The organism is Enterococcus sp. C57 (genome assembly GCF_040887305.1).
Lineage (GTDB): Bacteria > Bacillota > Bacilli > Lactobacillales > Enterococcaceae > Enterococcus_B > Enterococcus_B hirae.
The window spans coordinates 57,672-115,342 of sequence record NZ_JBFOFP010000010.1 but is presented as its reverse complement, the minus strand read 5'-3'; the positions used below and the strand labels follow the sequence as shown (position 1 = coordinate 115,342).

The following is a 57,671-nucleotide window of genomic DNA, read 5'->3' as shown; positions in this document are numbered from 1 at the left end:
AGATTTTGCTGTAGATATTTTGGGAGAAAAAGTAGATGATACTGATAAAGTTCAAACAGAGTATGCGAATGCTGAGACTTCTCCTTTTGCTCTAATGTTCCAATTTGAAGGAGATAAAACAGCAACTCGACATGTGTTGTATTATTGTACAGCAAATCGTCCAACGGTAGGATCGACAACTAAGGATTCAGGAGATCCAAATACGTCAGAATTAACATTTAGTGCCGGACCACGGCCTTCTGATAAAGCTGTAAAAACTAAAACAAGACCAGATACTCCGTCTGGTGTTTATGACAAATGGTTTACAAAAGTTTATGAAAAAGGAGCAGTTGCTTAATTATGGAAAAAACAATTAAGATTGGTGCTACTGAAATTCGATTAGCTTCTAATGCTGCAACACCTTTGCGGTATAAGATGCAATTTGGAAGTGATTTTTTTGCAGACCTCTTAACTTTAGCGAAAGCTTTAGACAATCAAAATGAAGATGGTAGTTTTAACTTAAATGATATTTCATATGATGATTTGAAAAGGGTAGAATTAACTCTTTTATATAATTTTGTATGGACTTATGCTAAAGCGGCAGATTCAACTATTCCTGATCCAATCACTTGGTTAGAAAGTTTGGATTCTTTACCATTAGCAGACTTTGCTGGAGAATTACAAGAGTTGATTTCCCATAGTATACAAACTAAAAAAAAGTAAACGATGAAATGGCTTCTAGTGACGAAACACTTACTACGGAGTCATTTCTTTTTATTTGCAAACAAGTAGGTTTATCAAATGAAGAAATGCAGTTAATGGAAATAGGTGACTGCTTAGATTTCGTTCAAGAATGGATAGATAATCATCAAGAAAAAACATCTACAAAATCTAAAACTAGAAAAGCGACTCAAGCAGACTTTGATGCATTTTAGAAAGGAGGGGGATGGATGGCTAAAAAGAAAATTTCAGGAATTACAATTGCACTTGATGCAGATACTAAAGGCGTAACATCTGGATTGAAAGATATTGTTAATCAATCGACAAATGTATCGAAAGAATTGAAAGATGTAGAACGTTTGTTAAAACTAAATCCTAATAACGTTGAATTACTCTCACAGAAGCAAGAATTGCTTTCTCGACAAGTTGAATTAACTACCAATAAATTGGAAGCACTGAAAGACGCTCAAGCGGATGTAGAAAGGCAATTTAAATCAGGAGAAATTGGTGAGGAACAATATCGGAAGTTTAAGCGAGAAATTGAAGCCACTGAAGGTGCTCTAAATGGTTTTAAAGGGCAATTATCGAATATGAGAGTAGAACAAGAAAAACTTGCTCAAAATACACAGCGATTATCCACTTTTTTTGAAGCTACAGGAACAGATATCAATGATTTTTCAGACGTTTTAGGAACACGTCTAACGACAGCAATCAAAGAAGGAAAAGCCAATTCCTCTCAACTTGAAGATGCATTAAATAAAATTGGTAGAGCTGCATTGGGACAAACAGCAGACATCAACAAAATGAAACAAGCACTCGATTCAATTGATGATGGAAATTCTGTTCAAAAGGTTTCTTCTGATTTAAATAGTTTAAAAAGTGATGCTAATAAAGCAGATGATGCTTTAGATAAAATAGGTGACACTTTAGAAGAAATTGACGATAAAATCGACAAAGGCAATCTGTTGGATGCTGGTGAGTCTCTAAGTGAAATGTCTGATAAAGCCAAAGATATGGCTGGAAAAACTATTGAAGCTTTTACAGAAGTAGAAGATGCTCAAAAGAAATTAAACGCTTCTATGGGAGTCGCAGGAACAGAATCCTCAAAAAAATACGAACAAGCTTTAAAAGATATTTTTAGTAGTGGACTTTTCGACGACATGAATGATGCTGCAGATGCGGTAGCTTTAGTATCTAAAAACCTTGGCGATATGAGTAACCAAGATTTGAGTCAATTGGTTCAAGATGCGAAAGTTTTAGAAAATACTTTTGGAGTTGATTTAAAAGAAACTATTCGTGGAGTTGCAGCTATGCAACAAAATTACGGAATTACTGGTAAACAAGCATTGGATATGATCACAGTTGCTCTCCAAAGGAATGGCAGTACATGGGCAGATGAAGTTGGAGATAATATGGCTGAATACTCACAGTTATGGTCTCAAATGGGCTTTAGCGCCTCAGAAACTTTCCAAATTTTAGAGAATGGTACTCGTAATGGGGCATATAATTTAGACAAAGTGAATGATGTTGTTAAAGAAATAGGAATTTCTTTAACTGATGGACGTATAGAAGAAAATATTGATTCATTTTCTCAAAAATCTAAAGAGTTATTTGAATCATATAAGAGTGGTGAAGCTTCTCAAGCAGAAGTTATCCAGTCGCTCCTTACTGATTTAGGAGAGATGGAAAATAAAACCGAAGCGTTATCTTTAGCATCTACTGTTTGGAGCGCTTTAGGAGAGGATAACAGTTTAAAAGTATTAACTTCTCTAATGAGTGTTAAAGGTGGCTATGAGGATGTTCAAGGAGCAGCAGATAAATTAAATAATGATACCACTACAACTAGTCAAAAAATGCAAGGAGCATGGAATGAGCTGAAGTTAGCTTTAGCTCCATTAGGTGAAGAACTAGCAATAGCTTTAGTACCTCTGTTAGATTCATTAACAAAAATTTTAAAGATATTTCAAAATTTGCCAGGTCCAGTAAAAACCTTTATTGTAGCTTTTTTAGGAATAGGTACACTAATAGGCGTTATTACTGGGGTTGTAGTTGCTATGGGAGCTTTAGCAGGGATAGTTGGCGGTCCAGTTATTGTAGCATTAGGAATTTTTGTAGCTGCTGTAGCAGGAGCTATAACAGTAATAAAAAATTGGGGTTCCATTACTGATTGGTTTTCTGATAAATGGAACAAGCTAAAAGAATGGTGGTCAAAATTTTGGGCACAATTTTCTGGTCCTGCAGATGCAACATTTAAGATACTATCTAACTCTGTAAAAACACTTACTAGTTTTATGTTCGGATCTTTTGATGATAAATTAAACGCAATAAAAAAATTGTTTAAATTTTTAAAATTAAAAATTCCTAAAATTGAACTTCCACCAATGCCCCATTTTAGTTTGAAATGGAGTTCTAATAAAATATTTGGTAAAAAATTTTCTTATCCATCAGGGATTGACGTAAAATGGTTTGCTGATGGTGGGATTTTAACTAAACCGACAATTTTTGGCGCTTCTGGAAATAAATTGTTAGGTGGCGGTGAAGCTGGTAAAGAAGCTATTGCGCCTCTAGATAAGCTAATGGCTTATATTCAAAAAGCTGTAGATGTAGGTTTGTCTAAACAACAAGCAAAAGATGAAATCCATTTACATCTAACAGCTTATGGTAATTTACCAAAAGAAATATTAGATCAAATTGCTGAATATTTGATGTATAAGTTTGTTGATTTAAAAAATAAAAATGAATTTAGTGGGTGATAATCATGATTGATGGTTGGTTTAAACTCGGAAATCATTGGAGTAAAGAATTTAATGCATTTATTTGTGAGAGACCAGAAAAGAAAAAAGCTAAAAGGGTATTTAATTTAGAAGAAGTTTCTGGATTAAATAAGTTAGCAGTTAACGATGGTGGTTACTATACAAATGTTGAACAAACTTTAAATTGTTTTTATTTATCACCTACACTGGAACACATTCAATATTATGAAGATTTGATTACAGAAGCACTGGATACAAAAGGAGAATATGTAGATTTTGTACCTTATTGGGATCCGATATATATTTATCAAGCGATTGTAATAAATGAACCAAATTTCGAAGGAACTTTTCATACATTAAGAGGAGTTCCTTTTTCGTTTGATTTAAGTATTGCTCCTTTCAAAAAAAATGTTCTAGGAATGAACCCTGTTATCTTAGAAAAACAGGGTTCAATTTATAATCCAGAAAGATATCCATCTTATCCCAAAATTACAATATATGGATCAGGCAATGTGACAATTTCTATTAATGGAAGAGAGACAAAATGTTCCAATGTAACTTCAGATATTACAATCGATTCTGATCCAGATGTGATGGAAACTTATCGTGAGGTAGATGGTGTTTTAGTAAATGAACATAAGAAGTTGTTAAGTAACCAAGTTTATCCTTATTTAGATTCTGGTGAGAATCGGATTATTTGGAATAGTAATGTAAAAAAGATTGTTATTGAACCGAGGTGGCAAACTAAGATATGAAACCAGTATTATATAGTCCTACAGACACAGATTTTACCGCTGGAGGTATTGGCATATTATCTGATTGTAGAAAATGTCTAGTGACAGAGGAAGCAAATGGCAGTTATACTGTCGAATTAAGTTTTTCAATCAATGCTAAATTTTCAAGTCAATTAGAAGATCATAATTATCAGATCAAATGTAAACCTAACGCAACGGATGATTTTCATATTTTTTATATTTACAATCATTATAAAGATATGGCTACAGGATTATTATATGTTTACGGAAAATCTAGAACTATGAAACTTGGAAATCGTGCGGTGAAGAAATTAGAATTTGAGCGAGCTACTTGTCAAGAAGCAATGAAGTGTTTAGAAAAATCAATGGATCAATCTAGTGATATTCGTTTGTTTAGTGATATTACTCGTGTAGGATCAACAAGTATCGAAGTATCCAATCCTTTAAAATGTATTAAGGGAATAGAGGGTTCTTTAAACCAAATATTTGGTGGCGAGATGAAACATGAGCCATTCAAATTATCTTTATTAAACCGAAGAGGTAGAGATCATGTGACAACTTTTAGATACAGAAAAAATTTAACTGGTTTGAAAGTTGAAACTAATTTTGATGGGTTACTAACTCGAATTTTTCCTTATGCAGATGTACAAAATAATGAAGGGGAAACAGAACGGATATTTGGAAATCCAGTAGATTCACTTAATATCAATAAGTATGATGGCGAGATTTATTCAGAATATGTTCAATTTACAGAAGATCAAGGTGTTACAGATCAAAAAAGTTTAAATGAAGTATCAAAGAAATATTTTAGTTCCATGAATCCTAATTGTGATCAACCAAATATATCTATTGAATTGAACATTCGAAAAATGGAAGATACAGCTTTAGCAAAACGATTTAAAAAATTTCGTGAAGTTGGATTATTTGATACATTTGATATTTTTCATGAACGTTTTAAGATTAATATTACTGCTCAAATAACTAAAGTAATTTATGATTCTTTAAACGAGCGAGTTGAATCTTTAGAAGCCGGCGATACACAATATACCTTCTTTGAGAAACAGAAACAAGAAATATCAAATACGTTAAAAGGGTATACAGGTAAAAAATATGCAAGTGATTTTATTGATATAGTCACCAATATTATTTCTGGTAATGATGGTGGTCATGTTATATGGTGGCCTAAGAATCGACCGACTGATTTATTCTTTTGTGATCATCCTAAATTAGAAGAAGCAAAACTTGTTTTACGAATAAATAAAAGCGGAATAGGCTTCTCATCAAAAGGGTGGCAAGGACCATTTGATACCGCATGGACTTTAGATGGTAAGTTTAATGCTAATTTTATTCAAACAGGCTTAATAAAGGCAGATATCTTTCAAAACTCTTTTAATAAAACTGGAGATGTATTGAAATTAGTTAATGGACTACTTCAAATTTGGAATAACAAAAAGAAAATAATGGAGTTAACTAAAAAAGGAATGGAGTTTTGGAATTCTAATAGTTCAATTGGAACGATTGGTACAACTGATTCTGCTGGTAATCCTTTTCCTGGAGCTTCTACTCCCACACCTATTGAAGATAATTCTTTAGTTATTCGTACAAATGGAGACGGCAAATATATTTTGATTTCTCCTAAAGTCGGTAAAGGATTAGTTTTATTAGGAAATGGTAAAGCAATTTATTTTGGAGACTTAGATGTACAAGGAAAACTTACAGTTAAAGGAAAAGAAATAATTCCTGGACAAGGTGGTGGTCCATCAGGAGGTGGAGAATCTACTGGTGGGTATCCTAGTGAATTAAAAACAGATGCAGAAAAGAGAGCTTGGAGAATTTACGATATTTTGTGTAATAACGGATTTACGAAACAATCTGCATGTGGAATATTGGGGAACATTCAACAAGAAACAGGAGGAACTTTTGATCCTGATACTGTACAGATTGGTGGACCTGCTTACGGAATTGTCCAGTGGGATGGTTCTTCATATCCTCTTGTTGGTCCAGCAACATGGGATGGAAAAGTTTATGTTCAAAACTTATTTAATGCTGCAGGTATTAAAGAACCAATAACGAGCTTAGATGCACAAGTTCGATTGCTTATTTGGACATTTACAAACGGGCAATGGATGGGTGTGGTACAACCTACTACGTTTGATGGATTTAAGGCTTGTACTGATACAAGACAAGCAGCATACGCTTTTGAACGGAACTATGAACGTCCGGCAGCGACACATCCTGAACGTCAAGATTATGCTGTGAACTGGTATAACAAGTTTAAAGATTTAAAACCAGGAGGAGCTACTGGAGAAGCTGGACTGAAACATTTAGAGTCTTTGATTGGACAACGAATTGGTAATGGTCAGTGTTATGCCTTGTCTGCAGAATATTCAGGATATCTGGGTGGTTGTGGCATGGGTGCTGGAACAAAATATGGTTTAACTCATGTGATAGGAAATACTTCTGCAGCATCTGATATTGGTATTGCCTATGATTGGTCTGCTGTTGGTTGGAAAGTGATTCAAAACCCTAGATACGATCAATTAGTAGTTGGTGCAATTATTAATTGGGCAAGAGGTGGACAAGTGGGTTCATGGTTTGCAGATGGAACTTATGGACATACTGGCGTTATCCGAGGCTTAGCTAATGGTCGTATGCAAACTTATGAACAAAATACAGAGTTAGGTATGATTTGTGGAAAGTTAGATCGCCAGTATTATAGTGCAAGTGCAATTTCTTCCATTGTCATACCACCAAAATAGGGAGGTGATTTAATGGCAAAGTGGAATGTCATATTAAGTACAACAGAACCCTATAATTACGTGGGGATGATTCAAGTTCGACAAGGCAATAAAAACACTGAAGTTATGGAAGCGACTATGGTTGAAAATGGTCTTCCCTACGATTTATCAGAATGTAAGGTATATTTTGAATCAGTTGTAGGTGGGAAATATCCAGTCCAATTAGAAACAAAAATTGTGGATGCTAAAAAAGGGAAAATTAACTATATTTTTGATAAATATTCCATGCAGTGTTTACATCGACAAACAGCCAATTTCATTATATTTAAAGGAGAAGACTTGATTGGAACAACTCAAGACTTCTCTTATTTTGTCATCAATGCTGTTTCAAAAACAGAAGGAGAAATGGGTTCTTATTGGCAATCAATCGAAGATTTAATCGCGGATATGACGGACTTTATTAATGAAAATCAAGGCGATTTTACGGACTGGATGAATGAAAGGAAAGAAGAATTTGATCGTTGGAGACAAGAACAGGAACACAGTTTCCAAGATTGGAGAGAAGGACAAGAATCAGACTATTTGGCATGGTTTGAATCAATCAAGGATATTTTAAAAACAATTGATCCTGGAGGAACGATGCTTGCGGAATTGATGGATGCGAGAGTGGATATTCAAGGAAAACGACACAATTCAATTTCAGAACGTTTGCTTGCAGATATGGATTATTTATTCGAAAAATTGAGAGAAAGTTTATTTACTATCGAATACGGTGAAATTGAAATGGTGGATGTTTTACAAGATGATTTATTTTCTAAGAATCATGAGGTAGAAAAAGTAGAAACTATTGAAAGTGATATATCCGAAGGAGCATTAGTTATAGCCACCATTGATGATGAAAAACAAAATGTATTCACTCTTGAGAAAGTTGGGGTGATTTGATGGTTAAAGTAAAGAGAATGATGGAAACTGATGAATCTGGTGTTAAACGTCAATTTATGCCAATTACACATGTTTCTGCAGTTTTAGGCATAGAAAAAATGATATCAGGACAATCAAAAGTTCTTTCGGTTAATGGTAAATATGGTGCAGTCATTTTAACGAAAGCTGATTTAGGATTAGAGAATGCAATTACTGAACTACCTTATGCAAGCGAGACAAGCGATGGTATTCTTACTGCTGAAATGTTTCAAAAGATTGTAAATGGAGAAGGTGGAACATATATTTTGCCGATTGCTACCCCTGAACAATTAGGAGGTATAAAAGTTGGGGAACTCTTAGAAGTTACTGAAGAAGGAGTTTTATCTGCAACTAAGCAAACAGACTTCAATTTCTCTGAAGAATTAAAGGGAAAATTAGAATCTCTAAAAATATTAAAAGCAGGTGCAAATATATCAATTGCAGAAGATGGGACGATTAGTTCTACAGGCGGGAGTGAATCTGGTGGGGTTAATCAATTATATGTGGATCAAAAATTTCAAGAAGCAGTTGACCAAGCTAAAAGCTACACCAATGAAAGAATTCCAAATTTTACTTTTGAAAAAATTGGGGAGGTATAGAGAATGACAGATATCGTAAAGGTAAAACAAAGCGGTGTACAGGTTTTTCCACAAACTCATTGGAATGCTGTAGAAGGCAAACCCGAAACTATTAAAGGGGATAAAGGAGATCCTGGGCAAGCTGCAACTATTACTGTAGGTACAGTTACTAGTGGATCTACTGCTTCTGTTACAAATGTAGGAACCTCATCTGTGGCTAGATTCAATTTTGTATTACCAAAAGGAGATAAGGGAGATCCTGGAGTTAATGCAACAACGACATCTGTAGCTACGACAACTGCTAATGGGTTGATGTCCAAAGAAGACAAAGCAAAATTAGATGGAGTAGCAAAAATTATATTTGAGAAAGTAGGCGAAGTTTAATGTCTGATATTGTGCAATTAAAAGAAAATGGTGTTCCTAAATATTTAAAAACTCATTTTAGAGCAATTGATGGAGCTGAAGTATTAGTACAAACATCTGGTAATCAGTCAGTTGATGGTTTTAAAAACTTTTTACAAACGCCAACAGTGAATGATACACCAGTAGCTTTAGATCGTTTTGTTTCAAAAACAGTAAAAACAACGAATACAACAGATTTTACCAATGAAAGTTTAGTCAGATTTGAACGATGGGGGCGTCTTATAGTAGCCAATTTTGAGATTACAAATAAATCATCAAATTTTGCTGGATGGAAAAATTTAATGGCTTTTCCGAAAGGATATACTCCGATTTCGCTAACAGGTTGGGGTGGAACTTTGGCGAATAAAACCAATCGAAATCCTGCATTATCTGTTTATGCGAATGCTTCGGGAATTTCTGTGATGGTTTCTACTACAAATTTACCAGAAAATCAAACTTGCTCTGGAACCATCGTCTATTTTACAAATGATGCGTGGCCAAATTAATAGGGGGAATAACTAATGAAAACAATGTATGAATATATGTATCCAGTAGGTTGCAAGGTATGGGAAAACATGCCAGATGATTTTCCAGAAGGAGTGCCGTATACCTTGGTACCACCATTACCAGATATTCCGTTAGATCGTCAGTTTTGGAATCCGAGTGAACGGAAATGGGAAGAAGTTGTCACACAAGATTTCTCTAAAAAACTAGAGTTGTTGGAAGAAATCCATCGTAAGACCGAACAACAGCTTGAACAAGTTCAAGAGGAAAATCAAGCGTTTAAAGAAAATAATCAATCATTAAATGAACAAGTTACGAATTTACAAGTAGCAATGACCGAAATTTATGAATCTTCATTAGGGAGTGAGTAACATGGAAAACATCTATGCGGACTTAATCAGAAAAGGAAAGAAAACGATTGATGATGTGCCAAAAACACTAAAAAAGAAAGTTCAAGCTATTCTAGCTCAAGATGCGACTGAGTAGAATAGCTTTTATTATTTGGGAAGGAGGTGTAGTAAATGACGTTTAAAAAAATTGGTCGAATAAAAGTCAATACAAAAGTAAAGGGAAGACATGGCCAAGATACAGGCTTTGTTTTTTATAGTTATGACAAAGGTTCTGTAGTATTAGAATTTTTGTTCCGTGATCAAGATTATCAAATTGTCGATCTCACCAATACTACATTTAAAATTTTACTAACCATCAATCAAGATGGCCAAGAAAAGAAATTTACTGCAATCGATAGTCAACCGATTATTGAATACCCTGAAAGTGGGATTGTGACTTATCCTCTGCCTGACCAGTTATTAAATTATGAAGGCGAAGTAAAAGGATACGTGTATCTTGATTTCGAAGATGGCTCTCACAGTGATGAGCTAGCCTTCACTTTTACAGTTATCCGTTCAAAAATTGAAAGTGAAATTGAAGAAGCAAGTGAGGTATACATCAAAGACTTCGAACAAATCAAAAAAGAAATTTTTGATTTAGCAGAAAGTGAAAAAGAAGCCATTGAAACACTAAGACCAGAATTAGAGGCTAGCGTTGGTCAAGTGACCGAACAAGTCCAATCACTTAGTCAAAAAGTAGAAGTTAATCAAAGAGAAACCAATCGATTGCTTCAGTTGATTGCTGATAATGGAGTACTTACTGTGAATGATTTGGTTATTGGTTTGGCACAAGGCTATTTTGAATTTACAAGAGAACTTAATTTTAATGGAAAAATCGTAGGGAGCATGGTAGAAAATCAAAATATTGCGACTGAAGTCGTATTTATAGGAGAAAAATATTTTTCCATGCCTACTCCTTATACGAGATATGATGAAATGCGGGACTATCCAGATGCTGTGAAAGCAAATGGTTATGAAGCATTACGAGGAAATAAGGTATGGAGTGCGACATGTTCAGGATATGATAATAATCCTCAATATCCTTTTTTGCGGATTCAATGGAACATTGTTGAAGAAGTCAGACATTGGTTAGGAGACGATTATTTTCTTGGATTGAAAGCAGAAACCCTGACACAGCAAGTGCACTTGTAGAAAAATGTCTTTATTCTATTACACCTAGTACGTACGGTTATGCCACTCATGAATCGAGAGCAGAAGGCTCAAGTAGCCGAAAAGGCGGACTAGGAAGTTTGTGGTATGACAATCACACTGAGCAATGGATGGAATATGGGCATAATAGTGAAAAAAATAAATATCAAACAATGACGAATACTATTCTGAAAGCAAATGGATGTCAGTTTCTAGATAATCAAGGACGTGTCAATATTTCTATGATGGGTGAAAAAGGGGCGTATACTTCTTTGTATTACGGAAAAACTATATTGCAATTTACTTATCGAATTTACTTGACAGATATTCTCTATTACAAACGAGATCCAACGATTGATCAAATGCAGACACAAATTCAACAATTATGGAATGAAGTATTTAAAAATTAGGAGGAAATTTTATGAACGAAAACATGAAAGTTGTCTATAAAGTAGTAGGACAAGGTTATGAAATCTGGTTAGCGCCTAAAGATTCAACGACTTCACGACCATTCACAGAAGTCGAACCGCCAAAAGGCCCAGATGTGATGATTGCAGGGTTTGATTGGGAAAACAACCAGTGGATGTGGGTTCGAGGGGTACCATATGATACGTATGTTCGTTCGAATCAAATTATGGCAAATACGATGAAGGAATTGACAAAATTAAGAGGAATCGTAGAAAAGATTCAAGACGTTGTTTTTCCGAAAGAAGATGTCGTAATTACAGAAGGAGGCGTGCCAAATGTATCCAAGTAAAGAAGACATCAAATTTTTCTATGATTTAGGTGTGTATACTAAAGCAGACGTTATGAGTTATGTGGCACAAGGAAGTATTACGGAAGAAGAAGCAGATAAAATTATTAATAAAGAAAGTTAAAACATGCTCCGTGGAGTGTGCTTTTTTTGTTGAAAAGTTGGTGAACTATGAGTATTGATGCGATTATTTCTGCTTTAAGTATTGCAGGAACATTGGTTGGTACGTTTGCAGGCATTGTTTTTTCAAATAAACTGACCATTTATCGAATTGAACAATTGGAGAAAAAAGTTGAAAAGCATAACCATATTGTTGAACGTACTTTTCTATTAGAAGGACGGATGAATGAAGCAGAACATGATATTCAGGAAATGAAAGGAGGCGAGAAGTAATGATTTTACCCGATAAATATTATCAAATTATTAAATGGACAGTACTTACGGTATTGCCCACTTTATCTGTATTAGTAGCCACGTTAGGAAAAGCGTATGGATGGAATGACACTGATATGACAGTATTAACTATCAATGCAGTAGCAACATTTTTAGGAGTAATTACAGGGGTATCAGCTTACAATTTAAAAGATAAGGAGTAAACGAATGAAAAAGAAAATTTTAGCAGGAGCTCTCGTAGCTCTTTTTTTGTTGCCTATAAATGTTTTTGCCGCCAAAGGCGATCAGGGTGTGGATTGGGCGATTTATCAAGGAGATCAAGGGCGTTTTGGTTATGCTCATGATAAATTTGCTATTGCTCAAATTGGCGGGTATAACGCTAATGGCATTTACGAGCAGCGCACATACAAAACACAAGTAGCAAGTGCTATTGCGCAAGGAAAACGAGCGCATACCTATATCTGGTATGACACCTATGGAAATATGGATATCGCTAAACAGACAATGGATTATTTCTTACCCAAGATTCAAACACCTAAAGACTCGATTGTAGCTTTAGATTTTGAACACGGCGCTAGTTCTGATAGAAATGCAAATACAGAAACAATTTTGTACGGTATGCGACGTATTAGACAAGCTGGGTATACACCAATGTATTATAGCTATAAACCTTTCACATTAAAATATGTTGATTATAAGAGAATTATTAAAGAATTTCCTAACTCTTTATGGATTGCCGGGTATCCTAGCTATAATGTAACTCCAGAACCGTTGTATAACTATTTTCCAAGTATGGATGGGGTTGCTATTTGGCAGTTTACATCTACTTATATTGCAGGGGGATTGGATGGAAATGTCGATTTAACAGGGATCACTGATAATGGCTATACTAACTCAGATAAGCCACAAACAGAAACGCCAGCAATCAATGCAGGAGAAGAAACAAGTGAAACGCCAAAATTAGAGATCAAAGTTGGTGATACAGTTAAGGTGGATTTCTCAGCTAATCAATGGGCGACTGGTGAGGCTATTCCACAATGGGTGAAAGGTGAAAGCTACAAGGTTCAACAAATTGATGGCAATAAAATTTTACTTGCGAATATTTTATCTTGGATCGACAAATCTAATGTAGAACTTTTACCAGATTCTACGACAGTTGCAGAACAACCATTAGTTGCTCAAACCCATGTTGTTCAATACGGCGAAACTTTATCTTCAATCGCTACAAGATATAGCACCACATATCAAGCTTTAGCATCACTAAATGGATTGAGCAATCCTAACATGATTTATGCTGGACAAGTGTTGAAAGTAAGTGGTGCAGTAAGTACAGCTAGAACATATACAGTTCAATATGGCGATAATTTATCATCAATCGCATCTAGGTTAGGTATAACGTATCAAGTGCTGGCACAGCGCAATGGATTATCCAATCCTGATTTGATTTATCCGGGTCAGACACTTTCATATTAAAAAAGCTCCTCTTTGAGGAGCAGTACATAAAAATTTTTATATAAATAATATCCTAGTCTATATATTTTTAATTTATAAAAAAAACCAGAACGTCTAAATATATATAATGATTCAAATTTAGTTTGAAACTGTGGTATGCTACTTTTAGCAACTATTCATATTTGGAAAAAGGATTGAGCTTATGAACGAAAAGGGAAAATCTATTGATGGCTTAATGAGACATATGAGAAATAACCATAATATAAAAATTAATGGTAGTAGAGATAAACAAAACTTATTGAATATGGGATACTATCATGGTTATAAGGCTTCGATGTATATAAAAGAGAGAAAAAATATGCAGCAATTCGAAGAATTTGACGAAGTAAAAGCTGTTTACGATTTTGATTTAGAAATGAAAACAATTTTTTATCCAATGTTAATTAAGATAGAAACATCATTAAAAAATAGGTTAATAGATTTTTTAGTTAAAGGAGAACAATGTGACATTGAATATATCTACAAAAATAAGCTTAGAGACTATGCATCAAAAGAAGTAGGATCTAGAGATTACAAAAAATATTTAGCTAAAAACCTTAAATTAAGAGAAAAAATAGATGAAACGATTGCTTATAACTATGGTAATGGTCATCCAGCAGTGCAACACTTTTTTCATTGCAATAAACCACTGCCTTTGTGGGCATATTTTGAGATAATAACTTTTGGAGAATTCGGTAATTTTATTGGATGCTTAAATAAAGAATTAAGAATTAATTTTGCTGAAAGTATAAATTTACATCATAGTGGTTTTAATCAAAATGGAAGAGTCATAGAAAACATAGTATTTTGTTTAACGGGACTTAGAAATGCTACTATGCATAATTCGGTAATTTTTGATTGTAGATTCAATAATTCTAATACTTCAAATCAACTTAAGGGATATTTGGAAAAGGTAACAGGGATAAAAAATATTACATTTGATACCTTGATGGATTTTATGATTTTATTGGTTATGTTATTGAAAAAAATTAATGTAACTAAAACTGAGTTGAATAGATATGTAAGACACTTTGACGATATTAGAGAAACACTCTTTTTAAGTGTTCCGTTTAGTACGTATACGGCTATAATAGGAACAGATGCAAAAAATAAAATAGTAGCTCTTAAAAATTTTATCAGAAAATAAGTGAAATTTGTTTACATTTTATATTCTATATGGGATAATTTTATTATCAAATAGCGGTACATTACTTCGGTTTGTACCTAAAACACTCCATGCGTGGGGTGTTTTTTATTATGATTATGTTGGTAGTTTGGGAAAATCTAACCTATACCCCTAGCTCAGTTAGTCAGAGCAGACGGCTCATAACCGTCCGGTCGTAGGTTCGAGTCCTACAGGGTACATAAAATATACTTTAAATATGTCTATTTAATAGAAATAAAAATTATTAATCTGACTTGTATTAGTCAAATGAATTTGTTTTAATTATTTTGTTAATATATTTTTTAAGAGGTATTAAGTAATGGGATGGTACGATGAACCAACTAGTATTGAAAGCTTAGAGAATGTAGATAGTATATTTGCTATTGATGAGAATGGAACTCCTACTTTAAAAAATGCTTTTCAATTTAATAATGACAATCGGTTATTTACAATTACTGGTATTCACATTAATATGGAAGATTATAAAGTAATTTGTGATGAGATTATGAAGTTAAAAAATAATTTTTGGGATAGTGGTTTGTTTAAAGGAGAAAGAGTAGTATTGCATTCTAAAGATATTCGAAAAAAACAAGGACCGTTTAATCCTAAAAATATTGATTACAATAAATTTAAACAAGACTTGGATGAGATGTTGAATAATCTTCCAATTCAAATTTATTCATCGACTATAGATAAAAAGAAACATTGTGAGAAATATTATATTCCTAGACCAGTATATGAGTTGGGAGTAGAATTTATTATTGAAAGATTTTGTTTTGATATGAGAAGAGAAAGAAAAAAAGGTATAGTTATACTAGAATCTAGAGGAACAAAAGAGGATGATTTTGTACTTCAAAAAATGAAAGAGTTGTTACAAGTTGGCAATGATTTTAATAACGTGGAAAATTTTTCTTGTATAAAGGGAGTATACTTCAATCCAAAACGTACTAAAAATAAAAAACAATCATACTGGATTTTAGAAATTTCTGATTTAATTTCTTATAGGATACACAAATTTATAAAAACAGGAAAAGAAGATGATGAATTTAACTGTATTAAGGAAAAAATTTTTGGATATCCTAATTATGAAGGGAAAGGTTTGAAAATTTTTCCTAAGAATTTACAGGAAGTGATTATTCATGATTGATGACAAAGAATTAGCAAAACAAAATAAATGTCAACAATTAGAAATATGGTCCATATCTAAAGAAATTTTGGCTCTGGATTGGATTGATAACGAAGATAAATTAAAAAAACGTTACCTTAATCAAGGTGAAATATATAGTTGTGAGTTAGGAGAAAATATAGGGCACGAACAAGCTAAAGAAAGACCAGTTTTAATTTTATCTGCTAATCGATACAATAAAAATGGACTAATTACAGTAGCTCCTTTAACAAGTACTATCAAATTAAACCCTATTTTAGAGAGAAGTCCAATGATGAAGACTCATTATGTACTTAGAAAAGAAAAATACCCATATTTAGTTAATGACTCGACAGTTCTAGTAGAAAATGTAAGAACAGTTAGTAGTGTTAGACTGAGTAAGTATATTGGCAGAATAGAGGACACTGACATCTCAGCTATTAAAATTAGACTAAAAACATTGTTTGATTTATAATTATATTGACAATATAATACGTACAGTTTAAAATTAACTTACATTGCCTATCTAGTCATAGGCCTATACACACAATGTTGGTTCGGGGATATCCCAAACGTTTAATTGTGGATTAAAAAAGGAGAAGCTACTTTTAGCTTCTCCTTTTTTAATCTTTTTATAAATTATAAAATTTTTGAATTAACAAACACAAATTGTATACAATTATAATTCTATGATTTTCTAGTTATGTTAAAGAAAAATAAAAGGGAACAAAATAGTTTTTATGTATAGCGATAGGTCCAAAAAAGTTATTTCATTTGCTGTTGTTTATTTTATTGTTTATATATAAAACAACTTACAAATAAAAGCTTTTCTTCAGCCACCTTCGGGTGGTATTTTTTATTTTTATCTGTACGTCAAAAAAGTAATAAAACAATAATTTCAATCGTGGTAAAATGACAGTGTCATCATTTTACACAATCTATAAAAAATGAATTTTTTCTGAACCCCCCCAAGATGATGACATCCGTTCAAGGCTACTCGAAAGAGTAGCTTTTTTAGATTATTTGCAAATAACTTGGTTGTGAAAATTCATAGATTATTGTATAAAAAGTTGTAAAAAATAAAATTCAATAATGCTATAATAAAATGTCGGCTCGTCGCTTCCACAGAGATTTTTGTGGAAGGAGGTGTATAATTTGTTTGAATTCACTTTAGAGCACGTGCTCTTGCCATTGTTAATTGGTTTAACGTTGGCATTATTTAGTCATTGGCTAGATAAACATTAGAGCCGACATGGCGCTTACTGTTTCGCAGCGGTAAGCGTCTTTTTTTGAAAAAGAAAAAACACAACGTATTCGCAGGTACGTTGTGTTTATGGTGTATATTTGTTTAAATTCACTTTCAACTATCATTATACTTGATAAATAAAATGTGTCAAACGTAATGAAAAATGACCATACTTTGACCATACTTTTTAGAAAAATATAGAAAATATTAGTAACTGAAAAACTTTATAAAAGTTGATATTAAAGCAATCAGAATTAACTAGAATTAGTCAAAAAATGGAAAAATAAAAACTGTTAAATAATTTTATTTAATGATTCGAGTACCGCAATCCTGTTCACTTAGGATTGCGGTACTTTTTTTGGCTCTTTGTCAAATGATAATGCTATAGAGAAATCTTATAATAACTGGAACAGAAAGAAGAAAAGCTTCTTTCTGTTCTTTCTAATATCATATTCGGTGATTTCTGTATTATCGAAATATTTAAACGTGTTATGTTTGGTATTTTTGTATTGAATATATTTTTTCTCCAATAAATTTAGTTTGACTAGGATAAATAGAATTATTTAATTTTTTTATTTTAAAGTAAAAAATGTTATTTTTTAGAGAAAATAATGTATAAATAATATATAAATAAAGATTTAAAGTTACAAAACATAACATCTTCTATTAAAAAACATAAATTATTTAACAAATTAAATAAAAATGTGTTTTAATGTAGTTAACATAGAAAGCGCTTCCTATGAAAAAAGGTTAAAATAACAGAATATAATATTGGAGGTAAGTTATATGAATATAAAAAAAATAGCGGTGTTATCTTCGGCAACTCTTATGTTAGTTGCAACTTCTGTCTCCCCAGTGCTAGGATTGAGTAGTACTGTATTTGCAGCTGAAATTGGAACAAAAGTTGATAAGATTAATGATTTACCAGAATCCAAGTTGTTTACTGATGCGGTTGCAAATAAAAATCCGAAATTTAGTGTAAATGTTTCTTATGATGGTGATACTAAAATCAGTCAGTTGTTAGATGAAAATTTAAATGCTGTAGCTACTGAAATTTCAAACCCAACCACTTCGGAAATTTTAGCCGTGAAAAGAACAGATAAAGAAGTAATTGTTGAAAAAACAATAAAAGGGTATGATGGCAACTATGTTGTAAACACAGAGCATTTTGCGTATGCTACAATTGATGAGAGTACAAATCCTATCAATATTAGTCCAAGATATTATTATACGCCTTGGAGATATACTAATATTGCGGTAGGAACAAATCTTTTTTCATTCCTTACTGATCTTTCAGTGGGAGCAGTAGTTGCATTTACAGCAAATGTTTTTGGTATTACTGCAAAAGCAGCTGATTTGTTACTAGGATATATGGGGGCAAAAGGATTAAGTACTGGAGAGGCTATTGCAGCAGCACTAGATACAAATGGGAACGGTTGGATTGGATTATACGTTCGGGAAATGTGGAATGATTCGCAGACTGTTTTTATTGGAACAGAATATAAAACAATGTAAGTAAGGTGTAATGATGAAAAAGTTCGATTCCAGATATATAATAGGTGTATTTCTTGTATTGTTTATTTTAATAGGAAGTGTAGAATTCATTTTGAAAGGGCATCACTCATTTACTCTCAATGAAATTTATTTTAGAGTACCTATTGTTGTTGTCGGTATGGTTGAGATGCTACCAAATGCTAAAGCTTGGGGAACGTTTCGTGTGCTTTTCCTCGTTTTTTTGAGTGATTATTTATTAAAAAAAATATTCGATCATTTTGGGTTAGAAGAAATAACACTTACATTCATACCCTATCTAATTATCTTAGGAATCCTTTTGGCTATTTTCTTTGCCAGATTAACGATAAAAAAAAGACTTTTTCAAACACATAAAAAAGGAAAATAAATGAACAGAAGAGACTGTGACAGAAGTGTCTAGCTCTGAGAAATAAGCCGGAGAATCCAAAAATAGCATCCCCTATTTTTGGTGTTCTTCGGCTTATTTTCTGATAGAATTTGGAATACCGCGAAAATGAAGTTGTGAAAGCATCGGGTAGCTCCAATGACAATAAGAAAGAATTTTTTGAAACAGCTTCCCATGTTTTGAGATTTTTTGACTTATCGCCTAAGGGCAGCTCTTTGAATACCGTTTACCCGTTTTTAAAGTGATTCCCCAGACTCTTTTTCTCATACTTCTGAATAATTACCAATGTGATAAAAAGCGTAAAATGAATAAAAAAGACTCATGGTTATTTTTGTGATACTCTAATAGAAGATGGATTATTTTAGGCAGGTGAAAAAATGAAAACAAAAAAACTACGTGTTTTCTTAATCATTATTGGACTCCTTTTGATTCTATTTATTGGTTATCGTTTATATTTGGAGTATCAGACGGATATCCAAATGTTTTTGGATCCCAAGACCAGTCGACAAGCATTACTGGATCAGATTCGATCACATGGCTTTCGGACAGCGCTCTTTTTGATATTACTGATCAGCGTGATGTGTGCTGTTCCAGGTATCCCTACTTCTGTCATCGGTGTATTGGTAGGTTTAAGCTATGGTCCGTTGCTAGGAACTTTAATCAATGTCTCTGGTAATGCTTTTGGGAATATGTTATCGATTTTTTTAATGCAACATTTAAAGCTGTTTGATCATTCAAAAAAATCCAATCGCTGGGTAACTGCGATCCGCAATATGAAACATCCCAAAATTGGCGTAATGGTGGGGTACATGGTTCCTGTGATCCCTTCTTCCGTTATCAACTTTGCAGCGATGACGTTAAATCTACAAATTCGTGACATCATTTTATCAATCGTGATTGGCGTGATTCCTTCCTCAATTCTTTATGCTTGTGGAGGCGAAGCGTTATTTCATGGCTATAGTAAGACGGCTTTGTTGTTAGTAGCTAGTGTCCTTATTTTGACACTTCTAGTGGTAATTATTTACAAGGATCGTAGAAAACGACATGTAAAATAATTGATATTATCAATGATTAAAAGAAATATCCCTTTGATTTCGTTCTATACTTTTAAGATTCATTTTTATTTTAATTTCACGATAACTTATGTTTCATAAAGTAGTAAAACACTGAACTTTCCTATTCCCAATTTTTCTTAGAAGTTGTAAACTAATAAAGGAAATGAGGGAAATAAATGGATAAAAATGAAAAAACGACGTTAACTTCTTCACTGATTTTGCTCTTATCAATTACTTGTGGCGTGGTAGTAGCGAATATGTATTATATCCAACCGATCGGTACGAAAGTGGCAGCCAGTTTATCGGTTAGCACAAGTGCAATTGGTATTTTGACGATGTTGACTCAACTTGGTTATGCGTTAGGTTTGTTGTTTTTGGTGCCATTAGGGGATGTAGTCGATCGTCCGAAGCTGATTATCCGAATGGCTGCACTCTCTGCGATTTCATTATTAGCGGCCTTTTTTGCACCGTCATTTACATTATTTGCGTGTGCTTCTTTTTTGATCGGCTTATTATCGATCGTACCCCAAATCATTATTCCCTATGGAGCAGTATTGGCAGGGCCCAAGGCTAGAGGAAAAGTGATGGGGACCTTGTTAAGCGGTTTATTAGTGGGGATCTTACTTTCACGGACGGTTTCGGGCATTGTAGCAAGCCTCTTTTCTTGGCGGATGATTTATCTTTTTGCTTTAGTGTTAGTGGCTATCTTGACCGGTTTATTGTATTGGAAAATGCCAAGAACGCAAATAAAAACAACTTCATCTGTATCGTATCTTGATTCCTTAAAAAGTTTACCTTATTTAGTGAAAACACAACGCTTATTGAGAGAAGCGTCTATTAGTGGCTTTTTTATGTTTGGAACTTTTTCGATTTTTTGGTCAACATTGATTTTTTATATCAGTAGTCCGGTGTACCATTGGGGAACATTTGAAGCAGGAATTTTGGCGATTTTTGGACTATCAGGAGCAGTAGCTGCACCGATTGTTGGCCGGTTGTCTGATTCTTATTCCGAGAGAAAGATTGTCGGAATGGGACTTGCGATGCAAACGCTCAGTTTTGTTGCTTTATTAGTTGCAGGGAGTCATTTAGTCGTTTTGTTAGTGGCAATTATTCTGTTAGATGTCGGGAATCAATTTGGTCAAGTGGCAAATCAGACACGAGTACAAGGACTAGGCGAAGCAGCAAGTAATCGGAATAATACAGTATTTATGTTTATGTATTTTATTGGTGGTGCTACTGGTTCATTACTAGGCACAACGATGTGGCAACAATTTGGTTGGCTCGGTGTGACACTTACTGGTATAGCCTTTCAATTATGTGCCTATATTTGTCAATACATCATTTTTCAAAAGCGGTCATGATAGAAGTGTCCAACTTGAAAAGTAAGCTGAAGGATTCGAAAGTCGTTTTTCGATTCCTTCGCTTACTTTTTTAATATACTTCTATCCTATTTTATTTGGGAGTTTCTATAACTGATTTCGTGATCAACCGCAGTTATTAAAAAATTTCGTGCAACTTCCAACGAAAAAATAATATGGATACGTTCAATAGTATAAAATCACTTTGTTTAGTACCAGTTATATTATGAAAGATCCAAAAAAATATTCAGTAGACTACTTAGAAATTTTTATATTTAATTTGTATAACATTTTCATATGAAAATGAGTTGTTTCCATAAAAATCTATTCACTTAAAAGATATGTTTTGATAATTTCGTTAAACTGAGTTTAACTTAATTTAGCAAAAGGATTGGAGATGAAAGATATGGAAACAGTAGCAAGAAAAATAGGTAATTCTGTGGGAACAATTTTCCCGAAGGATATATCTCCAAAAGTGGGAGAAATATTTACTATTTTGAAAGTAGGAGAAGCGTATATATTGAAACCTAAGAAAGGAGATATTTTTAAAAACGAAAAGGCTTGGGAAGGTTTTAGAGAATCGATTACAGCCGAAGAATCCGAATGGGATAGCATGAAACTTGAAGGCGAGGAATACTAGATGAAATATCCAAAACAAAAGGATATTATTTGGATTGACTTTGACCCTTCTAAAGGTAAAGATATAAGAAAGCGTAGACCTGCGTTAGTAGTTAGTAGAGACGTGTTTAATGAGCGTACAGGTTTTTGCTTAGTTTGTCCTATCACTTCTACAAAGAGGAACTTTGCAACATATATTGAAATAAAAGACCCACAGAAAATAGTGGGTGAAGTAGCAACACACCAATTAAATACCACAAGAAATATTGAAAAATTGAACAATGCGATTTGTTGACATGGATTGAAGTGGTGGAAGTGATAGGGATGTTTATTTAGTAGGAGATAACGGGCAAAGTAGTAATTTCCATTTTAGAGAAAGTTAGATTACTCACCGCTTTTACGACGTTGGTTTTGCTAATAATTGACCATGTAGAAAAAAGTAACCATCTTCGAACTTTGGCGAATGAAGATACAATAGACACTTAATAAGACTACCGTTTTTTTTTACGGTTCTAAATTGGGGCGATGTTTACCTGAACACTTAAGAAAAAAGAAAAGATTGTAAAAAACGATGAGTGAAACAGCAATAGCCCCATCCACACAAGGGTTCTTGTGTAGAGGAGACAGGCTGGTGTTAAAGGCTGTACATAATCTATTTTTAGAGAATTTAGTCAATTTTATCCCTCGATTTCAATGACTCGATCGACTAAATCTTGGTAAAATTCTTGTTCATGAGAGACGATGATTACCGTCCCAGGAAAATGCTTGATACCGGTTTGTAAGCTATCTTTTGTTTCATGATCGATATGATTCGTTGGTTCATCAAGAATTAATAAGTTTCCTTGGTTCATCGTGAGTTGTGCCAATTTTACTTTGGTTTGTTCACCACCGCTAAGAGTAGAAAGTGGTTCACTAGCTAGTTGATTGACTAAACCAGATTTGGCTAGTTGTCTTCTTAATTCTTTAACGGTTGCTTTAGGAAACAGTGCGCCTAGATATTGTAAGGGTGTTTCTAAAGGTTTTTCCCAAATGAGATCTTGTGAAAAATAATTGATCGCTGTGTTGTCGGGAAAGTGATATTCGCCGGCTAGTTGTTCGATTTCGCCAATCAAGGTTTTCAAAAGTGTGGATTTACCAATACCGTTAAATCCACGAATCGCCACTTTTTCACCAAAGCGGATGGTTAGGTTGATCGGCGAAAGCAAAGGTCGGTCATACCCAATAACTAAATCGGTCGTTTCAACAGCCAATGTCGTTACGATCGGAGAATAAGGAAAATCAAAGATTGGCTTAGCTGTTGAGGCAGGCGGAGTCAATCGCTCAATTTTATCTAATTGTTTTTGGCGACTTTTTGCCATGGTAGAGCGAGAACCAGCTTTATATTTTCGGATATAAGCTTCGGTTTTTTCGATGTGCTTTTGTTGGGCATGGAATTGGCGTAGATAACTTTCACGGTTTTGTTCTTTTTGTCGTAATGCTTGTTTTAAATGACCCGTATATTTGGTGATTTTACCAAATTCTATGTCAGCGATATGGGTTGTGATTTTATCTAAAAATTCTTGGTCATGAGAAATCACGATATAAGCGCCCTCGAATGATTGTAAAAATTGAGTAAGCCATTGGATATGTTGGTCATCTAAGTGATTGGTTGGTTCATCTAAGATCAGAACATCGGGATTTTCTAAGAGTAATTTTGCCAAAATCACTTTGGAACGTTGACCACCACTCAGTTTTTTTAGAGGAGTGGACAATCCTAAAACGTCAATGCCTAGACCACTACTCATCTCAGCGACCAAGGTATCAATTTGATAGAATACTCCTTGGTCTAATTCTGTTTGAAGCTTTCCCGCTTTTTCGAGTAACGCCTCTTCCATTGTTTCGCTGTATTCTTGATAAAGTTGGGTAATCAATGCTTCTTTTTTAAATTCATCAGAGTAGGCTGTTTTTAAAAATTCTTCGATGGTCAATGTTTCATCCACCGCTACATATTGATCTAAATAGCCTCTATGGATATTTTTTTGCCAATGGACTTGTCCATCATCTGGTAGAATTTCTCCTGTGATGATCTTGATCAACGTACTTTTGCCAGCTCCATTTTGTCCGATCAATCCTAGATGTTCTCCAGCATTGACTTGGAGTTGTACATTTTCATATAAGATTTTATCTCCAAATTGTTGCGTGATATTTGTTAATGTTAAAAGACTCATGTTCTGTTCCTTTCTAATAATGTTATGCATGTTAAGAAGACTAATAGAAGAAAGCAAAACAAATAAAAAAGCTGATCTGAAGTTGTTCAACATACTATAGGATCATTCGACATGATCGAACGAATCTAGGAGAACATGTCAGTTAAAATTTTTAAATAAGTTGCTCGTCTTTTAGAAAATCGTTTCTCAGTTAATGAGAAGTAGCGATTGTTTTCTAAATTTCTTGGTCTTTAATATTTTAATTATAAAAAACGTATACTAAAAGTATCAGTTTAAAGGACATGCGATAGGTTATCTTATGCAACCTAACATGCAGGGGACAAGATTGTCAAGAAAACGAAAATCGTCGGTTTTGGTCTATACTAATATTGTAAAAAAAGACAAGTCGTGCTATAATTGGGCTATACCAAAAACAAAGGAGTAGTCGTTATGGAAATCATTCGAGTGAAAAATGCTGAAGAGGGCGGAAAAAAAGCTTTTGAAATTATTAAAAAAGGCATGGAAAATGGGGCAAAAGTATTAGGTCTTGCAACAGGTAGTACGCCAATTACTTTATACAAAGAAATGACTTCAAGCGATCTGGATTTCAGTGACATGACTTCTGTAAACTTAGACGAGTACGTTGGACTAGGCGGTTCAGATGATCAAAGTTACCGTCATTTTATGAATAGCCAATTGTTTGATAAAAAACCATTTAAAGAATCATATGTACCAGATGGAAAAGCTGCTGATCTTGAAGCGGCTTGTCAAGAATACGATGAAATCCTTGAACAACATCCAATCGATATCCAAATTCTAGGAATTGGTCAAAATGGACATATCGGATTCAATGAACCTGGTGCACCATTTGATGGCACAACTTCAGTAGTGGACTTAACAGAATCAACGATCAATGCGAATAAACGATTCTTTGAAAAAGCAGAAGATGTTCCAACAAAAGCTGTTTCAATGGGGATTGGTTCGATCTTAAAAGGAAAAGAGATTGTCTTACTTGCTTATGGTGAAAACAAAGCAGATGCAATCAAAGGAATGATTCAAGGACCAATGACCACTGATTTGCCAGCAAGTGCTTTACAAGAACACGACAACGTGATCGTGATTATTGATGATGCAGCAGGAAGCAAACTATAAGAATAAATAAAAATTTTGGGGGGCTGCTCGTTTTCAGCTCCCTTTTTTGATCGAATAAGATTTTTAATCTGTCGTACAAAGCAATGGGATGATTTGCTTTGTTTGAAGTTGCGAAACATGCTATATTGGTTTGGAGGGGATTTATATGGATGAGATGATCTTATCGGTCCCAGAAATCATCTTACGACTAGGGATTGCATTGATCTTTGGCGGGGCGATTGGATTTGAACGGCAATATAAAAATCGTCCAGCAGGGATGCGGACGCATATTTTAGTATGTATGGGTGCTTGTATCATTGCGTTGATCCAAGTGGAAATTGCAAGTAAAGCGTTACGTGATGCGTTAGAATACCCAGAACTAGTTGGTACGATTCGCTCAGATGAAGCACGTTTGATTGCACAAGTCGTTAGTGGCGTTGGGTTTTTAGGAGCTGGCACGATCATTGTGACGAAACAATCAGTCACCGGGCTAACCACAGCTGCTTCCCTGTGGGCGATTGCTGGACTAGGAATCGCCATTGGTATGGGATTTTATTGGATTGCGATCATTAGTTTTATTGGCATCGTCATTGCATTAACAGTGGTGAAACAAATCATCCATGTACCAACGACTAAAAAATTAGAAATCCAATATATCCATCGGAAAGAAACCAAAGATTTTTTGACAGAGTATTTTGAGCAACGGGGAATCTTCATTGAAGACGTGAATTTTGATGTGGATTTTGTGGATGATTATCGAGTGTACAAAAACATTTATACGATTGATTTACCAAAAGGCATGACGTATGCAGATGTCATTGAAGAGTTATCTGCCTACAAAAATATCATGAAGCTTCATTTAGTTAGTGTGGCACAATGAAACAATTCCTTTCAGTTGGTAATATAAGGCTTTTCACGCGTTGGTTTTATGAAGAGGAGCTTATAAAAAAACGCTTATTCGTTAAGAGAGTATTTCCTATTTTAGCGAATGAGCGTTTTTTGGTGTCTTTTTGATCTACTTGCAATGGTTTAGAAAAGACTTCAGTTGATAAACTTAGAAATTTTTTGTGAATTTGTAAATTATCTACGAACTATTAGAAAAAGGTGGAATATTTTTGTAGCTGTTTATCAGAAAAGAGCGCTTTAATTCTAATAAAATGATAAAATGAAAGTATCAAGAGTTGGAGGAGAGGTATGCAAGAAAAGTTTAAAAATTCAAAATTATTATTTTGGACTGTCGAGTTGGTACTGACGATTATTGGGGTATATTTTATTTTACAGATGCCAAATGTCTTTAGTCCAGTGTTAAAAATGTTATCAGCGATTTTATTGCCATTGCTGGTTGCTGGATTTTTCTATTATATGTTTGATCCGGTCGTTGTTTTTTTGGAAAAACGAAAAATCCCAAGGGTTTATGGATACATATTAACGCTAGTTGTTCTAGTCGTACTAGCGGTTTTAGCGATAATGAATGTGATTCCTCAATTGGCAGAACAGACGATCCAGTTGACTAAAAGTTTGCCAATGTATGCGGAAGAGACAAGTAAATGGCTCAATGAATTGGCACAGCGTGAGGAAATCAAAAATTTCAATATTGAAGAACAATTAGCTTCGGCTAATCTTTCGTTGAGTAATTTGTTCAATATTGTATTGGTAAGCTTATCCAGCAGTGTCTCTAAAGTTTTTTCATTTATGATGCAGTTTTTTGTTTTACTGTTTACCGTACCTTTTATTCTATTATTCATGTTTAAAGACGGACACAAATTTATCGATGCTTTAGCAAAATTCTTTCCACAAGGGATTCGGGGCGAGGTACGTCAAACGGTCAAAGAATTAAACGAGACATTATCGGCATACATTAGTAGCACAATCGTTGATGCGGTTATCATTGGTATCATGAGTTTTATCGCTATGACCATCTTTAAACAACCGTATAGTTTATTGTTAGCTGTATTTTGTGGTATCACCAATATTATTCCATATGTGGGACCTTTTATTGGTGCTGTCCCGGCAGTGATCGTTGGTCTATTTGTTTCACCATTCCAAGCATTATACATGGCGCTTTCGATCCTTGTTATCCAACAATTAGATGGAAATGTAATCAAACCGTTATTATTTGGGAAAAACATGAATATGCATCCATTAACGATTATCTTAGTGTTGATCGGTGCTGGCAGTGTCGCAGGGATTTTAGGAATGTTGATTTGTATTCCGGTGTATGCTGTCATTAAAACATTAGTCTTGAATATCAGAAAAATTTACTTATTGCGAAAGTTTGATTCTGGTGTGGAACCAACGATCCAAGAGATAAAAACGAATGGACGTGAAAATTAAAGGTACTATAAAGAAGTAGAAGGTAGTACAACAGTAGTCACTAAGCAATTTTATACACCATTCATTATTTATTAGAGAGTCTAGGAAAACGTCCTAGACTCTCTTTTTTTGTTAAAATTCTTATGAGTTCCTGGGATTGTTTGAAAATGAGTAATTTTTTCCCATAATAAGTTAAAAAAGACTATAATAAACAAAATCTTTCTTACGCTTTCGTAAAAAGTAAGTAACGGATAACGAAGTTGAAGAAAACGCATACAAAATTGTCTGTTGCAATGGACAAAGTCCAGTGAAACAAAATAAATAATGTGTCTTATGATAAAGATACACAGGGGGGGATGAAACATGACTAGTCAGATGAATCGAGAAAATAAGTTGATCCTTTTGTTATCAAAACAAAAAGATTATATGACTTCAGAAGAACTAGCCATTCTATTAGAAACTTCGACCAAAACAATTTACCGTTTGATAAAGAAAATCAATCTTGAATTTCCTAACGGTCACTTGATCCTAGCCGAAAAAGGTCGGGGGTACAAATTAGATTATGGGAAGTTTATCGAACAAACCAATGAGCTGAATAAACCCTCTGTAGAGCTATCGCCTGCTGAACGTCAAGATCGAGTAATGGAAGAATTGCTAATGGTTTCACCTAAAGCACTTAAAATCACTGAGCTGTTCAGAGATTATTATGTTGGTGATTCTGCTATTGCCAATGATGAAAAGCAGATTGCTAAGAAAATAAAAAAGTTTGATCTTGAACTGATCCGTAAAAATCGCACGCTTGCGATCCAAGGATCAGAAACAAATATTCGGCGAGGGATCGCCGAAGTCATCTGGCGGATGAATATTCTTGATATTGATGAAATCAATCGAACAAAAGAGTTGAATTTTAATCGTTACGATGTGTTGTTTGTATCAGAACAATTGAAATTGATTGAAAAAACATTAGGCGGTGGAATCCCTTATCCTTATAACGTCAATATTTTTTCACATCTGTACATCATGATCAGCCGTTCCAGAAAGACGAATTACCAAATCAAAGAAATCGAGTTATCTACCGAGCAACTTCAATCGTTAGACCACGAAAGTCCAATTTATGAGATGGCGATGATCGTGATCCAAAACGTGGAACGTTATCTCGTTACTCGCTTACCGATGAACGAAGTCTATTATTTGTATCAATATCTAGTATCCTCACGTATGGAAAAAACAACGCAAAAGAAACAGGTTTTTCCAGATAAAGTATCAGAAATTACCTCTTATTACCTGAAAGAGGTGGGCGACAAAATCAATCTCAAGGTGGCGAATGAAGCGATTTTTGTTGATCTAGCCAATCACATCAAACCAATGCTCAATCGGTTAAAAAATCATATCCATGTCAAAAACGGATTGTTAGAACAAATTCAATTGACCTATGAAGAGATTTATAAAAATGTATCAGTTGTTTCTAAAGATGTTAGCAAAAAGTATCAGCTGCCTTTGATCAATCAAGATGAAATCGGTTTTATCACATTATATTTTGCACGGATGTTGGAAACACAGCAACTACCGATTCAAACACTGATCATGTGTACTACAGGGATCGGTACTTCAGAATTATTAAGAGCAAAAATCAATAAGAAGTTTCCTGAACTGGCGGTCGTTGATGTGATTGCCACCAAGAATTACCAATCAGCATTAGAAAAAAATCCCGGAATTGAATTGATTTTAACCACCATTGGAATCAAAGATCCGCTGCCTGCACGTACATTACTTGTTAGCGGCATGTTAACAGCAGATGATCAGTTAAGAATCCAACGAAAGATTGAGGAAATATACAATGAAAGATGATTGGCTCGAATATGTTCCTCCCACAGTATTCCATTCACGAAATGAAGTCTATGAATGGCTAGCACAGCAAGTCGATTCAGAAATGGGAATAAAAAAAGAACAAATCGTACAAGCGTTGTTGGAACGCGAGGAAACTGGAGATATTCAAATTGATGAAGGGGTACTTCTACCTCATATTGAAAACCAATTAGTCAAAGCAACAAAAGTCATTATTTTGCCATTAGAACAAAGAATTGCGCACTGGAACCCAGCAATCCAACAAGTCGAGTTGATTCTTGCGGTATTTCTGGCACCGCAAGAAAAAATCGAAACCAAGCGTCAAATAGCAAACTTCATGCGCCTACTAGCAGATGAACAAGTAATCGAAACTTTAAAAGAAGGAAAAAGACTGGAAACAATCGATGGAAACGAAAGGAGAAATGACAAATGAAAATCATTGGAGTAGCAGCTTGTACCGTGGGGATTGCCCACACCTACATTGCTCAAGAAAAATTAGAAAATGCAGCTAAAAAAGCAGGGCATGAGATACACGTAGAAACCCAAGGAACCATCGGGATCGAGAATGAACTAACGCCTGCACAAATCAAAGAAGCAGATTTGGTGATCTTAGCAGTAGATGTAAAAATCAGTGGTCGAGAACGGTTTGAAGGAAAGCGGATCATCCAAGTACCGACTGAAATTGCGATCAAATCACCAAATAAGTTGATTGAGAAAGCCATGGAAGTCGTAAAACAGTAAAGAATAGGAGTGAAATTTGATGGTAGAAGTAGCAAAAATCATTGATCCAAATAATATTAAGACCAATTTAGTGGGGGAAACGAAAGATGAAGTACTCAAAGAATTGGCAACGGTGTTATTGCAAAATCATTATATTACAGATGTAGATGGCTTCATGGCAGATATCTATGCGCGAGAAGAAGAAGGACAAACTGGGATCGGCAATTATATTGCCATTCCTCATGGGAAAAGTCCTTATGTAGATAGAATTGGTGTAGCAATCGGTGTTACAGAAAATGAAATCCCTTGGGAATCATTAGATGGTAAAGGAGTCAAAGGAATTATTTTATTTGCAGTGGGGGATGATAACGAAGGGGCACAAGAACATTTGAAGTTACTTTCGCTATTTGCTAGGAAACTAGGTAATGATGAAGTAATCGAGCAATTGATCCAAGCAAAAGATGCAGATGAAGTGGTCGCAGCATTCAGCTAAAAATCAAAGGAGGATAAAAAGATGAAAATCGTTGGAGTAGCAGCTTGTACTGTGGGGATTGCCCACACCTATATTGCCCAAGAGAAACTAGAAAATGCGGCAAAAAAAGCAGGACATGAGATGCACGTAGAAACTCAAGGAACCATCGGGATCGAAAATGAATTAACGCCCGAACAAATCAAGGAAGCAGATTTGGTAATCTTAGCAGTTGACGTGAAAATCAGTGGTCGAGAACGCTTTGAAGGGAAAAGAATCATCCAAGTACCAACTGAGATTGCGGTGAAATCACCCAATAAATTGATTGAAAAAGCGCAAGAAGTGTTAGCACAGCAAAGTATTTCATAAAAATAAGGAGGAAGACTGATGGAAAAGATAAAGAAGCTGAATCTGAAAGGGCATTTGTTAACTGCCATCTCTTATTTAATTCCCATTGTGTGTGGTGCGGGATTTCTGATTGCGATTGGGATGGCATTTGGTGGAACGAGCCAAGGAACTTTGGTGCAAGGCGAATTTTCATTTTTTGATGCCTTAGCAACGATGGGTGGTGCTGGTTTAGGCTTATTACCAGTCGTGATTGCTACGGGGATTTCTTACTCGATTGCTGGAAAACCTGGTATTGCTCCTGGCTTTATTATTGGTTTAACAGCTAATGCGATCGGTGCAGGGTTTATTGGTGGAATATTAGGTGGTTATCTAGCTGGTTATCTTGTTTTAGCAATTTTAAAATATTTCAAAGTACCAAATTGGGCAAAAGGCTTGATGCCAACATTGATTATTCCTTTTGTTGCTTCATTTATTGGTGGATTAGTGATGGTCTATGTGATTGGAGCTCCAGTCGCAGCATTCACTTCTTTGCTAACGAACTTCTTGGATGGATTAGGGAACTCTTCCTTGTTGATCTTTGGGGGAGTGATCGGTTTACTAAGTGGTGTTGACTATGGTGGACCAATCAACAAGACGGTTTTTGCTTTTGTGTTAACGATGCAAGCAGAAGGCGTGAACGGTCCTATTACAGCTTTACAACTTGTGAATACCGCTACACCAATCGGTTTTGGCTTGGCTTATTTCATAGCTAAACTTTTCCGCAAAAACATTTATACAAAGGTTGAAGTGGAAACCTTGAAGTCAGCAGTTCCTATGGGTGTGATCAATATCGTTGAAGGGGTCATCCCGCTAGTGATGAATGATATTGTTCGTGGGGTTGTAGCAACTGCAATCGGGGGCTTTGCTGGTGGTGCGACTACTATGATCTTAGGTGCAGATGCAACGGTTCCTTTTGGAGGCGTTTTAATGATCCCAACGATGTCACGTCCTTGGGCAGGCGTTATCGCCATTTTAGTCAATGTGATCGTGACAGCGGTTGTTTTAGCCATCATTAAGAAAGATGTTGGTGAGGAAGTCACAACAGTCCCAGAAAAAGAAGAGGAAGACATTCGTTTAGATGACATTCAAATCTTTTAAGCGATAAAGCAAATTAGTTAAAAGGTGTCGCTATAGTGTAGATAAATTATAGAATAAAGGAGTTTTTTCAATGAGCAAAGTAGCTTTTTCACCATCCTTAATGACGATGGATTTAGATAAATTCAAAGAACAAATCGAATTTTTGAATGAACATGTTGATTCTTACCATATCGATATCATGGACGGCCATTACGTTCCGAACATTACATTATCGCCATGGTTCATCGATGAAGTACGTAAAATCAGTCAATTACCTATGTCTGCTCATTTAATGGTCAGCGATCAAAGTTTTTGGGTAAATCAACTAATCCAACAAAAATGTGAATGGATTTGTATGCATGCTGAATTACTTGACGGTTTAGCTTTTCGTTTGATTGATCAAATCCATGATGCTGGCTTAAAAGCTGGAGTAGTCTTAAACCCTGAAACACCAATTGAAACGATTTTTCCTTATATCGAATTAGTTGATAAAGTAACGATCATGACAGTTGATCCAGGATTTGCTGGTCAACGATTTATCGAAAGTACATTAGATAAAATCACCGCATTACGACAATTACGGCAAGAAAAAGGATATCATTATTTGATCGAAATGGATGGTTCGTCTAACCGTCAATCATTTAAGCGAATTGATCAAGCCAATCCAGATATTTATATTATTGGGCGTAGCGGATTATTCGGCTTAGATGAGGATATCAAAACTTCTTGGGAGATCATGAAAAAAGATTTTGAAGAGATGACTGGAAAAACAGTCGAATCAAATAGTATAAATGCGTACAGTCTATAGCTATACAAGAATCAAAAATTACTTTTAGGGAATAAATACGCTTTTCTTGCAATACCCGTGTAAGGAATGCTGAGAATATAAACAAAAAATAAACCAAAGAACTTCAAAAATAGGGAAATCTATTTTTTGGATTCTTTGGTTTATTTTGCGTACTTAGGTTTAGGTACCTCTGTCACGATCTCTCAAAAATGATCGATCAATAGAGAAATTCGGTATCGTGTTTCAATGCAAGTTGTAAGTAATCATCTGCTGGTTGTTGATCCGTGACGATGTATTCAAAAGAGGTCCAATCAGAAAATTTATACGCATGTTTTTTATCAAATTTTGTATAGTCGACTAATAACAAACTTTTATCTCCTCTAGACATTACCTTCTTTTTCACTAAGGCTTGAGCAAAATTAGCTTCATAGATCCCTGATAAATCAATTCCTGTCGAACTAAAAATACATAAATCGATTTGAAAAAGGTCTAAGAAAGAATTCCCATAGTCCCCAACAACGCTCTCGGCATCCTTGATTACTTCACCCGCCAGCATAAAAACTTTGGAATCTTCCGTACAAGCTTGAGAAAGCTCATAGGCGATTTTCAAGCCATTGGTTATGACAACGAGATTTGACAGTTTAACTAAATAGGGAAGCAGCTGTTTCACAGTTGAACTTGAGTCAATAAAAAGACTCATTCCTGGTCCAATAAATGTGCTAGCGATCTCCGCAATTTTTTCTTTTTCTTGAACCATGACATTTTCACGATAATTTGTTGAGATGACGTGATTTCTTTCGACTTCTAAAACGACACCACCACGGTAACGACGGATGATCCCATCTTTTTCAAGTGCGACTAATTCACGCCTTAAAGTCGAAGGAGAGCAAAACAACTGTTTTTGCAGTTCTGAGTTATCTAATTTTTTATATTTTTTTAGCAAAGTTAAGATTTGTTCTTTTCGTGACTCAGTCATGGCTATCCCTCCTTAACCACTGGTCTAACATGACTAAAGTGTACCACAAGAAACTTATTTTTGTCCGTATGTTTTAAAACGAATCGCCATATTTGCCATTTCTTCTTCAGACATCAAGGTTGGTTTGCCAACACTTGAAGCTATGATATGGACTTTTGAACAATATTCTAATTCTTCTAAAACGGCAAAGGCTTCAGTCATTGTCTTTCCACCAGTTAAAACGCCATGATTTGCTAATAAAACGGCTTTTCGATCTTTCATGGCTTCACAGGCATTTAGAGATAATTCTTCCGTGCCAAATGAAGCATAGTCTGCACAACGAACATCTTTACCGGCAACAGCAATCATGTAATGTGATGCAGGCAATGGTTGTCTGAGGACCGCTAGCGCAGTGGAATAAATCGTGTGACCATGGATGATATAGTCTAGATCTTCCCGCTTTTCATACATGATCCCGTGCATTCGCCATTCACTGGAAGGGCGACGATGACCTTGAACGATCGTTCCATCTAATCGCATAGTCACGATGTCAGGTAATTCGATTTTATCAAATGGGATTCCAGAAGGCGTGATGAGCATCACTTCATCTTGTCGGATATACGTACTTAAATTTCCGCCTGTTCCTAAGGTATAGCCATCTGCTATTAATTTATTTCCATAATCGATCAATTCTTGTTTTTGTATTGAATACATCATAATCCTTCTTCCATCATCTTATTTATAAAAGGGGCCAAATGATTGGCAAGCATTGAAATCAGCTGCTTCTAAATCTTTTGTTCCGAAACCAGAAAAGGCGTGGGGTCTAAAGATTTTTTCACTAGGTACGTTGTGAAGTGAAACGGGAATGCGAAGCATACTGGCTAATGTCAGTAGTTCTGCGCCTACGTGACCGTGGACACTAGCGCCATGGTTGCTTCCCCAGTGGTTCATCATCGTATACACATCTTCAAAGCCTTTTTCACCTAAGTTTGGTGCAAACCAGAGTGTTGGCCATGTTTGATCGGTTCGTTCGTTTAAGATGTCATGGACTTCATCAGGTAATGAACAGGAATAACCCTCTGCTACTTGTAAGGTTGGTCCCACACCTTCAACGATATTCAAACGAATGAGCGTTAAAGGTAATTCTGCTTGTAGATGGTATTGGCTGGAGAAGCCACCGCCTCTAAAGTATTCATAATTAGCCCGACACCATTTTGTTTTTTCTAAGCAGGCTTGGATATCGGTTTTCGTCATATTCCAAAATTCTTTCATCGTTGGATTACCTTCGTGATCGATACTTCCACCACTGCCATCTAAAGCACTCGCACCTGAATTCAGTAGATGGATTAAGCCATGTTGTGCTTTACCCGTTAATTTGTGCCCAGTGATTCTTTCTACTGACTCCGCACTCCAATAGGTTCTGACATCGGAAAAAATCGGTGCTTTATTAGTCAATAAAGAGCCAAATAACATAGCAGCAGCGTTACAGGTATCATTTTCAGTAGCGAATGAGACGGGTTGTTTAGGGCCGTTCCAGTCAAAAGTACTGGTTAAAATAGATTCCATAAAATCGCCATTGGGTAGCCAGTCGGTCCATTGTCGTTGTCCTTGGAACCCTCCAGCAATGGCATTTCTGCCTTTTGCTTCTTCCAGCCAACCCAATTTTGCTAGTTCAGGGTTGCCAAATAAAAGATCACGAACGATTAGTGTTTGTTTGGCAATAAAGTCCCACTGATCTTCTTCAGCGATATAGCGTGATTTTGTAATAACTTCAGGGAATGACTTGCCTGCATTGATATCGATTCCTTCCTGACAATATTGTTTGATCCAAGTTCTAATGGTGTCATATTCTTTCGGATCAAAGATATTTAGTTCGATTCGACGTAAGACTTCAGTCATATCCACATATTCGACTTGCATCCCTAGATATTTTTCAAAAAAGGTTTGATTGATTTGACTACCGGCAATTCCCATCGAAGAAGCACCAATGTTCACATAAGATTTGTTTTTCATTTCCCCAGCCGCCACACTCGCACGTGCAAAGAGTAAGATTTTTTCTTGGACGTCAGCTGGAATCGACTTGTCGTCACTATCTTGGACTTGTTCACCATAGATCTTATAGGCAGGAATTCCTTTTTGCGCATAGCCACTCATAGCGGCAGCTAAGTAAACAGCTCCTGGTCGTTCTGTACCATTAAATCCCCAAATCGCCTTAAAGGTATCTGGTCGTAAATCGATCGTTTCTGTGCCATAGCACCAGCAAGGTGTCACCGTTAAGGTAGCAACTACATCTTGACGGGCAAAATCATCGTCAACAAAGCTGGCATCGGCGTAACCGCCAATCGTTTGTTCTGGTAAAACGCACTGTACTGGAGTGCCATCCATGTAATAAAGGGATGTTTCGATCAATTCTTTTGCTCGACGCGCCATGTCCAGCGTTTGTTGTTCTAATGATTCACGGACGCCTCCTTGTCTGCCATCGATCGTGGGTCTAATGCCGATTTTAGGATAATTCATTGATGTTCCTCCTCATAAATTGTTTATAGTTGATATAAGTTTGGTTAAAGGGTGTCGAAGTTTCTGGAAAAAAAGAAATTGGTGGATAATTTTCTGTGACGAGCGTAACTAATTCCTCTCTATTTTTGATTGCTTTGATCGCTAAAAATTGGGCTAACGCATTACCTAAAGCTGAATTTTCAGAATAGCAGACTTCTATCGTCGTTTGCGTTAAATTGGCTGTTAGTTGAGTCAAAAAGTGTGATTTACTCCCACCACCAAATAAATATAGCTTAGTGAAAGGAGCGGAACCTGCTAATTTATCGAACGTTTCAGCGTATTTAAATGCTAGATTTTGATAGATGGCTAAAAACAATTGTTGTGGCTCTTCAATTGATGAAAAATGATGTTGGTTTCCGTATTGCTGCAATTTTTTTACAAATTGACCTTTACTCAAAAATGCAGGCTGTTCGTTATCAAAGAAAAAATGAATCGGTTCAGCAGTAAGTAGTATGTCTTGGATCTGTTGGATCGTGATTGACTGGGTTTGATTGCTGAACGCTAAAGCTTCCTCAATGAACCACATTCCTAACATGTTTTTGAGTTTTAATATTTTTCCATCACCGGCTTGTTCATAAGAATAGTTCGTATCTAATGGGTGATTGACCAAAATTCCTCTTTCTGATTTTTCTCCTAGAACAGACCAGGTGCCAGAGGATAAAAAGAAACAAGAGTGATCGTTGGTTGGTAAAGCAAAGATCGCACTAGCAGTATCATGGGACATCACCGAATGAATCGGGAGTTGTTTTTCGGCTAGATTTATCAAACCGATTTTTGTATATGGAAGAACGATCGTTGAGAACAAGGAAGGGGAAATCCCTAATTGTTCAATAAGGTCGGATGCCCATTGATGTTTATCGATATCGAATAATTGACTCGTTGAGGCGATCGAAGATTCTGTTAAGATCGTACCTGTTAATAAAAAATGGATCAGATCAGGCATCATCAAAAGAGTACTTGCTTTATTTAGCTGCTCAGGATAATGTTCTTTCAAGTAGAGTAGTTGGGAACTGGTATTGATCGATGCATTTGGAATCCCTGTACGTTCGTGAAAGTGAGTTGGTAAATCCCCACCATAATGTAAATTAGGTTCTTTCAGCATAGTTTGATAGCAAAGTGGTGGTAGCACTAGCTGTCCTTTTTTATCTATCAAACCAAAATCACAGCCCCATGTATCGATGCCGATACTTTCAATGACATATTCTGTAGTTGCTAAAGTAATGATTTCCTTGATATTCGTCATGATTTTCTCAATATTCCAATGGATTTCATCTTTGTCGGAATCAATCACTTGGTAATCAGTGAAACGATAAACTTTTTCTTCCTTGATTTGACCATTCATTAAGGAAAAAACGATACCTCGCGCACTGGTAGCACCTAAATCAAAGGCTAAGATCGTACTCATAGATTTTTCCTCCTTTTCTAAGTGGATAGCAAATCTGCTTCGGTTATAATCATACAATAGAACGCTTACATATTTTCGCGTGAATCATTTTTTGAATAAATGTCAACAAATTATTCAAGTATGGAAACGTTTTAAATTGCTCGTTATACTTTGGTTAAATCAAATAGAAATGTTAACGGAGGAAAAAAATGAGTGTAAATAGTGAACGAAAATGGTTTTCTGAGAGTCGATATGGTTTATTTATTCATTTCGGATTGTATTCAGTGGCAGGAAGACATGAATGGGTCCAGACTTTAGAAGAAATCAGTGTAGCAGATTACCAAAAATATCTGGATCAATTCGATCCTGATTTATTAGATCCACATGAATGGGCTCACAAAGCCAAAGAAGCAGGTTTTAAGTATGTCATTATTACAGCAAAACACCATGATGGCTTTTGTTTATGGCATACGAAAGAAACAGAATATCACATAGGAAAAACACCATATCAGAGAGATTTGTTAGGAGAATTGATTGAAGCATTTCGTCAAGTTGGAATTAAGATCGGTCTTTATTATTCTCTATTAGACTGGCATCATCCAGATTTCTTAGTAGATGGCTATCATCCAATGAGAAATAATCCAACCTATATCGAACAACATCCTGGCAACATGGAAAATTATCGCCAATTTATGGCAAATCAAGTCAGAGAATTATTGACAAGTTATGGTACGATTGATTATCTATGGTTTGATTTTTCTTATAAAAGCAGAGATTGGGGGACTTCGGTCGGTAAAGGGGCGCAAGATTGGGGAAGTGTTGAATTAGAAAAAATGATCCATGAGATTCAACCTAATATTTTGATCAATGACCGGTTAGACTTGCATCGTGGTGTACTTACCCCAGAACAATTTGCTAGAAGTAAGGCAATGGACAACGAAGAAGAGGTATGGGAAACCGTTCAAACCTTAAATAATAGTTGGGGTTACGATCGGGATAACCTTAATTTCAAAACGAGTGAAATGGTAGCGAAACAACTAGTGGATACTGTCTCCAAAGGTGGGAATTTCACGATGAATATTGGACCAAACGCACGAGGAGAGTGGGATGAGAATAGCAATAGCATTTTAAGTTCTGTTGGTCAATGGCTACGAAAACATGGAAAAGCGATTTACGGTGCGGGGTTATCTAGTTTTACACCACCTCAAGATTGTCGATACACTCAAAAAGGAAATAAATTATATCTTCACATTTTTAGTTGGCCTTATCGAACGATTTTATTACCAGAATTAGGTGGGAAAGTGAAGTTTGCGAAACTGCTCAATGATGGTTCCGAGATTCGTTTTGTCGATACGAAGCATTTAGGAGGAGAAAGAAAAGCGACAACTAATTTATACAAAGAGATTACTGAAGTTCATGTGAAGGAGGCGCTTGACCCGAGCATGTTGATGCTAAACATTCCGATTAAAGAACCAAATGAATTGATCCCAGTGATTGAATTAACACTAAAGGAGGAAGAAAAATGAGTATCGGCATTATTCTTGCAAGCCATGGCGAGTTCGCTTTAGGCGTAAAGCAAACGGGAGACATGATCTTTGGAGAACAAGAACAGGTAGATGTGTGTGTATTGATGCCTGAAAATAGTCCAGAAGAGTTTCGCCACCAAGTGGAACAGGTGTTAGCGAAGTATTCCGTTGATGATGAACTGTTGTGTTTAGTTGATCTATGGAGTGGGACACCTTTTAATCAGCTGAACCAGCTGAAAGAAGAAGGAAGCAGAAAAATCGAAATTGTTTCTGGTTTGAATATTCCGATGCTGCTTCAAGCTTATAGCGAACGCTTTAATCCTAAGGCTTCGCTGAATGAAATCGTTCAGACTATTTCGACCGTCGGTGTTCAAGGGATTAAAACGTCCCTTGGAAGCACCGCAGCGGATTTACCATCGAACACAGCAGAGATTGAGCCATCAGTTGTGGCTTCCGTTTCCAACAAAATGAGTGAATTGGGGATCAGCCATGTCCGATTGGATGAACGGTTGATCCATGGTCAAGTAGCGACACTTTGGTTAGGGAAAATGGGGACAACAAGAGTTATGATCGTTGATGATGGAGTGGTCAATGATCCAATTGCTAAGGCCTCTTTAAAAGCTGCTGTTCCTGGTGGTATCAAATTGAGTATATTGAAAACGGTTACCGCTGCAAAACGGTTAAAAGAAGGGATTTATCAAGATCAAAAAATCATGTTGCTTACCAAAAAGATTCAAACGATCTTTGATTTGATCGATGCGGGTGTACCAATTGAATCATTTAATTTAGGCAATGCCAGTTCGAGAGAAGGAACCCTTCAAATCAAAAAATCCGTCTTTTTAACCGAAGCAGAAATTGCGAAGATTTTAGAGTTGGAAAAAGCAGGAGTCGTTGTGACGGCACAAATGGTACCAATGGAAGAAGAAAAACGATTTTCACAATTTTACGGAAAGTAGGGGGAACGAATGAATATAGAAATTTGGCAAATCATCGTATTATCACTGTTAGGATTTTATGTCATCATCGAAAATTTAGGGATCAATGTGATTGCTAACCAAGCACTGATCGTAGGTACCATTACAGGTTTAGTAATGGGGGATCTGACCACTGGATTGGCAGTAGGTGCGACATTGCAATTAATGGGATTGGGTATTCAAGCTTATGGAGGAGCAAGTGTCCCAGATTATATGACCGCTTCGATCGTGGGGACTGTTTTTGCGATTACGAGTGGAAGAGGTGTGGAATTTGGTATCGGATTAGCTGTTCCAGTAGCATTGTTGATGATCCAGTTAGATATTTTTGCTCGATTTTGCAATGTGTTCTTTCAAAAGAGAATCGATAAAAATATTCGTTTAGCTGATACTAAAAAAATAAGAATTTATCACTTGTTGGGAGCAATGAGTTGGGGATTATCACGAGGAGTACCTATTTTTATCGTCTTTAGTTTTGGTGACCGAGTGATTCAAATTGTTTCAGATGTAATTCCAGAATGGTTGACTGGCGGGTTGGCAGTTGCAGGAGGCATGTTACCAGCAGTTGGTATCGCCATTTTATTAAGATTTTTACCAGTTAAAAATTTCATTACGTACTTGATGATTGGGTTTTTGGCAGTTGCTTACTTAAAGATGCCTATGTTTGGCGTGGCTTTATTAGGATTGGCTTTAGCCATTTTACAATTTAAGAATTTGATTGGAAAGCAAAACAATCTGACACAAGTGGCTCAAGCTGATGCAAATGGAAAAGGAGGATTAAGTGCTGATGAGTACGAAGATTAATCAAAAAGACCTAGATAAAGTAAGTATCAATTGGTTGTATGGTAGCCAATTGTCTTGGAACTACGAGCGAATGATGGGTGGGGGCTATTTGTACTCCATGTTACCGATCATCGAAAAACTCTACGGCGACGATGAAGAAACCAAGATTGCCATGATGAACATGCAAAGTCAATTTTTTAATACAACACCACATATGGGCGGTTTTATTTTGGGAATCGATATCGCTACTGAAGAAGCTGAAGGCAAACAATCAAAAGATACGGTGTCTAGTTTGAAAACTGGATTAATGGGTTCATTTGCTGGTGTCGGGGATACGATTTTTGGAGTATTGTTCCCAACTGTTTTTGGTTCAGTGGCTTCCTATTTAGCTCTACAAGGAAACGCGATCGGAGTTGCTGTTTGGGTATTAGTAAATCTGGCGATTTTAGTCTTTCGATTTTTCTCTGTAAGAATAGGTTATACTCAAGGCGTGAAATTAGTGACTAGTATGTCCGGACATTTGAATGCGTTGACCAATGCTGCCACTTTATTAGGGGTCACGGTGATTGGTGCCATGATTCCATCGGTGATCAATGCCCAAATTACTTGGACCTTTAAAACGGGAGATGTCGAACTTAACCTTCAAGAAACACTAGATCAGATCATGCCGATGATGATTCCAGCCCTTTTAGTGGGTGTCATTTATTGGTTGTTAGGCAAAAAATACTTTAATTCAACAAGAGCGATTTTAGCGATCATGGTGTTATCGATTTTATTAAGAGTATTCGGAATCATGTGATTTTCTAACTAAATGAGGAATAATCATAAAAAGGAGAGAGCCTTATGACACTCGCATTTTTTGAAGAATGTAAAAAATTAACTGAAACATTAGAGAAGTATGAAACAGAAAATATAACGAAAGCAGCCCAAATCGTAGCCGATGGAATTATGAACGGTGGGATTACGCAGGCTTTTGGTAGCGGACATTCCCATGCAGCAGCGCTAGAAATCAGTGGGCGTGCAGGTGGATTGATACCGTCAAAACTGATTTTAGATCCTGCGGGGGGCATGTACGAACAACATGCTGGTGTCGGACGAACGCTCATGCACAAAGTATCCATCCATCCCAATGATGTCTTTTTCCTGATTTCTAATTCTGGGAGAAACCCCATGGCAATTGAAATGGCTGAGGAAATCAAAAAGCGTGGAAATAAATTGATCGTGGTCACGGCATTGGCTGCCTCTAAAGCATCCACTTCACGACATGAAAGTGGAAAGTTATTGTATGAATTTGCGGATGTTGTTTTAGATAACCACTCTGTTTATGGTGATGCGGTATTACCTGTTGATGGATTAGAGACCAAAGTATGCGGGACTTCGACATATGCGGCTACATTGTTACTCCAACAAACGATGTTAGAAGCCATTGAGCGAATGGTTGCTCAAGGTTTTGAACCGCCAGTTTATTTAAGTGCGAATATCGATGGGGGACACGAACGAAATCTAAAAATCGAAGACCAGTATGCAGAGAGAATTTTCCATATTTAGTTTCATGAACATATCAAATGATTGACTGAGAAAAAGCACATAAAAAAGAACGTTTAAGGTGGGGACAACCCAACGCTTAAACGTTCTTTTCCTATTTAGTCATCTAAACCAATCAAATAATCGTCATCTTGCATTGCTTCCACATGCCCTAAGAGGTAGCCATTTCCCACTTGTGAGAAGAAATCATGGTTGCTGGTACCGGTAGAGATACCGTTCATCACGATTGGATTGACATCATTCGCTGTATCTGGAAAAAGTGGATCCATTCCCAGGTTCATCAATGCTTTATTGGCATTGTAGCGCAAGAATGTTTTTACTTCTTCCGTCCAACCGATTGGATCATACAGTTCCTCGGTATAACGTTCTTCATTTTCGTACAATTCATATAATAAATTATACATCCAGTCTTTTAGCTGTTCTTGTGCTTCTTCTGATAGTTCATTGTAACCTAATTGGAATTTGTAGCCAATGTAAGTCCCATGAACAGATTCATCTCGAATAATCAATTTGATGATTTCTGCTACATTCGCTAACTTATTATTTCCTAAATAATAAAGAGGAGTATAAAAGCCGGAATAAAATAAGAATGTTTCTAAGAACACACTAGCGATTTTCTTTTCTAAAGCTGTGCCATTTTTGTAGATTTCATTGATACGTTCCGCTTTTTTTTGTAAATAAGGATTTGTATTCGTCCATTCAAAGATTTCTTCGATTTCTTTTTTTGTATTCAATGTACTAAAAATGGAAGAATAACTTTTTGCATGGACCGATTCCATAAATTGGATATTGTTCAATACAGCCTCTTCATGCGGCGTACGGACATCCTTACGCAGCTGATCCATTCCGCTTTCTGATTGGACAGTATCGAGTAAAGTCAGTCCACCGAAGACATGGCCAACCGTATCTTTTTCTAACTGTGACAGTGTCCGCCAGTCATCTAAATCATTAGACAAAGGAATACGGGTATCTAACCAAAATTGTTCAGTTAGTTTCTCCCACGTAGATTTATCAATGATATCTTCAATTTCATTCCAGTTTATTGCTTCATAGTAAGTTTCTGACATGAGAAATGCTCCTTTATTTAAATTACCTGTCTGTTCATTTTTTGCTTACTTGTTTTAGATGACACAACTTTCACATTGATTGCTGCCGATTTCTTCTGCATCATCAGTAAATGTCCGAACGTAATAAATTGATTTGATTCCTTTATGGAAAGCGTAGTGACGTAAGATATTCAAATCACGTGTTGTTTGTTTAGTCGTTGTTTTCCATTCATATAGACCTTCTGGGATTTCAGAACGCATAAATAGGGTTAAACTCATTCCTTGATCTACATGTTGTTGAGCAGTTGCGTAAATGTCAATGACTTTTCGCATGTCCATGTCATAAGCTGAAGTATAGTAAGGAATTGTTTCATTTGACAGATAAGGCGCTGGGTAATAGATTTTCCCGATTTTCTTTTCTTGACGCTCTTCGATCATGCGTGTAATCGGATGAATACTTGCACTAGTGTCATTGATATAAGAAATCGAACCATTCGGTGCTACAGCTAGACGATTTTGATGGTATAAACCATCGGTCATGATCGCTTGTTTTAAGTTTTCCCAATCTTCAGCAGTTGGAATAAAGATTCCTTCAAATAAAGCTTTTACTTTATCAGATTTTGGTTGGAATTCTCCAGTAACATATTTATCAAAATAGCTTCCATCTGCATAAGCAGATTTTTCAAAGTTATGGAAGACTTGTTTTCTTTCACGAGCAATCGTATTACTTTCAACTAATGTCCAGTAATTTAAAAGCATAAAGTAAATATTTGTGAAATCTAAGGATTCTTCAGAGCCATACGCCATTTGTTCCTTCGCAAAGAAAGTGTGCAAGCCCATTGCTCCTAGTCCGATCGTATGATTCAATTTGTTTCCATTTTGGATTGGAGGGACAACATCGATATCGGAAGCATCTGTGATGTAAGTCAATGCCCGTGTCATCGTACGCACAGACTGACCAAAATCAGGGCTGTCCATCAAGTTAACGATGTTAGTCGAACCGAGATTACATGAGATGTCCGTTCCTAATACTTCATATTCTTGTTTTCCATTGATAACAGAAGGTGTTTGAACTTGTAGGATTTCCGAACACAAGTTACTCATGATGATCTTTCCGTCAACTGGATTTTCACGATTCGCTGTATCAATATTGATGATATAAGGATAACCGGATTCTTGTTGTAATTTCGAAATTTCATTTTCAAGTTCACGTGCTTTGATTTTTTGTTTCCGAATATTAGGATTCGCTACTAAATGATCATACTCAGCAGTGATGTCGACATAAGAAAATGGCACGCCATATTCTTTTTCCACACTATAAGGACTGAAAAGATACATTTCTTCATTTTTACGAGCTAACTCGTAAAATTTATCAGGAACGATTACACCAAGTGAAAGTGTCTTTACTCGGATCTTTTCATCTGCATTTTCTTTCTTGGCAGAAAGAAAAGCAATGATATCTGGGTGGAAGACGTTCAAATAAACGACACCAGCACCTTGACGTTGACCTAATTGGTTTGAATAGCTAAAACTATCTTCAAATAATTTCATAACAGGGACAACACCACTTGCTGCTCCTTCATAACCTTTGATCGGTGCACCCGCTTCACGTAGGTTTGAAAGAGTGATCCCAACACCACCACCGATACGTGATAGTTGTAAAGCAGAGTTGATCGAACGACCGATAGAGTTCATATCATCAGTTACTTGTGTCAAGAAACAAGAAACGAGTTCCCCACGACGTTTCCGACCGGCGTTCAAGAAAGAGGGGGTAGCAGGTTGGTAACGTTGGTGGATCATTTCATCTGCTAAAGACAGCGCCAATTGTTCATCACCATTAGCAAAATAAAGTGCGTTGAAAGCTACTCGATCTTCATAAGATTCAAGATAAGCAGTCCCGTCATTCGTTTTTAACGCATATTGTGAATAAAATTTGTAGGCAGCCATAAATGATTTAAAGGTAAAGTGTTGTTCTGCTAAAAATTGATAAAGTGATTCAATAAATTCAGCAGAGTACAGTTGGATAAATTCTGACTCTAAATAGTCGTTTTCAATCAAATAATTGATTTTATCCATTGCTGTTGCAAACGTCATCGTGTTTGGTTTGACATTTTCTTCAAAAAAAGCGGTTAGCGCTTCTTTATCTTTATTTAGCGGGATCTGACCATTTACTGGTCGATTGATTTCATTGTTTAATTTAAAGTAACTAACATCTTTTAACTGCTTAAGACTCATAAGTACGCCCAACCTTCATTCCATATTTTGATAGTGAATATTGTTTCGTGCTGTAAAAAAGGATTTGGGGAGTTTACGGCAAAAACAAGTGCCTCAATTCCATCAAATCCAATTCTACGTTCTTTTCCATTTCGATTGACTGGTGACTAACTAGCAAGTTTGCGAAGTTGATCTGGTCGAAACCCGATCACCGTTTGTGCATCTGACGTAATGACAGGAACACTTTGGAATCCTTGAGCTTTTAACCATTCAATTGCATCTGGTTGTTCGTCGATATTAACTTCTTCAAAATCGATTTGGTTGTCAGTTAAAAAGCGTTTGACCATCTTGCATTGCATACAATTATTTTTAGAAAATATTTTGACATTCATGTGTATTGCCTCCTCCACAGCTCTTGTTTATCTATAATGAATAGTATAAAACTATTAGTAAAAAAGTCAAACAACAAACACTACATCTTGTGTTGTGGAAACTGTGGAATACTATGTTTTGTGGTTTTTGAAAAACAGCTGAAAACAAGTAACAGGGGAAAAAATACTTGTTTTAGTACAGTGAAGGTTGTGGAAAAATCCCCGAAAAGATTTTTTTATCTCCTTATTAAGTGGTTAAATGAAAGTTCGCTCATAAAATCACAACGTTCGTTGACTTTATCAAGTAACGAGAGTATTCTTATTGAGAATGATTCTCAATGTATGTTGATAAATGAAGTAAATAATAGGGAAAATAAATAGAAAGAACTATCATGATGTTTTTCACAAGAAGGAGATGAAAATCGATTTATGAATTTGAATGCTACTTTATCTTTAGATGCCACTGTCCCTTTAGAAGAAGCGAAGCTAAATCTTGTTTACCAAATTGAAAAATTGCAAACGAGTGAAGCAGTCAAAAAACATTTGCAAAATCTCGGTATAATCGTTGGAAGTAAACTCGTTGTTATCAATCGATCAGGAAGTAATGGAATCGTCCTGCTAAAAAATAATCGGATCGCGATCGATCGAGAGTTGTTTAAACAAATTTTAGTGAAAAAGAACGAACTTTCTAAGGATAACTGGACTTCATTAGATCAACTGACTGTTGGAGAACGAGGAATCGTTGTAGGGATACATGGAAAAGGCGCTGTTAAACGGCGTTTGATGGATATGGGTGTAACGAAAAATGTTCCTTTGACCGTAAGAAAATTAGCACCACTAGGAGATCCGTTAGAAATTACCTTGCGAGGGTATGAGTTAACGCTTCGTAAAGAAGAAGCAATGTTGATCCTTGTGCAAAAAGAGGTGTAAAAAATGAAGGTAGCTTTAGTTGGTAACCCTAATAGTGGAAAGAGTAGTTTATTCAATGCCTTAACTGGTGCTAAACAATACGTAGGGAATTGGCCAGGGGTAACGGTGGAAAAAAAAGAAGGAAAAATGAAGAAAAATCCGATAATCAAGATTCAAGATTTACCTGGAATCTATTCCCTGTCACCTTATACACCTGAAGAAGTAATTGCGAGAGATTATCTGACCAACGAATGTCCTGATCTGATCATCAATATTGTCGATGCCACAAATTTAGAAAGAAATCTTTATCTGACTGCACAATTATTAGATCTAGGCATCCCCATCATTATCGGACTGAATATGATGGATATCATTAAAAAAAATGGCAAAAAAATCAATGTCGAAAAATTAAGTTATGGTTTAGGCATACCTGTGGTTCCTATCAGTGTATTGAAAAAAGAAGGGTTGGATAAACTCACGAAGAAAATCATTGATGCCTCCAAGCAGCCAAAAGAACAGAAGGTATCCTTACTAACTAATTATGACGATCGACTAGAGGCTGCAATCCATGAAATCGAAGAGATATTAGGAAAAGATCAGCCTTTTCAACGCTGGTCTGCCATCAAATATTTTGAGCGTGATCCACAGTTATGGGAAAAACAAACAATAACGACAAAACAAGAAAAAGAAATTGAGCAGCTGATTCGTCTGACAGAGAGACTATTTGATGAAGATAGCGAAACAATAGTTATTAATGAACGATATGAATGGCTAACGCAACTTACTGCACTTTGTGTCGTGTCTACGGATTCATTTCGCTTGTCCATCAGTGATAAAATCGATCGAATCGTTACTAATCGCTGGTTCGCTTTACCAATTTTTGCTTTTGTCATGTGGCTGATCTATTATTTAGCGATTCAAACAATCGGAACAATGGGAACCGATTGGATCAATGACACGTTATTTGGCAGCTGGTTGCCACAACACGTCGAACAGGTACTGGTCAACTGGCAAGTGGCACAGTGGATGCAACAATTGATCCTCAATGGAATCATAGCAGGGGTAGGCGCAGTGTTGGGCTTTCTACCTCAGCTGATCGTCTTGTTCTTGTGTTTAAGTTTCTTGGAAGATTGTGGCTACATGTCACGGATCGCTTTTGTGATGGATCGTTTATTTCGGAAATTTGGTTTGTCAGGGAAGTCGTTTATTCCTATGTTGATTGCTACAGGTTGTGGTGTTCCAGGAGTGATGGCTAGCCGAACCATTGAAAATGAGCAAGATCGTCGCTTGACGATCATGGTCACAACGTTTATGCCATGTTCTGCTAAATTACCAATCATTGCTTTGATTGCAGGAGCGTTTTTCCCCCATACTTCTTGGGTAGCCCCCTCTGCTTATTTTCTAGGTATGTCTTCCATCGTTTTATCAGGGATCATGTTGAAGAAGACGAAGTTATTTGCTGGCGATACCGCACCATTTATTATGGAACTACCAGCGTATCATTTTCCACAAGGAACAACGATTTTACGCCAAACCTATGACCGCAGTAAATCATTCGTCAAAAAAGCAGGAACGATCATCTTTGTTTCAAGTATTTTGATTTGGTTTACTTCTTCGTATAACTTTTTTGGTCAACCTGTTACGGAAGATCAAAGTATTCTAGCAAGTGTTGGACGGATTGTGGCTCCTCTTTTCCAACCACTAGGATGGGGGAATTGGCAAGGAACAGTAGCTACGATCACTGGATTAGTGGCCAAAGAAAATGTCATTGGGACTTTTGGTATTTTGTTTGGGCACAAAGAAGTAGCGGAAAATGGTCGAGAGATTTGGCAAGCATTACAAGGTACGTATACTTCCGCTGCTGCTTATTCCTTATTGTCCTTCAATCTGCTTTGTGCTCCCTGTTTTGCAGCAATCGGTGCGATCCATCGTGAAATGAATTCAAGGAAATGGACACTGATCGCAGTTGGCTATCAATGTGGGTTTGCTTACTTGGTAAGCTTCATGATTTATCAGTTCGCTCATTTATTAGAAGGCGGCTCTATCGTATTTTCGACTTATTTAGCAGGTATGGTACTGATTGGATTAGGTTACGCTTTATTGAAAAAACAGCAGAAGAAACAAGAAATTTTGACGTTATCATTAGAAGGTGGAAATTAAATGGCGACTTTTTTATTAAGTGTATTGATCTTTGGCAGTGCTGGTTATATTGTATTTTCACGTATCAAATCAGGAAAAACGTGTGATGACTGTAAAAGTGCTTGCCCAGTAAAGAAAGTCTAACGGATGTGAGATGATAAAAACAACGAGTGATGATCGAAAAACAGTTCATCGTTCGTTGTTTTTTTTGTGGTTGATCCTGCTTCTTTTGATTTTTCTTCAAGGAAAAGACTTAAAACCTTTTTAAGATTTTTTGCTTATTTTGATTTCCCATAGTAAGATGTAACTGAAAAAGAGAAGGAAGAGGAGAATAAATGGCAGGAAAGAAAAAAATTGTTCGTCCAAGATACCAACAAATCGCAGTTGATCTGGCTGAACGAATCGTGGAAAACCGTTATCAGGTGGGTGAGAAGATCCATGCGAGATCCACTTTAGCAAGTACATATAATGCTTCTCCTGAAACTACAAGAAAAGCAATCAATGTGCTAGTTGATCTAGGGATCATGGAGGTTCGCCATGGCAGTGGGGCATTCGTTGCCTCAAAAGAGAAAGCCAAAGATTTTTTATTGCAATACCAAGATGTTCAATCGATCCAAGAAACAAAAGCCGAAATTATGGCAAGTGTAGAAAAGCAACAAGAAGAATTGGATCATTTTTCACAATTATTAGATCAATTAGTCAGTCAAACGAAACGGATACATAAGATGAATCCTTTATTGCCATTTGAATTAACGTTGACGAAAGAAGCGACCCATCTTGACCGCTCCATCAGCGAGTTGAATATTTGGCAAGCAACAGGAGCGACAGTGATTGCGATTTCCCATAAAGAAGAGTTGCTCGTTTCACCTGGACCGTATGCCAAATTCACAGCGGGTGACACTGTACATTTCATTGGAAACGAATTTACCTTACAAAGAATGACTAATTTCTTCTATCCAGAAAACTAGTCCTTTAATTATTTTTTATCATCAAATTTTAATCTTGAATAAGCCTAACCGCTAGGGCTTTATTCAAGTTTTTTTATTTTGGAAGCAAACAAAAAAGTCTCCTTTTTGACAAAGTGACTACACGATGTTAGTATAGTGTGGTCACTTTTTTTCAGAAAGTAAAATGAATTTACATAAACATAAAAAAGGAGAAATTTGTTTGGTAAAGGTAGAAGTAAAAAATTTAACAAAAATATTTGGTAAAAAGACACAAGTAGCTTTAGAAATGATGAAGAATCATCAACCGAAGACAGATATATTGAAAAAAACCGGCGCAACGGTCGGTGTGTACGATGCTAGCTTTGATGTTCAAGAAGGCGAAATATTCGTTATCATGGGTCTTTCCGGTAGTGGGAAATCAACCTTGATTCGATTATTGAATCGTTTGATCGAACCAACAGCAGGAAACATCTATATCGATGGAGAAGACATCTCAAAATTGAGTAAAGAAGAACTTCGTGAAGTTCGTCGTCACAAGATCAATATGGTTTTCCAAAACTTTGGGTTATTTCCACATCGTACGATCTTAGAAAATACGGAATATGGTTTAGAAGTTCGAGGAGTTCCGAAAGAAGAACGCCAACAAAAAGCAGAACAAGCACTTGAAAACTCAAGTTTGCTTTCATTTAAAGATCAATATCCAAATCAATTATCTGGTGGGATGCAACAACGTGTAGGGCTAGCTCGAGCATTAGCCAACGATCCAGAGATTTTATTGATGGATGAAGCTTTTTCTGCTCTTGATCCGTTGATTCGCCGTGAAATGCAAGATGAACTACTCGAATTACAATCAAATGTCCAAAAAACAATCATTTTCATCACCCATGATCTAAACGAAGCGTTGCGAATCGGTGACCGTATTGCATTGATGAAAGATGGTGAAATCATGCAAATCGGCACAGGGGAAGAAATCTTAACGAATCCTGCTAACGATTATGTTCGAGAATTTGTGGAGGAAGTGGATCGCTCCAAAGTCTTAACAGCTCAAAATATCATGGTTCCAGCGTTGACCACCAATATTGAATCAGATGGTCCAAATGTGGCATTGACTCGAATGCGCAACGAAGAAGTAAGTATGTTGATGGCAGTCGATAGAAAACGAAACTTAAAAGGAATCATTACAGCTGATCAAGCGCTAGAAGCCAGACGCCAAAAACGGCCGTTGATTGACTTCTTAGATGAAAATGTCACTGTCATTGGGAAAGACATGATTGTCAGTGATATCTTCAATATTATTTATGATTCACCTACGCCACTAGCAGTCGTTGACAACGGTAAACTTAAAGGGGTTGTCATTCGAGGAAGTGTGATTGAAGCATTAGCAGAATCAGGTGAGGTGAATGAACATGAATAATTTATTAAACTATCAATTACCCGTAGCAGATTGGGTTGAGAAATTGACAGAATGGTTTACGACTACGTTTGCAGGACTATTTGCTTTTCTACAAACGATCGGGCAAGCAGTGATGTCTGGGATCACTAATTTATTATTAGTTATTCCAGCACCAGTGTTCATCCTTTTATTAACAGTCGTTGCATTCTTTATCTCTAAGAAACATCCAGGACTGACCTTGTTTACGTTGATCGGTCTATGGTTTATTTACAATCAAGGGTTATGGTCTGATTTGATGAATACTGTGACACTTGTCTTATTGTCTAGTATGATCTCCATCATTATTGGTGTACCGTTAGGAATCTTAATGGCAAAAAGCAGCAAAGCGCAAAGTATCATCAAACCGATCCTTGACTTTATGCAAACTATGCCAGGATTTGTTTACTTGATCCCAGCAGTTGCATTCTTTGGGATCGGGATGGTTCCAGGGGTATTCGCTTCGGTTATTTTTGCGTTACCACCAACTGTTCGTTTCACAAATCTAGGTATTCGCCAAGTACCAAAAGAATTGGTGGAAGCATCTGATTCATTTGGTAGTACCAGTTGGCAAAAACTGTTCAAGTTAGAATTACCATTGGCTAAAAATACGATCATGGCGGGGATCAACCAAACCACCATGTTGTCACTTTCAATGGTCGTGATTGCTTCAATGATCGGAGCGCCAGGATTAGGTCGTGGCGTCTTGTCAGCATTACAACGTGCGCAAGTCGGAAATGGATTTGTTAACGGGGTAGCTTTAGTTATCTTGGCGATCATCATTGACCGTTTTACGCAACATTTGAATCAACCAAATAATAAAAAAGCGACAGGTGCGAACAAACAAAAAAGTAAAAAACGCCAAGGAATCATTATTGGAGCTGTAGTGGTTGTGATTTTAGGTGCCATTGGCTTAGGTAGTTTAGCTAATAACAAAGAAACGAAAAAAATCAATCTTTCATATGTAGAATGGGATACTGAAGTAGCTTCAACGAATGTAGTTGCTGAAGTACTTAAAGGAATGGGCTATGATGTGTCGATCACACCATTAGATAATTCCATCATGTGGGAATCTGTTTCTAAGGGAGAATCAGATGGGATGGTATCTGCGTGGTTACCAAAAACCCATGGTTCTCAATATGCACAGTACAAAGACCAAATAAATGATCTAGGTGCTAATTTAACTGGTGCTAAAGTTGGCTTAGCTGTTCCAAGCTATATGGATGTCAACTCGATTGAAGAATTAACCAATCAAGCAGGTAAGAAAATTACAGGTATTGAACCTGGTGCAGGAGTCGTAAACGCTGCTGAAAATACAATCAAGCAGTATGACAATTTAAAAGATTGGACCGTAGAAACTTCTTCTTCAGGTGCGATGACAGTGGCATTAGGTCAAGCCATCAAAAAGAAAGAACCAATCGTTATTACAGGTTGGACCCCACATTGGATGTTTGCTAAATATGACTTGAAGTATCTTGAAGATCCTAAAAAAGCTATGGGAAGTGCTGAAGAAATCCATACGATCGTCCGCAAAGGATTAAAAGAAGACCAACCAGAAGCATATAAGGTCTTAGATAATTTCCACTGGTCAGAAAAAGATATGGAAAAAGTCATGTTAGAAATCAATAACGGAAAAGATCCACAACAAGCAGCACAAGACTGGATCAAAGAAAATCAAAAAACAGTCGATAGCTGGAAAGAATAATGTTTAGGTAACTGATCACGAAAAGTTCGATCAAACTCTAGTAAATCAAATGAAGCGTTCTGAAAATAGTCTTTACTATTTTTGGAACGCTTCATTTTTTGTACCAATATATTAGAAGTTTTTGTGCAAGACAGCTAGTATTGAGGTGTTCGTTCAATTTTTTGTAAATATTTGAATAATGTTATGATGCTTCAACACTTCAAAACAAACCGAAGTATCTGAGAAGCATTTTGCTCATTGTATTTTTCAGTACATGTTTGTTTTTGGTTATATATGGTTTTCGTCTACATTTCGTCGACTTAACTCAGGCATCTTCGCTGTCAGCTGACTCCTTGCAAAATCTAAATCATTAAGCCAGTCTTTAATCTGTTCTTTTGCTAGGATTAAGGGCATGCGATCATGAACGGGAAGCACTGATTGACTTGGTTGAGTGGTCAAAATGATTGATTCGGTTTCAAATCCAGCTTCATTTTTATGGATCCGATAAAAACCACCGACATAAAGGACGGACGTTTGACTGTCAGTGAACATTACTTTGTGTTTATCAGAATCCCATTCATAAAAACCCGACATTGGAAAAACACAACGAGTCTCTTTGAAAGGGTGAGAGAATGTCTTTTTTTCTTCGACAGTTTCTGCTCGAGCGTTGATCATTAGCTGTCCTTTTTTAAAACCGGTAAAGCCCCAACGAGTGATACCTGGCACAACAGCGGATTCTTGATTAAGACCTAACGTTACTACATGGTTCGATGGAAAAATTTCATTTTTTCCGATGTGGATTTGCCGACTTTCTGCCTGTGGCTTTACTTGTTCATAATATTTTTTCAGCTCATCGGATGCTAAATCAAAAAAATAACGTCCACACATAATTTTTTCCTCCAATCACTAGTTGATAAAACGATCCAATAGTTAGTTAATGGTTGGCAAAAGCCTGTCTCATCAACTAAATAGGATCCCAAGGTGTACGAACTTCTCTGGTAATACGTCAAAAGGGCTAGACTTACTTTGTTTCATTGAAACTTTAATTAGATTGTAACGATAAATGCTCTATTAATAAAGTAAACGCTATCATTTGGTTGCGATGAGAGATCTGTTAGTGGAAGCAATGTGGTTTAATTAATTGACGGTTTGGCGGAGTTCATTCATTCGCAATTTTCCCTCGGACAATACTAAGTGATCAATCAAAAAAATATATCCGAAAAACAAAAAATGTCATCACGTACACTCTTTTCGAAACTACCGAAGTAGCCAAGAATGTACTGATGACGTGGGTTTGGCACCCAATGGGCCGTGAGGGGCTCGAACCCGCGACCCGCTGATTAAGAGTCAGCTGCTCTACCAACTGAGCTAACGGCCCAATAAATTTATGAAATATTTACTGAATATTACTTAATAATAGTAGCACTGTGGATTTTAAAATGCAAGACTAGCTTAAAAAAAATCATAAAAAACTTTACGTCTTTATAGAAATTCATTCATAGTTTATTCACAAATGCTCAGTATGATATAACCATACCAACCAACAAAAGTTCTTGCAAAAGAACGAACCCTAACACTTTTTCATTTTTACTCCTTCCCGCCATTTTTAATGGCGGGTCTCCTATTTTAGTAGGTAAAACCATGGAAATGATCCACTTCCTCAAATCCTGCTGCGATCCCTTTTTGTTCCAAAAGCGTTTCATTATTTTTTTGTAACGTTACATAGATTTCTGTACTGGCTTTTTCACGAATCACTCGATTCATCAATCCTTTGTGAGGCGCCATTAATGGATGTCCGTCTTTTTGCAGGACTGCCAGTGTTAATTTAAGCTGTTGTTGTTTGATCGTGATAACTAAATAGTCTTTTTCTTGGACGATCGATAAAATTTTAGCTCCGTAGTAAGTAGCAAAGCGATATTCTTCGCTCTGGATCTGCAACACTGCGATGATTCCCAAAAAACGTCCACCAAGAAATGGAATTTCTGCTGCAGAAAAGAAAAAACGAGCATCGGACGTCTCAAATTGATTACACTGGGCCCATACATAAGTTGCAGGAAAAGAAGAGCCCCAATCTTTTTCTACATAACCAATCCCCTGATCAAAATCAATGGGTTGATCATTCCAGACTAATTCTCCCTGTAGTGAATGTTTCATGCTTAATATCCCATGATAACATTCCATAAAAGCGAAATAAGAAAAAGGGCCCATGATACTAGGGGCATAGTAGGTCCGATGGATAGGTGTAAAATCGCCATAATCAATCGTTCCATGAATCGACAGATTGTCATTGGTTAACGAAAGAGAAATACCCTTTTCACTAAAGATATTTTCACCAATTTTTATGAATAAATGTTCTTTTTCGATAAAGAGTTGCGCACTATCAAAATAAAAAATCTCGGAATGTTCATGACTGATTACTTGTATAAAGGGAGACTTTTCGCCATTTTCCGCAATCGAATAGCCAGGAATGAAAGCATAAACGTTATTTCCGATTTGATGTTTAAAATACCATCCTTCAAAAAAAGGGTGGGTTTTGTTTTCTCCTTGAAAAAATTTATCTGTTGGAATCATCTTTATTTCCCTCCATTCACTCTTATTCAGTGTACCATGCCGAATGGACTGAAGGTTTCAAATAAGCTTAGAAGTAAGCAAGTTACTATCCGTAGGGCTTAAGGAATCAGAAAAGTAAGAAAAATAGCAAACAAAGAACCAAGGTATCTGTTTAAGGAGGGAAAGATTGTTTTATTTTAGGTATTCGCAAGTAAAATTGTTTTATTTTCTCGAGAAATTTAATATAATTGAATTACCTAGTTAAAAAAACTAGATTGGATGTTTTTAATAACTCTAATAAGGTGTTTGTGAAAACAACAAAGGAGAACAAGTAATGGAAAAAATGCGACAACAATTAATTGAATGGGGAAAAGAACTGGAAAATTATCATTTACCTCAGTGGGATGAACTTCCTGATTTAGAACTTTATATGGATCAGGTCAGAACGTTAGTTGATCGCTATCTTTCTCCTGTTATCCGAGGTGAGAAACATCCATTGTTGACCTCTTCAATGGTAAATAATTATGTGAAATTAGGGCTAGTTCCAGCGCCCATCAAAAAACGATACAACAAAGAGCATGTTGCATTTTTAATTGCAATTACATCATTGAAGCAAGTTCTAACGATTCCGGAAATTAAAGAAGGAATCCTATTTCAAGGGAAAACGGTTGGTATCCGTGAAGCCTACAATCTATTTTGTCACGAACAAGAAAAAGCCATCAAAATGGTTAGCCAATTGGCTCAAGGAGAAGTCTATCCACAGATATTGGAGCAAGAGATACCCGTAGAATATATCGCAGTTCGATCGGCGACCTTGTCATTTGCGATGAAATTGTTGGCAGAAAAAACGATTAGTCTAGAAACTGAGTATTTAATTGAGGAGAAAAAAAATGAAAAATAAAGTGGCGATTTTAGTAGACTCTGGGACAGACGTTCCACAAGAGCTAATTGAAAAATATCAAATGTATGTGATTCCATTAAAGATTATTTATAAAGATCGAGTATATACTGATAAAGTTGATATTACTCCGGAGGAAATCTATCAAAGATTACCTCAAGAGATTCCAGGAACATCTTTACCTGATGGCGAAACAATTACCAAAATTTTTGAACAGATCAAACAGGACGGCTATGAAAAAATCTTAGCAGTAACAATCTCAAGTGGATTAAGTGGTACGTATAACATCGTTCGGTTGATTGCCCAACAACAAGAAGAATTGGAAGCGTATGTACTAGATACTAAGAACATTGGGATCGGAGCAGGCTTTTCAGCAATTCAAGCAGCTAAATGGTTAGAAGAAGGAATGGAATGGTCATTATTGATTGAAAGACTCAATGAATTAGTCAAACAGACCAAAGTATTCTTTAACGTGGCAACCCTTGAATATTTACAAAAAGGGGGAAGGATTGGGTTAGTTGCTTCTATATTAGGAACGGCTTTAAAATTAAATCCAATCATTTCTTGTAATGATGAAGGCATTTATTATACAGTGGGCAAAGCAAGAGGACGTAAAAAAAGTCTAGATCGAACTGTTTCCTATGTGAAAGAACGAGTTGGAACAGCTAAAGTCTTTAACTTAGCCGTTGCGCATGGAGACGCTAAAGAAGAAGCAACTGAGATGATGGCGAGATTGAAAGAAGAATTTCCACAAGCGCAACAAATCTATTTTGGTCAAAT

General features: G+C 36.1%; 60 protein-coding genes, 2 tRNA genes and 1 pseudogene (2 of these 63 cut by a window edge). 52 read left to right on the top strand and 11 right to left on the bottom strand.

Going from position 1 to position 57,671, the window contains the following annotated elements; all coding sequences use genetic code 11:
* From AB5M32_RS12175 to AB5M32_RS12035, 29 genes and pseudogenes are all read left to right on the top strand, one after another.
* Positions 1–337 carry the 3' portion of a major tail protein gene (locus AB5M32_RS12175; RefSeq protein ID WP_010720112.1) on the top strand. 263 nt of this gene lie to the left of the window's left edge, so the window shows 337 of its 600 coding nt (coding positions 264–600); the start codon falls outside the window, past its left edge; it ends in the stop codon at positions 335–337.
* A 2-nt stretch (positions 338–339) separates the two neighbouring features.
* Positions 340–702, top strand: coding sequence for a hypothetical protein (locus AB5M32_RS12170; protein WP_010720111.1), 363 nt, complete (start codon positions 340–342; stop codon positions 700–702).
* 8 nt (positions 703–710) lie between these two features.
* The gene (locus AB5M32_RS12165) at positions 711–914 is read left to right on the top strand and encodes a hypothetical protein (protein ID WP_081186458.1); all 204 of its coding nucleotides are present in this window, start codon (positions 711–713) and stop codon (positions 912–914) included.
* A 15-nt stretch (positions 915–929) separates the two neighbouring features.
* Positions 930–3,452 carry a phage tail tape measure protein gene (locus AB5M32_RS12160; protein ID WP_368024485.1) on the top strand — a complete coding sequence of 841 codons (2,523 nt, stop codon included), beginning with the start codon at positions 930–932 and terminating at the stop codon, positions 3,450–3,452.
* Positions 3,453–3,457: 5 nt separating this feature from the next.
* Positions 3,458–4,207, top strand: coding sequence for a phage tail protein (locus AB5M32_RS12155; RefSeq protein WP_220381012.1), 750 nt, complete (start codon positions 3,458–3,460; stop codon positions 4,205–4,207).
* Positions 4,204–6,966: a phage tail spike protein gene (locus tag AB5M32_RS12150; protein ID WP_181914800.1), complete on the top strand. Its 2,763-nt coding sequence runs from the start codon at positions 4,204–4,206 to the stop codon at positions 6,964–6,966. The genes AB5M32_RS12155 and AB5M32_RS12150 overlap by 4 nt, the downstream gene beginning before the upstream one ends.
* Positions 6,967–6,978: 12 nt before the next feature.
* Positions 6,979–7,887 carry a phage baseplate upper protein gene (locus AB5M32_RS12145; RefSeq protein ID WP_368024484.1) on the top strand — a complete coding sequence of 303 codons (909 nt, stop codon included), beginning with the start codon at positions 6,979–6,981 and terminating at the stop codon, positions 7,885–7,887.
* Positions 7,887–8,504: a hypothetical protein gene (locus AB5M32_RS12140; RefSeq protein WP_081115333.1), complete on the top strand. Its 618-nt coding sequence runs from the start codon at positions 7,887–7,889 to the stop codon at positions 8,502–8,504. The genes AB5M32_RS12145 and AB5M32_RS12140 overlap by 1 nt, the downstream gene beginning before the upstream one ends.
* A gap of 3 nt (positions 8,505–8,507) precedes the next feature.
* On the top strand, positions 8,508–8,867 hold the full coding sequence (locus AB5M32_RS12135) for a hypothetical protein (protein ID WP_081115334.1): 360 nt from the start codon (positions 8,508–8,510) through the stop codon (positions 8,865–8,867).
* The gene (locus AB5M32_RS12130; protein WP_161440310.1) at positions 8,867–9,391 is read left to right on the top strand and encodes a hypothetical protein; all 525 of its coding nucleotides are present in this window, start codon (positions 8,867–8,869) and stop codon (positions 9,389–9,391) included. Before AB5M32_RS12135 ends, AB5M32_RS12130 begins: the two co-directional genes overlap by 1 nt.
* A gap of 15 nt (positions 9,392–9,406) precedes the next feature.
* Positions 9,407–9,760 (top strand): hypothetical protein, encoded by a 354-nt coding sequence (locus AB5M32_RS12125; protein WP_081115526.1) that lies wholly within the window; start codon positions 9,407–9,409, stop codon positions 9,758–9,760.
* Between the two features lies 1 nt (position 9,761).
* Positions 9,762–9,875: a CD1375 family protein gene (locus AB5M32_RS12120; protein WP_252710568.1), complete on the top strand. Its 114-nt coding sequence runs from the start codon at positions 9,762–9,764 to the stop codon at positions 9,873–9,875.
* A gap of 35 nt (positions 9,876–9,910) precedes the next feature.
* Entirely contained in the window at positions 9,911–10,930 is a 1,020-nt protein-coding gene (locus AB5M32_RS12115; protein ID WP_368024483.1) for a BppU family phage baseplate upper protein, read from the top strand.
* Positions 10,864–11,337 carry a hypothetical protein gene (locus tag AB5M32_RS12110; RefSeq protein WP_368024482.1) on the top strand — a complete coding sequence of 158 codons (474 nt, stop codon included), beginning with the start codon at positions 10,864–10,866 and terminating at the stop codon, positions 11,335–11,337. The genes AB5M32_RS12115 and AB5M32_RS12110 overlap by 67 nt, the downstream gene beginning before the upstream one ends.
* A gap of 11 nt (positions 11,338–11,348) precedes the next feature.
* Entirely contained in the window at positions 11,349–11,684 is a 336-nt protein-coding gene (locus AB5M32_RS12105) for a hypothetical protein (protein ID WP_081115524.1), read from the top strand.
* Positions 11,671–11,805: an XkdX family protein gene (locus AB5M32_RS12100; RefSeq protein ID WP_081115523.1), complete on the top strand. Its 135-nt coding sequence runs from the start codon at positions 11,671–11,673 to the stop codon at positions 11,803–11,805. The genes AB5M32_RS12105 and AB5M32_RS12100 overlap by 14 nt, the downstream gene beginning before the upstream one ends.
* 47 nt (positions 11,806–11,852) lie before the next feature.
* Positions 11,853–12,074, top strand: a complete 222-nt coding sequence (locus AB5M32_RS12095; RefSeq protein WP_010718827.1) for a hypothetical protein — start codon at positions 11,853–11,855, stop codon at positions 12,072–12,074.
* Entirely contained in the window at positions 12,074–12,277 is a 204-nt protein-coding gene (locus AB5M32_RS12090; protein WP_081126476.1) for a phage holin, read from the top strand. The genes AB5M32_RS12095 and AB5M32_RS12090 overlap by 1 nt, the downstream gene beginning before the upstream one ends.
* Before the next feature lie 4 nt (positions 12,278–12,281).
* Positions 12,282–13,547: a LysM peptidoglycan-binding domain-containing protein gene (locus AB5M32_RS12085; protein WP_081115336.1), complete on the top strand. Its 1,266-nt coding sequence runs from the start codon at positions 12,282–12,284 to the stop codon at positions 13,545–13,547.
* Positions 13,548–13,728: 181 nt separating this feature from the next.
* Positions 13,729–14,712, top strand: a complete 984-nt coding sequence (locus AB5M32_RS12080; RefSeq protein ID WP_081115337.1) for an Abi family protein — start codon at positions 13,729–13,731, stop codon at positions 14,710–14,712.
* Positions 14,713–14,864: 152 nt separating this feature from the next.
* Positions 14,865–14,927 (top strand) — tRNA-Met (locus tag AB5M32_RS12075).
* A gap of 122 nt (positions 14,928–15,049) precedes the next feature.
* On the top strand, positions 15,050–15,877 hold the full coding sequence (locus AB5M32_RS12070) for a DUF3800 domain-containing protein (RefSeq protein ID WP_081115338.1): 828 nt from the start codon (positions 15,050–15,052) through the stop codon (positions 15,875–15,877).
* On the top strand, positions 15,870–16,349 hold the full coding sequence (locus AB5M32_RS12065; protein WP_081115339.1) for a type II toxin-antitoxin system PemK/MazF family toxin: 480 nt from the start codon (positions 15,870–15,872) through the stop codon (positions 16,347–16,349). Before AB5M32_RS12070 ends, AB5M32_RS12065 begins: the two co-directional genes overlap by 8 nt.
* A 1,557-nt stretch (positions 16,350–17,906) precedes the next feature.
* Positions 17,907–18,635 carry a hypothetical protein gene (locus tag AB5M32_RS12060; RefSeq protein WP_161652239.1) on the top strand — a complete coding sequence of 243 codons (729 nt, stop codon included), beginning with the start codon at positions 17,907–17,909 and terminating at the stop codon, positions 18,633–18,635.
* A gap of 13 nt (positions 18,636–18,648) precedes the next feature.
* Complete coding sequence (locus tag AB5M32_RS12055) at positions 18,649–19,020, top strand: hypothetical protein (protein ID WP_242697192.1); 372 nt, start codon at positions 18,649–18,651, stop codon at positions 19,018–19,020.
* A 395-nt stretch (positions 19,021–19,415) separates the two neighbouring features.
* Positions 19,416–20,093 (top strand): TVP38/TMEM64 family protein, encoded by a 678-nt coding sequence (locus AB5M32_RS12050; protein ID WP_010720092.1) that lies wholly within the window; start codon positions 19,416–19,418, stop codon positions 20,091–20,093.
* A gap of 176 nt (positions 20,094–20,269) precedes the next feature.
* Positions 20,270–21,454, top strand: coding sequence for an MFS transporter (locus tag AB5M32_RS12045; RefSeq protein WP_178286844.1), 1,185 nt, complete (start codon positions 20,270–20,272; stop codon positions 21,452–21,454).
* Between the two features lie 403 nt (positions 21,455–21,857).
* Positions 21,858–22,091, top strand: a complete 234-nt coding sequence (locus AB5M32_RS12040; protein WP_178286842.1) for an antitoxin MazE — start codon at positions 21,858–21,860, stop codon at positions 22,089–22,091.
* Positions 22,092–22,405 (top strand): annotated as a pseudogene (locus AB5M32_RS12035) (type II toxin-antitoxin system PemK/MazF family toxin).
* A 341-nt stretch (positions 22,406–22,746) separates the two neighbouring features.
* Here AB5M32_RS12035 and AB5M32_RS12030 read toward each other — a convergent pair.
* On the bottom strand, positions 22,747–24,276 hold the full coding sequence (locus AB5M32_RS12030) for an ABC-F family ATP-binding cassette domain-containing protein (RefSeq protein ID WP_368024481.1): 1,530 nt from the start codon (positions 24,274–24,276) through the stop codon (positions 22,747–22,749).
* A 429-nt stretch (positions 24,277–24,705) separates the two neighbouring features.
* Between AB5M32_RS12030 and AB5M32_RS12025 the strand changes: the two genes are divergently transcribed.
* The 10 genes from AB5M32_RS12025 to alsE all read left to right on the top strand — a co-directional run bounded on the left by AB5M32_RS12025 (position 24,706) and on the right by alsE (position 33,005).
* Positions 24,706–25,407, top strand: a complete 702-nt coding sequence (locus AB5M32_RS12025) for a glucosamine-6-phosphate deaminase (protein ID WP_010720087.1) — start codon at positions 24,706–24,708, stop codon at positions 25,405–25,407.
* 145 nt (positions 25,408–25,552) lie between these two features.
* Positions 25,553–26,266 (top strand): MgtC/SapB family protein, encoded by a 714-nt coding sequence (locus tag AB5M32_RS12020; protein ID WP_096708457.1) that lies wholly within the window; start codon positions 25,553–25,555, stop codon positions 26,264–26,266.
* A 314-nt stretch (positions 26,267–26,580) separates the two neighbouring features.
* On the top strand, positions 26,581–27,720 hold the full coding sequence (locus AB5M32_RS12015; protein ID WP_034699501.1) for an AI-2E family transporter: 1,140 nt from the start codon (positions 26,581–26,583) through the stop codon (positions 27,718–27,720).
* Positions 27,721–28,062: 342 nt separating this feature from the next.
* On the top strand, positions 28,063–29,547 hold the full coding sequence (locus AB5M32_RS12010) for a PRD domain-containing protein (protein ID WP_010720084.1): 1,485 nt from the start codon (positions 28,063–28,065) through the stop codon (positions 29,545–29,547).
* Positions 29,537–29,977 (top strand): PTS sugar transporter subunit IIA, encoded by a 441-nt coding sequence (locus tag AB5M32_RS12005; protein WP_178286838.1) that lies wholly within the window; start codon positions 29,537–29,539, stop codon positions 29,975–29,977. Before AB5M32_RS12010 ends, AB5M32_RS12005 begins: the two co-directional genes overlap by 11 nt.
* Positions 29,974–30,285, top strand: a complete 312-nt coding sequence (locus AB5M32_RS12000) for a PTS fructose transporter subunit IIB (RefSeq protein WP_010720082.1) — start codon at positions 29,974–29,976, stop codon at positions 30,283–30,285. Before AB5M32_RS12005 ends, AB5M32_RS12000 begins: the two co-directional genes overlap by 4 nt.
* A gap of 19 nt (positions 30,286–30,304) precedes the next feature.
* On the top strand, positions 30,305–30,757 hold the full coding sequence (locus AB5M32_RS11995) for a PTS sugar transporter subunit IIA (protein WP_010720081.1): 453 nt from the start codon (positions 30,305–30,307) through the stop codon (positions 30,755–30,757).
* A 21-nt stretch (positions 30,758–30,778) separates the two neighbouring features.
* The gene (locus tag AB5M32_RS11990; protein WP_034699505.1) at positions 30,779–31,102 is read left to right on the top strand and encodes a PTS fructose transporter subunit IIB; all 324 of its coding nucleotides are present in this window, start codon (positions 30,779–30,781) and stop codon (positions 31,100–31,102) included.
* Positions 31,103–31,120: 18 nt separating this feature from the next.
* Positions 31,121–32,218: a PTS fructose transporter subunit IIC gene (locus AB5M32_RS11985; protein ID WP_010720079.1), complete on the top strand. Its 1,098-nt coding sequence runs from the start codon at positions 31,121–31,123 to the stop codon at positions 32,216–32,218.
* 70 nt (positions 32,219–32,288) lie between these two features.
* Entirely contained in the window at positions 32,289–33,005 is a 717-nt protein-coding gene (gene alsE / locus AB5M32_RS11980; RefSeq protein WP_010720078.1) for a D-allulose 6-phosphate 3-epimerase, read from the top strand.
* A gap of 196 nt (positions 33,006–33,201) precedes the next feature.
* Here the strand turns inward: alsE and AB5M32_RS11975 are convergent, their stop codons facing one another.
* The 4 genes from AB5M32_RS11975 to AB5M32_RS11960 are packed head-to-tail and all read right to left on the bottom strand — an operon-like array spanning position 33,202 to position 37,900.
* Entirely contained in the window at positions 33,202–33,960 is a 759-nt protein-coding gene (locus tag AB5M32_RS11975) for a DeoR/GlpR family DNA-binding transcription regulator (RefSeq protein ID WP_010720077.1), read from the bottom strand.
* Positions 33,961–34,014: 54 nt separating this feature from the next.
* A complete protein-coding gene (locus AB5M32_RS11970) occupies positions 34,015–34,653 on the bottom strand; it encodes an L-fuculose-phosphate aldolase (RefSeq protein ID WP_080704605.1) in 639 nt (212 codons plus the stop codon).
* 21 nt (positions 34,654–34,674) lie between these two features.
* Positions 34,675–36,456: an L-fucose isomerase gene (locus tag AB5M32_RS11965; protein WP_081127700.1), complete on the bottom strand. Its 1,782-nt coding sequence runs from the start codon at positions 36,454–36,456 to the stop codon at positions 34,675–34,677.
* Positions 36,443–37,900 carry a rhamnulokinase family protein gene (locus AB5M32_RS11960; protein ID WP_178286837.1) on the bottom strand — a complete coding sequence of 486 codons (1,458 nt, stop codon included), beginning with the start codon at positions 37,898–37,900 and terminating at the stop codon, positions 36,443–36,445. The genes AB5M32_RS11965 and AB5M32_RS11960 overlap by 14 nt, the downstream gene beginning before the upstream one ends.
* A 188-nt stretch (positions 37,901–38,088) precedes the next feature.
* Here AB5M32_RS11960 and AB5M32_RS11955 point away from each other — a divergent pair, with 188 nt between their 5' ends.
* The 5 genes from AB5M32_RS11955 to AB5M32_RS11935 are packed head-to-tail and all read left to right on the top strand — an operon-like array spanning position 38,089 to position 42,707.
* Complete coding sequence (locus AB5M32_RS11955; protein WP_178286835.1) at positions 38,089–39,405, top strand: alpha-L-fucosidase; 1,317 nt, start codon at positions 38,089–38,091, stop codon at positions 39,403–39,405.
* Positions 39,402–40,361 carry a PTS mannose/fructose/sorbose transporter subunit IIAB gene (locus AB5M32_RS11950; protein ID WP_178286833.1) on the top strand — a complete coding sequence of 320 codons (960 nt, stop codon included), beginning with the start codon at positions 39,402–39,404 and terminating at the stop codon, positions 40,359–40,361. Before AB5M32_RS11955 ends, AB5M32_RS11950 begins: the two co-directional genes overlap by 4 nt.
* A 9-nt stretch (positions 40,362–40,370) precedes the next feature.
* Positions 40,371–41,180, top strand: a complete 810-nt coding sequence (locus AB5M32_RS11945; protein WP_010720071.1) for a PTS sugar transporter subunit IIC — start codon at positions 40,371–40,373, stop codon at positions 41,178–41,180.
* Complete coding sequence (locus tag AB5M32_RS11940; RefSeq protein WP_010720070.1) at positions 41,164–41,958, top strand: PTS system mannose/fructose/sorbose family transporter subunit IID; 795 nt, start codon at positions 41,164–41,166, stop codon at positions 41,956–41,958. The genes AB5M32_RS11945 and AB5M32_RS11940 overlap by 17 nt, the downstream gene beginning before the upstream one ends.
* Positions 41,959–42,002: 44 nt before the next feature.
* Positions 42,003–42,707, top strand: a complete 705-nt coding sequence (locus AB5M32_RS11935) for an SIS domain-containing protein (RefSeq protein ID WP_010720069.1) — start codon at positions 42,003–42,005, stop codon at positions 42,705–42,707.
* A gap of 95 nt (positions 42,708–42,802) precedes the next feature.
* On the opposite strand, the gene nrdF is transcribed toward AB5M32_RS11935, so the two are convergent.
* The 3 genes from nrdF to nrdH all read right to left on the bottom strand — a co-directional run bounded on the left by nrdF (position 42,803) and on the right by nrdH (position 46,356).
* Positions 42,803–43,771 (bottom strand): class 1b ribonucleoside-diphosphate reductase subunit beta, encoded by a 969-nt coding sequence (nrdF, locus tag AB5M32_RS11930; RefSeq protein ID WP_010738448.1) that lies wholly within the window; start codon positions 43,769–43,771, stop codon positions 42,803–42,805.
* Between the two features lie 54 nt (positions 43,772–43,825).
* Positions 43,826–45,985, bottom strand: a complete 2,160-nt coding sequence (gene nrdE / locus AB5M32_RS11925) for a class 1b ribonucleoside-diphosphate reductase subunit alpha (RefSeq protein ID WP_010720067.1) — start codon at positions 45,983–45,985, stop codon at positions 43,826–43,828.
* 146 nt (positions 45,986–46,131) lie between these two features.
* Positions 46,132–46,356, bottom strand: coding sequence for a glutaredoxin-like protein NrdH (gene nrdH, locus AB5M32_RS11920; protein WP_010738447.1), 225 nt, complete (start codon positions 46,354–46,356; stop codon positions 46,132–46,134).
* 408 nt (positions 46,357–46,764) lie between these two features.
* Here nrdH and AB5M32_RS11915 point away from each other — a divergent pair, with 408 nt between their 5' ends.
* The 6 genes from AB5M32_RS11915 to AB5M32_RS11890 all read left to right on the top strand — a co-directional run bounded on the left by AB5M32_RS11915 (position 46,765) and on the right by AB5M32_RS11890 (position 53,464).
* Positions 46,765–47,265: a ferrous iron transport protein A gene (locus AB5M32_RS11915; protein ID WP_010720065.1), complete on the top strand. Its 501-nt coding sequence runs from the start codon at positions 46,765–46,767 to the stop codon at positions 47,263–47,265.
* A 3-nt stretch (positions 47,266–47,268) separates the two neighbouring features.
* Positions 47,269–49,404: a ferrous iron transport protein B gene (gene feoB, locus AB5M32_RS11910; protein ID WP_053765767.1), complete on the top strand. Its 2,136-nt coding sequence runs from the start codon at positions 47,269–47,271 to the stop codon at positions 49,402–49,404.
* A complete protein-coding gene (locus tag AB5M32_RS11905) occupies positions 49,405–49,527 on the top strand; it encodes a FeoB-associated Cys-rich membrane protein (RefSeq protein WP_178306183.1) in 123 nt (40 codons plus the stop codon).
* 191 nt (positions 49,528–49,718) lie between these two features.
* A complete protein-coding gene (locus tag AB5M32_RS11900; RefSeq protein WP_010720062.1) occupies positions 49,719–50,351 on the top strand; it encodes a GntR family transcriptional regulator in 633 nt (210 codons plus the stop codon).
* 199 nt (positions 50,352–50,550) lie between these two features.
* Positions 50,551–51,744: a glycine betaine/L-proline ABC transporter ATP-binding protein gene (locus AB5M32_RS11895; RefSeq protein WP_010720061.1), complete on the top strand. Its 1,194-nt coding sequence runs from the start codon at positions 50,551–50,553 to the stop codon at positions 51,742–51,744.
* Entirely contained in the window at positions 51,737–53,464 is a 1,728-nt protein-coding gene (locus tag AB5M32_RS11890; RefSeq protein WP_368024480.1) for an ABC transporter permease/substrate binding protein, read from the top strand. Before AB5M32_RS11895 ends, AB5M32_RS11890 begins: the two co-directional genes overlap by 8 nt.
* A 267-nt stretch (positions 53,465–53,731) precedes the next feature.
* On the opposite strand, the gene AB5M32_RS11885 is transcribed toward AB5M32_RS11890, so the two are convergent.
* From AB5M32_RS11885 to AB5M32_RS11875, 3 genes are all read right to left on the bottom strand, one after another.
* Positions 53,732–54,331 (bottom strand): SOS response-associated peptidase, encoded by a 600-nt coding sequence (locus AB5M32_RS11885; RefSeq protein WP_368024479.1) that lies wholly within the window; start codon positions 54,329–54,331, stop codon positions 53,732–53,734.
* 417 nt (positions 54,332–54,748) lie between these two features.
* Positions 54,749–54,821, bottom strand: a tRNA-Lys gene (locus tag AB5M32_RS11880).
* Positions 54,822–55,069: 248 nt separating this feature from the next.
* Entirely contained in the window at positions 55,070–56,014 is a 945-nt protein-coding gene (locus tag AB5M32_RS11875; protein ID WP_368024478.1) for a tocopherol cyclase family protein, read from the bottom strand.
* A gap of 313 nt (positions 56,015–56,327) precedes the next feature.
* On the opposite strand from AB5M32_RS11875, the gene AB5M32_RS11870 reads away from it, so the two are divergent.
* Positions 56,328–56,894: a DUF1836 domain-containing protein gene (locus tag AB5M32_RS11870; RefSeq protein ID WP_010720056.1), complete on the top strand. Its 567-nt coding sequence runs from the start codon at positions 56,328–56,330 to the stop codon at positions 56,892–56,894.
* Positions 56,884–57,671, top strand: partial view of a DegV family protein gene (locus AB5M32_RS11865; RefSeq protein ID WP_010738442.1) — the 5' portion only. Its footprint extends 70 nt past the window's final position; 788 of the gene's 858 nt are visible here — the first part of the coding sequence; the start codon lies at positions 56,884–56,886; its stop codon lies beyond the right edge, outside the window. The genes AB5M32_RS11870 and AB5M32_RS11865 overlap by 11 nt, the downstream gene beginning before the upstream one ends.

What these genes read in the sequence shown, in the direction of transcription:
- AB5M32_RS11975 (WP_010720077.1), bottom strand. Translation starts at nt 33,960, where the DNA reads ATGACTGAGTCACGAAAAGAACAAATCTTAACTTTGCTAAAAAAATAT.
- AB5M32_RS12140 (WP_081115333.1), top strand. Translation starts at nt 7,887, where the DNA reads ATGGTTAAAGTAAAGAGAATGATGGAAACTGATGAATCTGGTGTTAAA.
- AB5M32_RS12125 (WP_081115526.1), top strand. Translation starts at nt 9,407, where the DNA reads ATGAAAACAATGTATGAATATATGTATCCAGTAGGTTGCAAGGTATGG.
- AB5M32_RS11915 (WP_010720065.1), top strand. Translation starts at nt 46,765, where the DNA reads ATGAATTTGAATGCTACTTTATCTTTAGATGCCACTGTCCCTTTAGAA.
- AB5M32_RS11905 (WP_178306183.1), top strand. Translation starts at nt 49,405, where the DNA reads ATGGCGACTTTTTTATTAAGTGTATTGATCTTTGGCAGTGCTGGTTAT.
- AB5M32_RS11950 (WP_178286833.1), top strand. Translation starts at nt 39,402, where the DNA reads ATGAGTATCGGCATTATTCTTGCAAGCCATGGCGAGTTCGCTTTAGGC.
- AB5M32_RS12050 (WP_010720092.1), top strand. Translation starts at nt 19,416, where the DNA reads ATGAAAACAAAAAAACTACGTGTTTTCTTAATCATTATTGGACTCCTT.
- AB5M32_RS11935 (WP_010720069.1), top strand. Translation starts at nt 42,003, where the DNA reads ATGACACTCGCATTTTTTGAAGAATGTAAAAAATTAACTGAAACATTA.
- AB5M32_RS12105 (WP_081115524.1), top strand. Translation starts at nt 11,349, where the DNA reads ATGAACGAAAACATGAAAGTTGTCTATAAAGTAGTAGGACAAGGTTAT.
- AB5M32_RS12005 (WP_178286838.1), top strand. Translation starts at nt 29,537, where the DNA reads ATGAAAGATGATTGGCTCGAATATGTTCCTCCCACAGTATTCCATTCA.
- AB5M32_RS12080 (WP_081115337.1), top strand. Translation starts at nt 13,729, where the DNA reads ATGAACGAAAAGGGAAAATCTATTGATGGCTTAATGAGACATATGAGA.
- AB5M32_RS11900 (WP_010720062.1), top strand. Translation starts at nt 49,719, where the DNA reads ATGGCAGGAAAGAAAAAAATTGTTCGTCCAAGATACCAACAAATCGCA.
- AB5M32_RS12070 (WP_081115338.1), top strand. Translation starts at nt 15,050, where the DNA reads ATGGGATGGTACGATGAACCAACTAGTATTGAAAGCTTAGAGAATGTA.
- AB5M32_RS12015 (WP_034699501.1), top strand. Translation starts at nt 26,581, where the DNA reads ATGCAAGAAAAGTTTAAAAATTCAAAATTATTATTTTGGACTGTCGAG.
- AB5M32_RS12130 (WP_161440310.1), top strand. Translation starts at nt 8,867, where the DNA reads ATGTCTGATATTGTGCAATTAAAAGAAAATGGTGTTCCTAAATATTTA.
- nrdE (WP_010720067.1), bottom strand. Translation starts at nt 45,985, where the DNA reads ATGAGTCTTAAGCAGTTAAAAGATGTTAGTTACTTTAAATTAAACAAT.
- AB5M32_RS12085 (WP_081115336.1), top strand. Translation starts at nt 12,282, where the DNA reads ATGAAAAAGAAAATTTTAGCAGGAGCTCTCGTAGCTCTTTTTTTGTTG.
- AB5M32_RS11960 (WP_178286837.1), bottom strand. Translation starts at nt 37,900, where the DNA reads ATGAGTACGATCTTAGCCTTTGATTTAGGTGCTACCAGTGCGCGAGGT.
- AB5M32_RS12040 (WP_178286842.1), top strand. Translation starts at nt 21,858, where the DNA reads ATGGAAACAGTAGCAAGAAAAATAGGTAATTCTGTGGGAACAATTTTC.
- nrdH (WP_010738447.1), bottom strand. Translation starts at nt 46,356, where the DNA reads ATGAATGTCAAAATATTTTCTAAAAATAATTGTATGCAATGCAAGATG.
- AB5M32_RS12155 (WP_220381012.1), top strand. Translation starts at nt 3,458, where the DNA reads ATGATTGATGGTTGGTTTAAACTCGGAAATCATTGGAGTAAAGAATTT.
- AB5M32_RS12160 (WP_368024485.1), top strand. Translation starts at nt 930, where the DNA reads ATGGCTAAAAAGAAAATTTCAGGAATTACAATTGCACTTGATGCAGAT.
- AB5M32_RS11870 (WP_010720056.1), top strand. Translation starts at nt 56,328, where the DNA reads ATGGAAAAAATGCGACAACAATTAATTGAATGGGGAAAAGAACTGGAA.
- AB5M32_RS12145 (WP_368024484.1), top strand. Translation starts at nt 6,979, where the DNA reads ATGGCAAAGTGGAATGTCATATTAAGTACAACAGAACCCTATAATTAC.
- AB5M32_RS12120 (WP_252710568.1), top strand. Translation starts at nt 9,762, where the DNA reads ATGGAAAACATCTATGCGGACTTAATCAGAAAAGGAAAGAAAACGATT.
- AB5M32_RS12060 (WP_161652239.1), top strand. Translation starts at nt 17,907, where the DNA reads ATGAATATAAAAAAAATAGCGGTGTTATCTTCGGCAACTCTTATGTTA.
- AB5M32_RS12135 (WP_081115334.1), top strand. Translation starts at nt 8,508, where the DNA reads ATGACAGATATCGTAAAGGTAAAACAAAGCGGTGTACAGGTTTTTCCA.
- AB5M32_RS11885 (WP_368024479.1), bottom strand. Translation starts at nt 54,331, where the DNA reads ATGTGTGGACGTTATTTTTTTGATTTAGCATCCGATGAGCTGAAAAAA.
- alsE (WP_010720078.1), top strand. Translation starts at nt 32,289, where the DNA reads ATGAGCAAAGTAGCTTTTTCACCATCCTTAATGACGATGGATTTAGAT.
- AB5M32_RS12100 (WP_081115523.1), top strand. Translation starts at nt 11,671, where the DNA reads ATGTATCCAAGTAAAGAAGACATCAAATTTTTCTATGATTTAGGTGTG.
- AB5M32_RS11940 (WP_010720070.1), top strand. Translation starts at nt 41,164, where the DNA reads ATGAGTACGAAGATTAATCAAAAAGACCTAGATAAAGTAAGTATCAAT.
- AB5M32_RS12095 (WP_010718827.1), top strand. Translation starts at nt 11,853, where the DNA reads ATGAGTATTGATGCGATTATTTCTGCTTTAAGTATTGCAGGAACATTG.
- AB5M32_RS12065 (WP_081115339.1), top strand. Translation starts at nt 15,870, where the DNA reads ATGATTGATGACAAAGAATTAGCAAAACAAAATAAATGTCAACAATTA.
- AB5M32_RS11970 (WP_080704605.1), bottom strand. Translation starts at nt 34,653, where the DNA reads ATGTATTCAATACAAAAACAAGAATTGATCGATTATGGAAATAAATTA.
- AB5M32_RS12115 (WP_368024483.1), top strand. Translation starts at nt 9,911, where the DNA reads ATGACGTTTAAAAAAATTGGTCGAATAAAAGTCAATACAAAAGTAAAG.
- AB5M32_RS12150 (WP_181914800.1), top strand. Translation starts at nt 4,204, where the DNA reads ATGAAACCAGTATTATATAGTCCTACAGACACAGATTTTACCGCTGGA.
- AB5M32_RS11890 (WP_368024480.1), top strand. Translation starts at nt 51,737, where the DNA reads ATGAATAATTTATTAAACTATCAATTACCCGTAGCAGATTGGGTTGAG.
- AB5M32_RS12170 (WP_010720111.1), top strand. Translation starts at nt 340, where the DNA reads ATGGAAAAAACAATTAAGATTGGTGCTACTGAAATTCGATTAGCTTCT.
- AB5M32_RS12010 (WP_010720084.1), top strand. Translation starts at nt 28,063, where the DNA reads ATGACTAGTCAGATGAATCGAGAAAATAAGTTGATCCTTTTGTTATCA.
- nrdF (WP_010738448.1), bottom strand. Translation starts at nt 43,771, where the DNA reads ATGTCAGAAACTTACTATGAAGCAATAAACTGGAATGAAATTGAAGAT.
- AB5M32_RS12165 (WP_081186458.1), top strand. Translation starts at nt 711, where the DNA reads ATGGCTTCTAGTGACGAAACACTTACTACGGAGTCATTTCTTTTTATT.
- AB5M32_RS12055 (WP_242697192.1), top strand. Translation starts at nt 18,649, where the DNA reads ATGAAAAAGTTCGATTCCAGATATATAATAGGTGTATTTCTTGTATTG.
- AB5M32_RS12020 (WP_096708457.1), top strand. Translation starts at nt 25,553, where the DNA reads ATGGATGAGATGATCTTATCGGTCCCAGAAATCATCTTACGACTAGGG.
- AB5M32_RS11985 (WP_010720079.1), top strand. Translation starts at nt 31,121, where the DNA reads ATGGAAAAGATAAAGAAGCTGAATCTGAAAGGGCATTTGTTAACTGCC.
- AB5M32_RS12045 (WP_178286844.1), top strand. Translation starts at nt 20,270, where the DNA reads ATGGATAAAAATGAAAAAACGACGTTAACTTCTTCACTGATTTTGCTC.
- AB5M32_RS12025 (WP_010720087.1), top strand. Translation starts at nt 24,706, where the DNA reads ATGGAAATCATTCGAGTGAAAAATGCTGAAGAGGGCGGAAAAAAAGCT.
- AB5M32_RS11965 (WP_081127700.1), bottom strand. Translation starts at nt 36,456, where the DNA reads ATGAATTATCCTAAAATCGGCATTAGACCCACGATCGATGGCAGACAA.
- AB5M32_RS12030 (WP_368024481.1), bottom strand. Translation starts at nt 24,276, where the DNA reads ATGAGTCTTTTAACATTAACAAATATCACGCAACAATTTGGAGATAAA.
- AB5M32_RS11875 (WP_368024478.1), bottom strand. Translation starts at nt 56,014, where the DNA reads ATGATTCCAACAGATAAATTTTTTCAAGGAGAAAACAAAACCCACCCT.
- AB5M32_RS12000 (WP_010720082.1), top strand. Translation starts at nt 29,974, where the DNA reads ATGAAAATCATTGGAGTAGCAGCTTGTACCGTGGGGATTGCCCACACC.
- AB5M32_RS12090 (WP_081126476.1), top strand. Translation starts at nt 12,074, where the DNA reads ATGATTTTACCCGATAAATATTATCAAATTATTAAATGGACAGTACTT.
- AB5M32_RS11995 (WP_010720081.1), top strand. Translation starts at nt 30,305, where the DNA reads ATGGTAGAAGTAGCAAAAATCATTGATCCAAATAATATTAAGACCAAT.
- AB5M32_RS11990 (WP_034699505.1), top strand. Translation starts at nt 30,779, where the DNA reads ATGAAAATCGTTGGAGTAGCAGCTTGTACTGTGGGGATTGCCCACACC.
- AB5M32_RS11955 (WP_178286835.1), top strand. Translation starts at nt 38,089, where the DNA reads ATGAGTGTAAATAGTGAACGAAAATGGTTTTCTGAGAGTCGATATGGT.
- AB5M32_RS11945 (WP_010720071.1), top strand. Translation starts at nt 40,371, where the DNA reads ATGAATATAGAAATTTGGCAAATCATCGTATTATCACTGTTAGGATTT.
- feoB (WP_053765767.1), top strand. Translation starts at nt 47,269, where the DNA reads ATGAAGGTAGCTTTAGTTGGTAACCCTAATAGTGGAAAGAGTAGTTTA.